This window comes from Elusimicrobiota bacterium, from assembly GCA_026388075.1.
Classification (GTDB): domain Bacteria; phylum Elusimicrobiota; class Endomicrobiia; order Endomicrobiales; family JAPLKN01; genus JAPLKN01.
Window position 1 is genome coordinate 1 of the sequence record JAPLKN010000062.1, and the last position, 41,148, is coordinate 41,148.

The following is a 41,148-nucleotide window of genomic DNA, read 5'->3' on the forward strand; positions in this document are numbered from 1 at the left end:
GCAGCAATATTTGCATATATATCAGTTGCGATTTCCGGCAAACCGCCGGACCAAGGACATCCTTACGGGCATGAAAAAGCGGAAAATGTATCCGGCGTTGTTGAAGCATTGCTTATTTTTATTGCTTCGCTACTTATTATTATTGAATCCGTTAGAAAGATTATTAAACATGAAGAAATTGAATCGATTGGAATAGGTTTTGTCGTAATGCTGGTTTCGGCTATTGTTAATTTCTTTGTTTCAACAAGGCTTTACAAAGTTGCGCGCGAAGAACATTCTATTGCGCTTGAAGCGGACGCATTACATCTAAAAGTTGATATGTATACTTCCATTGGAGTTGCGGCAGGATTATTTGTTATTTGGCTGACAAAGCTTAATTTTCTGGATCCGATTCTGGCTATTTGTATAGCTTTATTTATTTTATATGAGGCAACCGAAATGCTTATCCGCGCGTTTCAACCCCTTATGGACGCAAAATTATCAGATACAGAAATAGAGGCAATCAAACAAGTTATGACCGACCATCAAAATATATTTGTTGATTATCATGAGCTCAGGACACGGCGTGCAGGAAATATCAAGCACATCGACCTGCACTTAACCATACCTCAAAGAATGACTATAAAAGAATTTCACGATATCAGCGAGCATCTAGAATCTGACATACAAAATACTCTTGAATATACAAGAGTCCTAATCCATGCTGAACCCTGCGATAATTTATGCAATACCTGCAATTTCAATATTAACTGCAAATACCGATAGAATATTTTTCTTTAATATTCGATTTTTCCCAATTGAACTAACAGAAATGATAAAACTGCTTAATAGGTTTCGTTATGTGCCACTTGCACTTAATTCCGCAGGGGAAATGGACAAAATCGCCTTTTCCTATTCTAACCTTTTCACCTTCGGAAGTTTCAACCTCTACTTCCCCTTCAAGTAAATAGCAGTCTTCATTGTCACCGTAGTACCAATCAAAACTGCTTTCTCCCTGCTCCCATTTAGGCCAAGAAGTGATGCCAAGCGCTTTAGCTTCTTCTTCCGACAACTTCTTGATGGTGATACCCATAAAACCTCCCGGCTCACCCGTTATGGTAAAGTGAGCTCTTTTAAAATGTTTTAATTCATTTCCCTACTTTAAAAATTATTTTTTATTTCTTTCCATCGGAACAAATGCAACTGGCAAAATTTCTGCATTCATCCCGAGATTGGGAATCACTTCAATAGTATACACTTCTTTGCAAAGTTCGGCAAGCACTGCTGCCTGGTAGCCCGAACCGGTGCCTATTTCAAGAACTCTCTCATTCCCGTTAAGTCCCAGTTGTTCGCTCATAAAAGCTACAATGTAGGGTTGAGATATAGTTTGCCCATCACCGATCGGCAAAGGATGGTCTTCATAAGCAAATGGTATTTCATTTTCAGGAACAAATTTATGACGCTCAACTTTTCGCATCGCATCAAGAACGCGTTTATCATTGACTCCCCGCGACTCAATTTGATTTTCAACCATCTCCTTCCTCTTAAACTCAAAAGTTTCCGGCATTTCTTTTGCCTGAAACTGACAGGAAGGAGTAGATATTGCAATGCTTAAAATTATTAATCTTAGAATTTTCATAATGAAGCTCAATGGTCTTACGACCATAGTGTCTGTGGTTTCTTCGGCTCGCCTCGCTGCCAGCCTAGATGCTAGGCGGGATAGTTTTCCCTGCCTCCGCCATTGGCGGACGGTGCGAAGGCGGATAAAAAAGGCCAGAGTATGCAATTTAAGGCTTAATTAATAGCCCTGTTAAATAGCTGCAAATTCTGACCCCGAACATTTATAATACCCCCTTCTTTAGCTAGTTCTTAGAATGAGGTTTTATTTCTTTTCTACTTTGTCACTTTTTTGAATACCGGTTCCGGAAACTGCTTTTGCTTTGGAATATTTAGGTTTAACTTCTACAATTTTTATTTCACCTATTGTTTTATCTTCGCTGCCAAGAGATTCTCCGGTTTCAGGATCGGTTATTTCCTCGCCCTTTCTTACTACTTTGAAAATGTCGCCGGCTGCAATTCCAACATTTTCGCCGCCATTTATAGTTATCGTGCCGTCTTCTGCTATGGCTGCAACCGCTCCTTGCCAGCTTCCGCCGATTTTATCTATCACTTTTGAAACCGCATCCTGTACGGCCTCTCTTGTAGCTTTTCCGACTAAAGACGAGCTAAATTCCGGACTGCCCATACTTACATTTGTGGGGAGAATATCGGCATTGCTAATATCTACCGCCTTCGTGCTTTTTTTACCCTGACCGGTTGCGGCGGCAATAACTTCTGCATTAGTGGTATCAATAATGCGTATATCAAGCCCAACATTTGCAGAATGACTTTTAACTCCCACACCGAAAGCTCCCAGATTACTGGATTTTGTGCCAAATTCATTAACACTTCCTATCACCATATATTGAACTCCGAGTATTTTTCCTAACTGCGCTGCGGTCTGAGCATTAACTGCGCCGCTTAACCCGATATTCTGCTCTTTCATAACGGTTTCAAGCTCGGCTCGTTCCACTACCCTTACTTTCTTGGTATTTGTAAATTCTGTCACCATCATATCGGCAACACCTTCGCCGATGTCATAACCGTATTCATGATGGCCTGTCTTGTCTTCAAGCTTCATAACAGCTATTCTGGACTGTGCGGCAACCGCATAGCTAATAAATACTAACATCATTGAAAGAGCAAATAAAACTTTTTTCATTTTTCCTCTCCTTTTAAAGATATTTCATTTCAAGGACTAAGTAAATCAAAAAATCTTTATTCTTAAGCTTAATCCTTATAGCTTATTGCTTATCAGATTAAAAATATATCAAAATTTTCTTATATTGGCAACATAATATTTGCTTATCGCAAAATTTAATATTCAACCGAGGGCACTTCAGGAAATTTTATTGGGACTCCGGGTTTATGGCATTCAATAACTCTCATTGACTTCCACTTTCCGCTTAAAAAACGGAACAAAAATACGAATCCCAAAAGAGCTATATAGACCGATACAATTGTCCATCCCATATATATGCCGCCATGAAATAATTTTATCGCAGCATAGCTGGGCAAAACCAGCACAAATAAAGAAACTAAAGTTATAACTTTAAACACATAGTGCGTATCTCCCGCTCCCTTAATAGCAGATTCAAAAACAATATTCATTGTATCAAACAACGAATAAGCTGCAACGAAACGAAGCAAAATTATCACCAGATTTTGAATAACAGCAAATTCTGCCTGATTATTTTTTGTGGCGAAAGGTAAAATAAAAATGCTGGGAAGAATTACATAAAGCAATGATATGGAAGCCATATATCCAAAAGTTATATGAAAAGCGGAATATACGCTTTTTTCGGCAATATCCGGACGGTTTTTCCCAAGATATTGGCCGACTAATACAGAGATAGCAATTCCTCCGCCAATCATAGGCATAAAGGCTATTGTATTGATATTAAAAGCTATATTGGTTGCGGCAAGGACAGTAGTTCCTAAAGAGCCGAGTATTAAAATAAATAAAGTAAAACCGGCTATATCAATAAAAAACTGCAGTCCGCTGGGAAATCCAAACCATACGATTCTTTTTAATAATCTCCAATTAAACTTCCATCCTTTTAAGGTGTTATATAATTTGTTATTTTCACTTTTTGCAAGTATTACAAAATACATTAAAAATGTGGAAACACCTGAAAGAACCGTAGCAATTGCCGCTCCTTTCATTCCCCATTCCGGAAAACCTCCGTAACCGAATATCATCAAATAATCAAGAATTATATTGACAAGTGTTCCTATTATATTTACCCACATTACAGTCCATGTTTTTCCCAGCCCAGAAAAAAATCCGGACATTGCGCCGGAAGCAAGCTCCGGAAAAGCTCCCAGACAAAGAATTTGGAAATAGATTATTTCATTTTTTCTTACGGGAAGATCGTGGCCAATAATATTAAAAATATTCCCGGATTGAAAAGCTAGAACCAGCAAAATCAAAGAACCTAAAACTGAAATATAAATACCCTGCCAAACCGCAGGCCCTATTATTTCATTTTTTTTCGCTCCGTAATACTGGGCAACAAATGTTCCGACATAGCTTGCCGTACCCATAAAAATGCTCATCAGAGTAAAATTCAGCATCCCCGACGGCATAGACGCAGCAATAGCTGAAGGAGAATACCATGTCAAAAACATTCTGTCTATAAAATGCTGGATTGACCATGAACTTGTGCTTAAGATCAACGGGAAAGCAAGAGTTATGAATTCTTTATAACCGCCTTCAGTTTTCCAGCGGTTAGAAATTGAAAATAATAAATTTTTGATTTTCACAATGGCAGGAATCCCTTTAATAAATTATTGATATAAAATTATAATTTTAGAGCTATCCGAATTTTATGATATGTCCCAGCCAAAAAACAAAAGCAATCGCTATGATGTGAACTATCCACCAGCCCGGTTTAGGGAACATAAATCTAAACATAATTTCTCCTTACGGATATAATATTAATTTCAAATATTAAACATCAAATATCAAAAATACATATCAAAATTTATAATTCTTTACTGCCCATTTTTGGGGGGCAAGTACCAAGGGTCATGGCTTAAGAATTTATACGGGTTTTTTTCCTAATTCTTGCTACTTGCCCCTTGTTCTGTTATTTTTGATTTTTTATTTGTCATTTTGAATTTTGATATTTGATATTTCATTAATAGCTGCCAATCAAGTTTTAACCTAATTTTGACATTATCGCCATAATAAATGGCCGGCAGAGTATACTAGCGCAACTAATACAAAATGAACGCCCCACCATCCCATATTAGGATATCTAAAATATTTTCCAGTGTGAGGGGTATCAACCGCAGCCATGCGGTTTAGATCAAATAGGGCTTTTCCTATGAAAAACTTTGTGAGAAGAATGGCTATATCTGGAAACGTCGTATTCAGAAATAAACCTTCTAAGGAAATCGGGCCCCTCATATTCGCATAGGAAAAATGCGCCATGGTAATTATACCGATGATTACAAAAAATCCGTTAACAACATAGGCATATTGAACAAGATTTCTGAAAAGAAACATAAAAGGTATTATAACAATACTTATTATTCCCAAAACAAAAGGTAAAATATATGAAATTGCTTCTGCCGGCGGATGGATTCTTAAATGAAGCAGCCAGCCGCCTAGCGAAATAAAAAAAAGTCCCGTAATCAGCAAGTATCTGATGTTCTGTTTTTGTGTCATTTTACTTCCACATTTATTTAATAAGAACAACCTTTTGTCTTCAATACCTTTCCTATGAAATAATGGTATATATTTAGTCTTTTAGTGTCAAACTGCCACTCTATTCGTAACCATTTTTTTTAACAAACCACATTTTAACTTTCTGAACCAGGAAAAGATAACTTATAACAATCAGAATTAATGCCACAAAATAAGTTGGAGGCGGAATCACAAATCCGAAATGTGGACCAATAGGCGAGAGTGGAATCAAAATTCCAAAAAACACAATTAAAATAGAAGTAAACATAAGAAGTTTACTTGGCATACTTTCCAAAAAAGGAATTTTCCCAGTTCTGATAATATAAATTGCTAAAGTCTGGGAACAAAGGGATTCAATGAACCAGCCAGTATGGAACAATTCAGCATTTGAATGAAAAATAAAAAGCATAACGCCGAAAGTTAAAAAATCAAATATGGAGCTTATTGGACCAATTGTCAGCATAAATTTTTTAATATAATTTACATTCCATGGCCGCGGCCTTTTAAGATAATCTTCATCAACTTCATCAGTCGGAATTGCAGTTTGGGATAAATCATAAAAGAAATTATTTAAAAGAATCTGGATTGGCAGCATCGGGATAAATGGAAGAAATAAACTTCCCCCTGTCATAGAAAACATATTACCGAAGTTTGAACTTGCACCCATTTTAATATATTTAATGATGTTTCCAAATGTTTTTCTTCCTTCTAAAACGCCAACCTCAAGCACCATAAGACTTTTCTTAAGCAATATTATATCGGCTGATTCTTTTGCAATATCAACCGCATTGTCAACTGAGATACCTACATCTGAAGCCTTTAAAGCCGGAGCATCATTTATTCCGTCGCCCAAATAACCCACTATATGCCCGTTCTGATGCAAAGCATGAATTACTCTTTCTTTTTGAAGAGGCGAAAGGCGTGCAAAAACTGTTGTGGTTTTAACTTTTTCTTGAAGTTCTTTATCTGAAAGTTTTTCTACCAAATCACCGGTAGTAAGATCTTTTACATCAAGGCCCACCTCGGTGCAAATTTTTTTAGTAACAAGCTCGTTATCGCCAGTAAGAACCTTTAGTTCAATGCCTAACGCTTTCATGGCGATAATGGCTTTTTCGGCTGACGGTTTTGGAGGGTCAAGAAAAGCGAGATACCCCAGTAAAACGAGGTCCTTTTCATCTTCTTTTGAATATATTTCTTTTTTCTCTTCAATGTTCTTATATGCGATAGCCAAAACTCTAAAACCATCGGAACTTAAAGTATCGTATTCTTCCTTAAGGTCTGCTAAAAGGACCTCTTCAATATCCAATATTTCGTTATCAAGTTCATATTTCTTGCACCTTTTAAAAATTTCTTCAGGAGCACCTTTCGATATCAGTTTGTGTTTTCCTTCATCTTCAATAACAACTGACATTATCTTTCTTGAAAAATCAAAGGGCATTTCATCAAATTTTTTATGCTGTTTTACTAGAACCTCCGAGTGTTTAAGTATAGCTTTATCAAGTAGATTTTTGAGCCCGGTTTGATAAAAACTATTGATATATGCCCATTTCAATACTTCGTCGCTTTCTTTTCTAACAACATCGCAATGTTTCTCAAGAACTATTTTATCCATCGTAAGAGTCCCTGTTTTATCAGTGCACAAAACATCCATCGCTCCAAAGTTTTGTATTGAGCTAAGTCTTTTTACTATCACTCTTTTTTTAGACATGTTTATTGCGCCCTTGGAAAGATTCATCGCGACTATCATCGGCAGCATTTCAGGGGTAATGCCGACGGCTACTCCTAAGGAAAAAAGGAAGGCTTCAACATAATTTTTTCTCAGGATAGAATTTATTGCAAAAATCACGACTATCAACACCATCATCGTCCGGATCATCAGCCAAGTAAAAGTATGGATTCCCTTATCAAATCCTGTTTCCACCCTCATTGTTGCAAGCCTTTTAGAAAGCTCGCCAAACTGGGTAGAAATCCCCGTTTTGATTACCACTCCAAACGCCGTTCCGCTTACAACAGCCGAACCCATGAATGCTATATTGTTAAAATCAGCAACAGAACTTTTTCCATTTTTTATTGGAAACGGAAATTTTTCGATAGGAAATGCTTCTCCGGTCAGCGATGCCTGGTTAACGAAAAGGTCTTTAGCTGAGATAATCCTTAAATCTGCAGGTATCATATCTCCGGCAGATAAATCAATAATATCCCCGGGAACCAGGAATTTTATTTTTATATCTTTTGCAACACCTTCCCTTATTACGGTTGAGGTAGTGCGGACCATTTCGCTTAGCTTTTCAGCCTCTTTCCCGGCACGGTATTCCTGAACGAAAGACAATAGGACGCTCATAATTGCCATCAAACTTACTAGAAGAGCGCTTATTTGCTGGCCAAAATACATTGAAAAAGCTGCAATTATTAGTAAAACTACAACAAGAGGATTGGCGAATTTCAATAAAAATTGGATAAAAATAGTTCTTCTTCTTTTCTTCGCTGGTTCGTTAAGGCCGTATTCTTTAAGTCTAGCCTCTGCCTCTCCCTCATTCAGCCCGGAAACAGCGGTTCCCAAGTTTCTTAAAACATCTTCCGCTTCAGAACTTATATAATCAAAACTCCAGGATTGCGATTTAACTTTAGAATGGTTTCTATTAATTAAACCTAACAAATTTATTAATTTCATAATATCAAATTCGCTCCGTCAAAAGATTTTATAACGATAGATTTTACTGATTTATTAATAATTTTGCAAAAAAAGTTATCTATTATATGCAGATTTTGCAGTTCCCTTTCTTTCAAGTTTTCCCCAGCCGATATGTATTCCATGCAGGGCGGTTTTAAAAGATTTTATAGCCACGGCATACATAATCTGTCTATAAAAAAATCGCTGAAAGAAAAGCCAGAATAATAATTTTTTATTTTCCTTTTCTAAACTAAATGCAACCAAAGCCCCGGCAAGCTCTATTAAAAAGAAAAACACGTACATAAATGCGATATAAGAAAGATTGCCCAGCGCTATAAAGAATGGCTGCCAGTCAAAACGAAGAACTCCCCTTAAAAGCCAATAATGGAATGAGGTTATGACAGTCCAAAAAATAGTAAAATCTATAATCGGCGAAAGAAGCTGAAAAACTATCTGAAACAGCCATAAAGACGGCATCATTACCCAGCCGAAGCCGCCAAAACGGCCGAGCATATCTCTGTGTTTCCACAGACATTGTAATGTCCCAAATGTCCAGCGGAATCTTTGTTTAAAAAGTGTTTTTAAGGTATCGGGCGTTTCCGTATATCCGAATGCTTGAGTTTCATTTTCTATTCTCCAGCCATTTTGCCTCAACCGCCATGTTAGATCCATATCTTCAGCTAAGGTATCGCTTCTAAAATCCCCCGCACCCAGCACGGCCTCCCTTCGCCAAGCTCCGACGGCGCCGGGCACCACGGTTATCGCATTCATATATGAATACGCCCTGCGGTCAATATTTTGGCTGGTAATATATTCTATTTCTTGCCAATAAGTCAAAATATTTATTCTGTTTCCGACTTTTACATTTCCTGCAACTGCCCCGACTTTTTTATCAGCAAAATGCCTTATCAGTTTTGATATAGTATCCCTTTCAAAGATGGTGTCGGCATCAAGACAAATTATTATTGCTCCCGAAGTTTGTTCAATTCCCTTATTTAAAGCTGCCGCTTTTCCCAGATTCTCTTGCCTAATTATTCTTATCTTGGGATTATTTCCAAAAAGACTCTGCGCGACATTAAAAGTATTATCTTTTGAACCGTCATCAATCAGAACAATTTCAAGGGGCTCGTATTTATTTTCCAAAACTGCATGAACGGTTTTTTCTATAACTTTTTCTTCGTTATAACAGGCTATAACTACGCTAACAAAGGGATGGTATTTATCGTTAAAAATATTTTTCTTTTCCCGTTTCCTTGAAAAAAGTGCCAGAGTTATTATAAAAATAACTTTTAATGTTCCTAGAATAATCGCTATAATAAAAAACAAGTGCAAAAGAACTTCAAATAAATAGGTGATTTCAAATACAATTCTGTCAACTCCTATCAAGACATTATCCTTAGAGTTGACCCTAGGCATAATCGTGTCCCTTGTCGTATTCATCAATTCAGATACTTTAACAAACTTGTATCCCTCTTTAGAAAGAGTTTTTACAATAGGTTCTACAGCTGCCACGGTTTGAGAACGGTCTCCGCCTCCGTCGTGCAAAAGCACAGCATTACCGTGCCCTTCATGAATTAATTGAATAACATTATCAGCGATGTCTTTTGAAGTGCGATGTTTTACTTTGCCATTCGGCAAAATCTCTGTAAGATTCCAGTCCTGCGGGTCAATATATTCCCCAACAGTAATATAACCGAATTTTGAAGCAAACACTATAGGCCAGACTTCTTCTGCGCTTGTTGGCTCTGCATCAGCATTAAAGGGAGCTCTGAATAAAATAGTGGACCTCCCCAGAATGCTTTGTAAAATTCTATCAGTGCTATTCAGTTCCATTCTTGCACGTGTTTCTGAAATTTCCCCCATATTCGGGTGAGTCCATGAATGGTTGCCGATTTCATGTCCTTCTTCCCAAATGCGCTCAGCAACATCAGGATGACGTTCAAGATTTTCTCCTATGCAGAAAAAAGTGGCATAAATACCTAACTGCTTTAGCTTATCCAATATTTCAGAAGTGTAGGGCTCATAAGGCCCGTCGTCAAAAGTAAGAGCAACCATTTTGGGCTGAAGGCCGTTTCTTTCAAAAACAAAAGCAGACGGAAATGCTTCATAGGTTTCATCTGTGCACAAGCCGCTCAATTGGTCAATATCAATTGTGCGCAATCCTTTTTGCGGCATAGATTTAATTCTTAAAATATCACCCTCTCCTATGAAACTTACGTCATAAGGATAACTCATATTGTCCAATTGAGTCATATCCATCGGTTTACTTATGCGTTCATGGTCAAAAAAACTCCATATTGACGGATCTTCTGACCCCAGGACCCAAAGTACAGCACCTTGAATATTTTCTTTTTGCGCTATTTCCCACTGATTGGCTGCTGTTACGGCATCAAGAAACCAAACTTCATGCATATTATTGCCATCATCCCTATAGCTGAAAGTCGGGTTAAGCGCGCTGGGATCAAAATCAATTATCTCAGCTGGCTTTTCATCCGGACGGTTATCCTTTGCGGTAATTAAAACTTCCTGAAAAGTCAAAGAATCCGCCCTTTTCTTTCTTTCATTCCAGTCATAAGCATAGTTTCCAAGCCCTACAACAAGTTTTTCTCTCGGAATTCTTTTAAGAGATTTCTTCAGAAGTTCTGTATACCATCCAACTGAAAAAATCCGGCATAAGAGCATTTGTTTCATCGTCAAGTTTTTCAAAATCGATATTAATTCCCTGAAAATGATTTTCTAAAAGCCAATTTTTTAAATTATTTACAAACTTTTTTTGTTTTATCTTATTTGTTAAAAGGAATTTAACTCTTTTAAGGTCAAATTCACTGCCTTGAGCATTATTAATCATAGGCATGATTACTAGATTATTTTTTCGAGCAATTTCAACAACTTCCTTGTTATGAAAAAGTATTTTGGGGTTCCAATCATAAAGGTCAAGGTTTTCACCGTCCTTAGATAGATGCAGCCACTCCGGAATAAGCTGCGTCAGCTTATCTGCGTGCGCCTTTAGCGAGTGAATACCTGGCTCCTGCCATACTGTGTAGAATGCTGCAACAACTTTTTCACCTTTGCTTTTAATATTTTTTGACTTAATATTTTTTTGTTTATCTTCAATCAGTAAAGAATTTACTTCCCGCCGAATCCTGTTCAAAATATATTTCTGCATCTGCTTTTTTCTAACAGGAATTTTAGGAATAATTGAACGAAGAGTTCGATGCACTGGAGCAGAAATATTAAGAGCCGGACCTTTTGAAGGAATAAATATCAGACTTACCAAAAAAATTGAACCTATTAGACCAAAAATCACACCTAGTATCAATGCAATTCTTTTGATAAATGGCCATCTTTTTTGAGAGTCATCGTAGAATATATGTCTTTGTTTCATTTTTTTAAGAAAACAGGGACACCGCCTAATTAAATAAACCGAAATGAAAAGTAGGCATTATCCCTTTTTTAAAATTAATTTTAATATATTTAAAGAATCCTATCTTATTTCTTCTTTTCTTTTAATTTAAACGCATCTAAAAATTCATTTATGCTTTCCCAATACAAAGGGCTATAGCTCATACTGTTATGATCTGCTCCTTTGATTGACACAATTTTATAAGGCCCGCCCCATTTTTTAACAAGGTTTTCGGAAAATTCCGGCTCAACGGTAGTATCCTGATCAGCAATTAAAACAAGTAGAGGTGCGGTAATGGATGATGAAAATGAAATTGAGTCAAATTTATGCCTCAAAAGCAAACCAATCGGAGCGTAAGGGAAATCTTTTTTTGCAATACTTATCAAACTATCGTAGGGTGAAACAAGAATTATCCCTTTTGCTGACCTGTTTTTTGCCAAATAAACGGCAACCCCTGTGCCTATGCTTCTTCCAAAAATAACGATGTTTTTATTATCAATATCATTTCTTTGGGAAAAATAATCGTATATAGCTAAAGCATCGTTATAAAATTCCTTTTCGCCGGGTTTTCCTTCACTCAATTCATAACCCCTATAGTTTATCAAACCTAGCGACCATTCTTTAAAATATTTTGACTGTTTTATTACGTCTGAAAGAACGTCCGCATTTCCTCCGAAATATATTATAAGCGGTGTTTTCTTATTAATTGTATTTTTTACAAGCCACCCTCTAATTATCACATTGTCAGAAGTTTTAATACTGACTTCTTCAGCATTTTTATATTTTGTTTTTATTTCCTTTAAAGTACTAATAGGTGTTGACTGAGGGAAAAAAATGAATTTTTCCTGACTGAAATATAATAATGCCATAAAAGCACAATAGGCAATAAAAACACTTACAGCAATTCTTGTAAATGACTGAAATAGCGAACCCATTTCTACCAACCTCCTCCACCGCCGCCGCCGCCCCCACCGGACCCTCCGCCACCGCCGCCTCCGCTTGAAGATCCCGGAGCCGTAGAAGATGATGATATTGCGCTTGTAAAAGAACTTGCAAAGGAAGAAGCAAAAATTGGCAAGCCGGATGCAGCCCAGGCAGTTCCGGAATACCAAGCGGGCGAATATTGGTTTCCGCCGACCGTAGCCGTAGAAAACACATCAGCAAAATATTCGGCCCACTTTTGTTCCACTCCTAAAGCTAACGCATACGGAAGATATTTTTCAAATATTTCAGGTTTTTTTTCAGGCTGAATAATAAAATTCAGCCTGTCCTTTTCTGCAACGGAAAGATACATTTTAAATCCTTCAATCTTATCCATCAATTTCCGCCCCAAAACCGTTGGAGCTTTCAAAAGATAATAGAAAATGATATTAAGTGAAACCATAAGAATCAAAATTAAAAATATCGGAGCGGAGGTGGCATTAATAAATGCAAATGTGCCAAAAACTTCTCCGGCTATAAAAGGAATGCTAAAAAGTGTCAGAAAAATAGCGGCTCCGCTGGAATATAGCCTGCCTATTCCTGTTCCATACAAAACACCCTTCCATAGGCTTACCACTTGCGTTAATAAAGCCGCAACACCGAATGTCCATATTGTAAGCCAGATTGACATAAATATTGCTAACGATGACCTGTCTGCATCGCCTGTAAACACGCTTGCTGCAATAAATACAGCCGAAAATATTGCTCCGGGTATAAAAAAATTTACATTAGTAACAAAATGGTGTTTTTCATAATTTGTTTGTAATGATTTTTTTAATATTTCTATCGAATTACGAATTATTTCGTGATTAGTATTCTTAAGATCTATCTTTCCGGTACCACTCACTAATGAGCCTAAAATATTTTGTTCTGTTTTATCCAGAAGTTCTTCATTTTTACCCGTTCGAATAATGCTATACGCGCCGTTTTCATTTTCAATTCTAAGAATCCCTTTCACCGCCAAATTTATCAGCATAGCTGCAAACGCTTTATTATCATAGCCCATTTTCATTACAAAACGCATTGCTTGAGGTGAAATATTATCAGGCGGAGAATAAATGGGAATTATTATTCCTTTCTCGGGGTCTTTACCTACCTTAGCCCAGGCAACGAAATAATAGAAGAAAATAACGACAAAACCGATAATTCCCAAGAAAAGATTTTTATTATCGCGCAAAACATATATAATTTTTTCTTTCAATGCCGGCTCTTTCACAAAACCTTTTTGCCATGACAATAGGATTGTAAACCCTTCATAAGATTTAAGCGGCCGAGTGATAATAAAATTTATTTTCCCGGACGGATCCATATCTTTTGAAAAATACTTATTCCGAGAACCTTGAGGCCCGGTAAAACCATCTATTTCAATAATACTTTTTGAGGCGCCTTCGGGAAGCACAACGGTAGCAGAAGCTTCATCTATCGGGAAAAACCACCCGTTTCCCGTTACGTTCCAATAAAGTTCATCCTTATCCTTAAAAAAACCCAGCTGGCGGTTTGTATAATATTTTATTTCATATGTATATTCTCCGGGAACAAGTAAAACATCTTTTCTGCCGATATAAATACGTATCCCATTGATTTTATTCCCAAAATGGTACGGCTCGCTTATGCCGTTTTTATAGACACCGATTAATTTAAAATCTACCTTGTAGGTGTTTCCATATATATCCTTGTATTTTGTCGGGAAATCTCTATATATCCCGTGCTTTATTTGACTGCCGACACAAGAAACCTTAATGGTTTCATTTACCAGCATTGAACCGTCTTTTTGAACAGAAATGTCGCTATGCCAGTTCAGAATTCTTTCCGGCTCTTGCGCCATTAAACAGTTACCGCAAACAGTCAATAAAAATGCCAGAATTAACAATATTTTTTTATTCATGCTAGTTTTATCTCGGGAGGCATTTTTTGAGTTGCAAACTCTATCTCAAAAAAATCCTCAGCTTTAAACTTAAATAAATTGGCCACGATGTTAGAAGGAAAAGACAATATCAATGTATTATAATCTCTTACGGTACCGTTATAATAGCGCCGCGCATATTGAATCTGTTCTTCCACATTAGATATGTTTTTTTGCAGGTCAATAAAGCTTTGGTTTGCTTTAAGGTCAGGATACGCCTCAGCTACGGCAAGCAATGTTTTAGCTATTTTTGATACGTCATTTTGTAACGAAGCTTTTTCGTTTATTGTTTGAGAAGACTCTATTTTACTTCTCATTTCAGTAATTTTTTCAAACAATCCTCTTTCATAAGTACTATATGATTTAACCGTATCAGCAAGCATGGGCAAAAGGTCAAACCTCCGTTTCAGTTGAACATCTATGTCGCTCCATGCCGCTTTCACTTTGTATTTCAGGGTTATAAGCCTATTATAGAGAATAATAAAAATCAAAATAGCAATTGAAATTAATGTTAATACATAAACCATAAGACCTCCCTAGTATCCTAATTTACGAATTCCTTCTTCAGAAAAACCGAAATAATGGCCGATTTCATGAATAACCGTTTTAATTATCTGATTTTTCATTTCTTGATGACTTTTAAATACCTGCTCAAAACTGCTTTTATAAAGTTCAATTCTTGTCGGTTCAGTCTGCATATTAAAAAATCTTCCGTAAGGAACTCCGATAAATATTCCAAATACTATTTTTCCTTTATACCTTTCTAAAACGGTTGCCGGAGGGTTTTCGCGCGGAATAAGTTTTATTTGATTCTTTTTTAAAATATCTTTAAATTCTTTTGGCAATCTCGAAACTGCTAAATTGATAATCTTTTCAAATTCTTTGAGAGTCATATTGTTATTGGATTCATTTTATTTTTCTTGGGCTTTCAGTTTTTGTAGCTACCTGTCTACTGTCTGCCCTTCGACTTGGTTCGACTTCGCTCACCACGGGACGCTCAGGGCTATGCTAACCCCTACCTACTGTCTTCACCCATTCCATACTTTCCCACAAGAGGAACAAAAGTGCAGCCATCAAGCTTTTGAATTGTCATTTTCCCATTAATTTTTTCAACTACAGAACAAAGCTGAAAATAACGTTCCCCCAAAGGAACAACCATTTTTCCTTTTTCGGCCAGTTGTTCAAAAAGTTTCGGCGGAACTTTATCGGCGGCGGCAGTAATTAGAATTCTGTCAAACGGGGATTTTTCGTCCCAGCCAAGAGTTCCGTCGCCAGTTTTAAAAAATATATTTTTGTAGCCCATTTTATTCAAAATCCTCTGAGCATTACTTGATAAAACCTCTATTGTCTCAACTGTATAAATTTCATCGGCCAGTTCAGCCAGGACAGCTGTTTGATAACCTGAGCCCGTACCTATTTCTAATACTTTTTCTTTACCCGTTAGCTTAAGCAATTCGCTCATCCATGCAACCATATACGGCTGAGAAATTGTCTGCCCTTCTCCAATGGGAAGAGGCCCGTCTTCATAAGAAAATTCCTTTAGTTTTTCAGGAACAAATAAGTGACGCGGCACTTTTTCCATTGCAGATAAAACCCTTTTATCGGATATCCCTCTCGGTATAAGCTGTTGCTGAACCATTTGCAATGTATTTTTGTCCATATTATTGAACCCAAATTTTGCAACAGGTTGCAAAATTTGTCCCGAAGGGACAGCCCGTCATCGACAAGCTGGGTTAACCCCGCACCATTTTTAACTTGCACAACTAAATGTTTGCAGGGTTTCCAGCTGATATTCATTTAAAGTGCTTTAATTTTCAGCATTTTTCAATGGTGCGGCACTACGTGCAGATTTTTCTATTGCAAAATCTGGGTTGAATTTTCATCTTCTAGAATTAATCTAATTTATAATTTTTTTGTGGAAAAATATGATAAAAATTCCTTTACTTATGTTAAATTTAAGTTTATCAAAAGAGTAGCAATATTTCAATTGTTTCTAAAAATAAAAAAGCCCAATTAACATTGGGCTTTTCTTTAAGCAAAATGAAATATTTTTAAGTTCCTGACTGCCATGAAGCAAGATATTTTACCTGTTCAGGAGTCAGCGTGTCTATAGTTATCCCCATAGTTTTAAGTTTTATCCTTGCTATTTCTTTGTCAATATTTTCAGGTACGGAATAAACTTTTTTCTGAAGTCTGTGAGCATTTTTTACTATGTATTCTGCGGACAATGACTGATTTGCGAATGACATGTCCATAACACTGGCTGGATGCCCTTCCGCCGCGGCAAGATTTATTAACCTACCTTCGGCCAATAGATATATTTTTTTCCCGTTTCGCAGAACAAATTCTTCAACAAACAGTTTTGCTTCGCGCGTTGATTTACTTATCTTCTTTAAACCCGGGATATTGATTTCATCATTAAAATGCCCGGAATTACATACAATTGCTCCGTCTTTCATAAGTTTGAAATGATGCGTATCAATTACATTGAGGTCCCCTGTTAATGTTACAAAAATATCCCCTATCGGTGAAGCTTTCGCCATGGTCATTACCTGAAATCCGTCCATAGTTGCTTCTATCGCCTTTAAAGGATCCACCTCCGTAACGATTACGTTAGAGCCCATTCCTTTGGCTCTCATCGCAACGCCTCTTCCGCACCAGCCGTAACCTAGAACAACAAAATTCTTTCCGCATAAAAGAACATTAGTTGCTCTGATAATACCGTCCAATGTAGACTGGCCGGTACCGTATCTATTATCAAAAAAGTGCTTTGTCAGCGCATCATTTACCGCCACGATAGGATAAGCTAAAACTTTATCTTTTTCCATTGCCCTTAGACGAATAACACCGGTTGTTGTTTCTTCGGTGCCTCCGATAATATTCTTAAGCAGGTCTCTCCGTTTAGAATGAATCACTGAAACCAGGTCGGCGCCATCGTCCATTGTAATACTTGGTTTGGCATCCAGCACCGCATTGATATGTCTATAATAAGTCTTGTTATCTTCCCCTTTTATAGCATAAGTTGATATACCGTAATGTTTTACTAACGCTGCCGCTGTATCATCCTGAGTAGAAAGCGGATTAGATGCGCACAGATTAATATTTGCTCCGCCGGCTTTCATCGCTATCGCAAGGTTTGCAGTTTCAGTAGTAACATGCAGACAGCATGACATCGTTACGCCTTTTAACGGTTTTTCTTTTTCAAACCTTTGGCGGATCTGCCGCAATACGGGCATTTCCCGTTCGGCCCATTCAATTCGTTTTTTTCCGTGATCTGCCAGTTTAATGTCTTTTACATCGTATTTCATTGAACCTCCGATAGTCGCGTCCTTTCAGGACCTATTTCATTGTTCCGGCTCGATAGGTATGGCTCGACTGGCTTCCGCCGCGGCGGACCGGAACGCTCCCCGAGGGAAACTAAGTTTCCCTTCGGCGCTCCCCCTCTGCTCCGCTTTTTGAACCAAAACATCGGGGATCGCTGAACCCTTCTAAAAGGATTTGCTTCATTGTGATAAGAAATGCTTATTTGTATATATTTTATTACTCGCTATTTACAGTTTTTTACATTCCGGTTGCTTTACGCAGATCATTAACCTTATTTAGTTTTTCCCAAGTAAAGGTTTCGCCGTTTCTTCCAAAATGGCCGTAAGATGCTGTCGCTTTGTATATAGGCCTTCTGAGTTTGAGATATTCTATCATTCCTCTGGGCGTTAAAGGAAATAATTTTCTGATTATAGGCTCCAACAATTGCCCTGATATTTTTCCTGTATGATGAGTGTCTATCATAACTGAAACAGGATCTGCTACACCGATAGCGTAAGCAAGTTGTACCGTACATTTTTCTGCCAAACCCGCCCCCACTATATTTTTTGCGATATGTCTTGCCATATAGCATGCGCTTCTGTCTACTTTCGTGGGATCTTTTCCGGAAAACGCTCCGCCTCCATGTGCTGCCATTCCGCCGTAAGTATCAACAATAATTTTTCTGCCTGTCATTCCGGTATCGCACTGAGGCCCGCCGATAACAAATTTCCCTGTAGGATTAATGAAATATTTTGTTTTCTTATCTACCCATTTTCCAACAACAGGCATGATAACTGCGTCAATAATTTCCTTCCTGGATTTTTCGGTTATCTTATGGCCGGTCTTGTCCAAAATCTCTTCTGTATGCTGGGATGATACGACAACCGTATCTACCCTGTATGGTTTCCAATCCTTATATTCAACTGTAACCTGAGATTTGCCGTCAGGCCCAAGATATTTTAATATGTTTTTCTTTCTGACCTCCGCCAACCTTAAAGTTAGTTTATGCGCAAGCATTATCGGCAAAGGCATTAATTCCGGAGTTTCTTTGCAGGCATAGCCGATCATTAAACCTTGATCACCTGCTCCGCCGGTATTAACCCCCTGAGCAATATCCGGCGATTGAGTATGAATTGCATTTAGTATTGCGCAAGTTTCATGATCAAAGCCATATTTCGGATGATTGTATCCGATATCTTTCACTATGTCTCTTGTAAGCTTGTGCACATCAAACAAAGCTTTAGTAGTAATTTCACCTCCAACAATAACCAAACCCATAGTTATGAATGTTTCACAAGCTACTCTGCCTAACGGGTCCTGCCTTAATACTTCATCCAAAACACCGTCTGAAATTTGATCGCACACCTTATCCGGATGCCCTTCTGTTACTGATTCTGACGTGAAAACAAAGTCTTTCCCTTGAAACAATGATTTTTTCACTTTTTAACCTCCCTATTTTTTAATTATAATTTCAAAAATCGGGAATTAGGGACACTTCCCATATTTTTTACTAAAATATAATAAAAGTCCCATACGTCATATTTAAATGAGTTACATAAAAACTAAAAAATATGGGAAGTGTCCCTAATTCCAATCACTTACCGCTTACTACTGATTTTTTTAGTCAATATTTAGTACTGTGCCTTCAAAAACTGAAATATCTTCAGAAACTTCTGCTTTATAACCTATCACACAGTTTTCTAAACGAACATTCTTTGCAACTTTAACATTTTCCCATAAAATAGAATTCTTGATTACTGCTTCTTTATCTATTTTTGAAAAATCCCCGACTGTAGTATATCTGTCTATCACCGCGTTTTTGCCGATAAAACAATTACTCCCTATGACGCAAGGAGCATATAATTTTGCTCCTTTCTCAATTCTCGTCCCTTCACCAATCCACACGCCCGGTTTAATCTGTTTTCCGGGAATGTTAAGCCTTATTTTTCCTTCCAAGGCATCCCGAACGCCTCTTCGGTATTCTTTTATATTTCCCACATCAGTCCAATAATCTTCGGTTACATATCCGAATATACGTTTTCCCTTTTTTAAAAGATCGGGCCAAACCTGAAAACCAAAATCATAAAGTTTATTTTTAGGTATATATCTAAATATTTCAGGTTCAAAAATATAGATGCCGGTATTCACGGTATTTGCAAAGACATCGCTCCATTTTGGTTTTTCAATAAACTTCTTTATTTTGCCGGAATTATCAGTAAGAGTTACTCCATATTCAAATTTTGAATCAATTGCTTTAAGCACCATGGTACCTAACGCTTTTTTCATTCTGTGGAATTTTAAAGCTTTAGAAAGATTTATATCTGTCAGCCCGTCTCCGGACATGACCACAAAAGTAGAATCAAAATAATCTTCCATTTTTTTTACGCCGCCCGCAGTGCCCAAAAGTTTTTTTTCAAAAGAATATTTGATATTAATTCCAAGCAAAGAACCGTTTTGAAAATGTTCCTTTATAGTTCCGGGGCAATAATGGAGATTCAAAATTACTTCATTTATGCCGTGTTTTTTCAGATTTTCTAATACGTGTTCCAAAACAGGCTTATTTACTACCGGAACCATCGGTTTCGGAATCTCATATGTTAAAGGCCTTAACCTTGTTCCGGCGCCTGCAGCCATTACAAAAGCTTTCATAATAACTCCAAATACGTTATAAGGTTAAAATGTTAGAAGGTTAAAAGTTTAATAATTTATTAAACTTTCTAAACTTTTTAACTTTCAACGCCTTTATGTTTACAATTTTGAATACTTCGTTATAACAGTTTTATCGCCCAAAACAGAGCCTTCATTTATAACGGAGTTAGCTTCTATTAAACAATTTTTACCAATAATTGATTTTTCTATACGGACACCTTCTTTAACAATAGTATCATCAAGAATAATTGAATCCGAAATATATACTCCTTTTCCCAAGACAACATTATTACCCAAACAAACATTTCCTTGAATTTGAGTATATTCTCCAATTCTATTATTATTCCCGCAAACCAAACGCCCTTTTAGCTCCATGTATTTTCCGTACTTCAAATGTTTTTCTGCCCATAAATTATCATTGATCATTTTTCCCTTAATCGGAAAATCAACATTGCGCAGCATCAGATCATAATTAGCCTGAAGATATTTTTCAACACTTCCTATATCTAGCCAATAACCTTTGAAAATATATCCGAAAAGCGGATATTTCTTAGTCAGCATGTCAGGGAATAAGCCTCTTTCTACGGAAAAATTTAATCCCTTAGGGATAAAATCCAGAACTTCCGGTTCAAATAAATATACGCCTGAATTTATAGTATTAACGGTAACTTCATCCCAAGAAGGTTTTTCTACAAACTTTTCAATCTTGCCTTTTTTATCAGTTTCTACTAAGCCGTAAATAGTCGGATCCTTAACACGGCTAAGGGCTATTGTAACAAGAGATTTATTTTGTTTATGAAAAGTTTTCATTGCAGTTAAATTAATATCAGTCAGTATATCACCGTTAAAAATTAAAACGGGCTCATTTATTAGGCCCTGAGCATTCTTAATAGCTCCACCGGTACCAAGCGGTTTTTTTTCATGAACATATTCTATTTTTAGGCCCCATTTTTTGCCGGAACCGAAATAGTCTTCAAAAACATGAGAAAGGTAAGAAACACAAAATATCACTTCTTTTATCCCGTGTCTTTTAATCAAGTTAAGCTGGTATTCCAGAAAAGGCCGGTTGGCGATAGGAAGAAGAGGTTTAGGGGTAGTACGGGTTAAAGGCCTCAATCTTGTTCCCAAACCGCCGATTAAGATAAGTGCTTTCATTTTTTTCTCCAAAAAAGATCATTCTGTGCTATTTCCAATTCTCAAAATATTTTACAGTTTTTTCAAGGCCGGATTTCAAAGAAACGCTGGGTTCCCATTTTAGGATTTTCTTGGCCTTTTTTATGTCTAAGACACTTTTATACAACTCACCAGCCCGCGCAGGTTTATAAACGGGTTTTTTCCTGAAATCCGTTATAAACGCTATTTTTTTGAAAAGTTCATTAACAGAACTGGCTTTGCCGGTTCCGATATTAATTATTTCGTTATTTCCTTTTTTTAGGGCAAAAATATTGGCTCTGGCCACATCGCCCACATAAACATAATCCCTCATTTGATTCCCATTTCCAAATATAACAGTTTTTTCATTATTTAACATTCTTCCCGAAAATATGGCAACAACGCCTGCCTCGCCGTGAGGATCCTGTCTTGGCCCGTAAACATTTCCGTATCTTAATATCGTATAGTTTAAACCATAAGTTTTCAAGAAATACTTCAAATAAAATTCAATGGAATATTTTGCTATCCCGTAGGGTGAAAGAGGGTTTGCATCAGCTTTTTCGTCCGGGGTTTTCCTTCCGCACTCGCCATAGATAGTGCCCCCGGAAGAAGCAAATATAACTTTCTTCACTTTGCTTTTTCTTGAACTTTCAAAAATATTTAAAGCGCCGACTATATTAACTTCCGCATCAAACATCGGATCCTGAACAGATTTTCTTACATCAATTTGAGCGGCATGATGATTTACTAAATCAAATTTTTCTTTAAAAAATATTTTCTCAATTTCCTTGGAATTGATATCCAATTTATAAAATTTTGCTTTTGGATTAATGTTCTCTTTTTTGCCGGAACTAAGATTATCTATAACTGCAACTTTATATCCTGCTGCAATATAACCGTCAACAATGTGCGATCCGATGAACCCCGCTCCGCCAGTTACTAAAATCTTCAATTTTTAACTCCGTTAGAAAGTTATAAAGTTAAATGTTAAAAGTTACTTTTTTCTTTGAGTCTCTAAATATTTTATAAAGCTCGCCAATTGCGTAGATATCTCGATAACTTTTTATCACTTGTGGTTAATACGCGCCCTTTTGGCCAATAATCGCCGGCAATGTTTTAAATAGAATTTTCAAATCAAGTCCCGGTGACCAGTTCTCAATATAGAAAATATCTAACTCAATCATTTCCTCATAGCTTAGGCTGGCACGCCCTGAAACCTGCCAAAGCCCCGTTATACCCGGTAAAACTCTCAATCGCCTCTTTGCCCAATCATCATATGCCGCCGCTTCCCATAGCACCTGAGGCCTCGGGCCGACAAGGCTCATATCACCCTTTAATACATTTAAAAGTTGAGGAAGTTCATCAATACTGTATCTTCTAATGATTTTTCCGAATCTGGTTATACGCGGATCTTTAGACATTTTAAAAACCGGCCCTTTCCGCTCGCTCTTTCCTTTGAATGACTCAAGAAGTTTATCAGCATCGCTTACCATAGTCCGGAATTTATAAAAATCAAACTCTCTGCCTCTATACCCCATTCTTTTATGTTTGTAAAGTACCGGGCCCTTAGAATCAATTTTAATAATAGCAGCAACGGCGATTAATAGCGGGCTTAAAATTATAATTACTGTCGATGAAATAATTATATCCATAACTCTTTTGAAATAGAAATTAAATCCGCTGAAGGAAATTGCATTTAAATGAAACATCGGAAGGCCTAAGGAAGAATCAATTTTTAGCTCTCCGCGGCAAAGCTGAACAATAGTAGGAATAAATTTAAGATCAATTTTAAGATTTTCGCACCAATCATAAAATGACATTAGTGTATATTCTGCCCAATTATAGTGAAGAAGAACTACCTGGCTAATATTTTTTTTTGTTATAATATTTTTTATCTTAGAAATATTATTTTCACCTGCTATAGGCGCATAATATACCCTGAAGTTAGGATGCTGTTTAAGAATGGCTTTAATCATTGCATTATTTTTTCCTACGATAAGAATATTTTCTCTGCCGAAAAAAGAACGAAGAGAAACTACAGCAGCTACTTTAAATATTTCGCGAACGATAAAAATTGCCAAAATTAATAAAAACCAAAACAATACAAAAGTAATCCTTGAAAAAGTAAATTCTCTATAAAAAAATGTTGCCAATACCAGAAAAAATATTCCGACAGATACCCCCTTGATTATTCTAACTAATTCATCTAATAAAGACGGAAAGTAAGAACGATAAAAATCATTTTGAAAAAAAATAAAAATAAAAAGCGGAATAGAGAGATATAGAGTATTTTTGTATATTATCCATTCAGGAAATCCTTTAGTTACAGGAAAATAATCTGTTATGACTGAGAAAAACCTCAGTTTATATGCCAAATAAACTGAAATAATAACAGATAAAATATCTATCACTAAAAGAAAAGGGACAATGATAAGCTGCGAACGGGTATATCTCATAAAGTCTTGTTTTTTCTATTGATTTTTGGTTTAGTATTTTATCAATTTGGTATAGAATTGGCAACTTTTTTTGCTTCTTCAAAAACTTCATCTACTGATATGTCCTGCATGCATTTATTTGTCTTGCATCCGTATTCAAAACCAAGATAAAGGCAAGGCGAACATTCTGCTTTTGACTTAATTACCCTGCTTTTATTTCCCAAGGGGCCCCATTTTTTCGGATTAGTAGGTCCGTGCAAGGCTATAACTGGAATATTTAAAGCAGAAGCTAAATGCATAATACCGGTGTTCCCTGAAATAAACATCTTTGCTTTTGATAGAATTGCTGCGTATTCGCCCAATGAAAGCGAATGCATAAGAAAAGCATTTGGCAAAAGAGCATTAACAATTTTTGAATTCTGCTCTTTTTCAATTTCAGTTCCTGCAATTAAAATCTTAAACTTATTTAGTTCACTCAGTTTTTTCCCCAATTCAACATATTTTTCCGCAGGCCATTGACGCTGGCCTCCGTGCAAAGGAGTTTCAGGATGAAAGACTATAAAAGCATCTCCTTGTTTTAGTCCGTTTTCTAATAACAGTTTTTCAGAATGATGTTTAGAAGCGTCATCAACCCAGAATTCAAGATTTTTGTTTATGTTTTTTATTTCCAGAACCTTCAAAATATCTGCGAAACAATCCAATTCATGTTTAGTTTGGCTATGTTCCACAAAATGAGTATATAAATAATGTCTATACTGATTATTTGTTTTAAATCCGATTCTATATAACGCGCCGCTAAAAAATGCAAGTAACGGCGAGATTCTTGTCCACTGGTCAAAATCCAAAGCTAAATCAAATTTTTTGTTTTTGAATAATTTAATAATAGAAAAAGGGTTAAAAACTAAATTTCTGATATTAATTATTAAAACCTCATTTATGTACGGGCAAACTTTCAGAACATCTAGATTAATTTTTGTGCATATTGCAGTAATTTTTGCTTTAGGATATTTATCTCGCAAAGCCCTTAGTATAGGCATTAATAATATTGTGTCTCCCAATGCTGAAAGCTTAATAATCAATATTGAATCAATCTTTTCGGGTAGTTTCTTTGATTTATGGGTAAATAATCCCAAAAACCAGATCAAAGATATACCTATATAACGGTCAAGTGACTTAAAAAGAAAGTTTCCTCTTAGCCCCATTGTTCTTCCTTGTTTATTTTATAATTTACATTCTGTCACCCTGAATTTATTTCAGGGTCTGCCATTTTTTTGATACCTAATGAGCTACAACCACTGCGAGACCCCGAATCAAGTTCGGGGTGACAGATCGCATGAGACTTAGTTCGGTTGTAGCCGCAGGATTTATCCTGCGTTCCGGTACCGTACCCTGAAGGGCGTACCGTTTGTCATTCCCAAATGCCTTTATTGGGAATCCAGTTTTTGATCTCAGTTACATGGGTCCCCGATTAAGACCTTCGGGGATGACCCTACGGGACAGTTCTTCAGTTCTGCTTTTTCAATTCTGCCTCTATTATTTCGCTCATCTGTTCTATTCGTTTTTCCCAAGTATATTGTTTCGCCAATTCAATTCTTTTATTCTTAAGTTCTTCAGAATTTTCTTTAAGCGCTTTCAAAACATTTTCTTCAAATTCTTCTTTGCCATCTGATAAATAGAATAATTCCTTAAATTCGTTGAGAGAATCCAAGTTAGTTGAGATAATAGGCTTGCCGCTAGATAAATATTCAAAAAATTTCATCGGAAACATATTTTTAGTATATTGATTTATCTTATTCGGAAGAAGACAAATATCAAAACCTTTTAAGTACATCGGAAGTTGATTATATTGCTTGCCGCTCAAAAAATAAATATTCTTATTTTTGATTAATGAACTTAAATCTGCCTTTTTTTCTCCTTCTCCGGTATCTCCTATCAAAATGATAGACCATTCAGGATGTTTTTCTGCTAAAAATGCTAATAATTCAAAATCTAGTTTATATTCGCTTATCGCTCCCATAAAACCCAGTCTGGGAGAAGGGATTTTTTCTAATTCTTCAGCAAGCGGTATATCTTTTGAATCAGCTTTATTAAAATGATCAAAATCTGCCACATTTGGAAGATAATAAGTGTTTTTGTTAAATTTTATTTTTTGTTCAAAAAGCGGTTTTGAACTCGCAAATACAATATTTACTTTTTTTAAAAGCATTTCCTCCAATTCATGGAAAGCCTCTTTAGGAACTAGAGGATTTGCAGAAATATCATCTACGCAGTGATAGATACAGAGTTTTTCTTTCCATCTAGCTAAATACTCTACGGCATTTGGGATATAGGTCCAAATAATGGGATTATTTAATTTCAATTTTGCAATAACTATATCCAGTTGTTTTCCCAAAAACCAGTTATTGAAGTTTCTGATAAATCTGTATCTATGAAACGGTAAAACAAGTGGCGCGAACACAAATAAATTGGGCTTAGATGTCCTTATCCCTTTAAGCCATTTAATAACTCTTTTAAATATTCTAAAAATATCCTTTTTCTGAAAAGTCGGCCGTCTCAAGCCCAAAGATTCAATAAAAAGAATCCTATTATTAGCCGATAACCTGCTCATTAAATGATGCTGGTTAGTCTTATAAGGATTATCCCATTCGGCAAACCCGAAACAGATAATATTTTCGTTAATAATCATTATTATTTTGTTAAAAGAAAAATAGCTTCTAGCATAGGGGGTCAGGTCTTGCAATCACACATTCGCAGTTCTTGTTTTTTTAGTTTACGACTCACTGTTGCATAATGAACATTAAGCTCTTTTGCTATCTCTTTCAATTTATACCCATATTCTTTATATGCTTTGACCATACCGTTTTCTTCAACTAATAGCTTTTTTAGTGCCGGCTTCAACGGTTGCAAATGCTCTTTCGGCACTTCCTTTAGTTCTTCATTTCCGGATTTGATTCTTTCAATAAAACCGTTGCTCCCATAATATATCTGCCCAACCAACCTTTCCCAAGGTTTATCACTATATCCTTCTTTTACGAATCCTGTGTAATCCTTTATCGCTGAAGTCCGTTTATTTGAAAACTGGGATAATACCCAATCTACAAACAAAAACGCGGGCGGTTTTTCTATCCCAATAAAAGAACGATAACTGCTCCACTCATACTGTTCTGGGCTTTTACACATCTTTGCACGGACAGGATTCAGAACAATATACCGTGAAAGTTCCAACAGATAATTCCCCTTTTCAACATGTATTGCCTTAAACCTTCCCTGAAATATATGTCCGCAACTCTTGTGTTTTCTATTGGAAGACTGCGTATATACTCCGTTCAATTGCCTCATGCCTATTGAAAGATTACCCGATGGTGTTTCAATTATAAGATGATAATGATTACTCATCAAACAATACCCATGGCACACCCATTTATATCTTTCTATCACGGATCCAAGTACCCTTAAGAATTCTTGCCGGTCGGTATCACAATGAAATATCTTCATCCGGGCATTGCCTCTGGATGTAATATGATAAACTGCTCCTTCGTATGTTAATCTTAATGGCCGTACCATAGCTCAATTATACTTAAAGGATTGTCGCATTGCAAGACCTGACCCCGTAACTGTTATTTCACGTAACTGGTAAATCTTATTTCATAACTTTTGCTAAACACATAATGCTGTATTTTCTTCAATATCTCAAATAAATTAACTATTGCCAATTTGTCAAAATTGTCACTCATTCTGAAATTAGGATTAGCTGCATAATCGCCATAGTGCATTTTGATACTGATATTACCACCTGCATCAACGATTGTTTTGATTGTATTTTCAATGTTTTTATCATTTACACCAATGTTTTGAGGAATGTTAAGAATACCGTTGAACTCCATGGCATATATGTTACTTACTCGTTTAATATACCTGTTTAATCCGTCATTAAGAGAAGCAAAAGAGCCGTAATGCAAACCAAGTTCTTTTGAAACTTCAATAAGGCAATTATTTTTACCAAGGCCCCAGCCGGGAGGGCGGATTCCTTTAACCTCAAATCCAGCTTGCTTAAATATCGCTAGCGCCTTTGACATTTTCTCTCTTGTTAATTCATAGTCAGTATTATCAAACTCTTTCATTTGAGTTTTGGATTTGGGATTATAATGATCATACCCATGGCAAGCAATTTCAATTTTATCACCGTAACTTTTTATTAGCTTAATCCAATCAGGAAAATCTGTTATAGACCAGTTTTTGCCTTTATTAAACATTGAAGGGACAGTAAATAAAGTAACTTTCACATCTTTTTCCAGCAATTTAATAAGGTTTTTATTGGCCCACGAACCATCTGACAGCTTTTCCCACTCTTTTTCATCTCCGCCAAGCAGGGGGCAAAAATCGTCCATACTAATAAGAACAGGAATGTAATTATTCTCCGATTGTTTTTTGGCAATTTTTTTATAATAGTTTTCATTTAATCCAAAGTATATTGTGCTTTGTTTTGTGCGGATATACTGTTTAACAATTTTTGGAAAGCATTGTATTGTTCCGATAAAAATCCCATAAGCCGATGAAAACTTGAAGTAGAAATATAGCCAAGGAAAAAGAAGGAGTGATACGAAATTTCTTTTTCTTATCAAATATCCAATAGATATTCTGCCTTCCGGAATAAGAAATATCATAGCTGGAGCAGTTAGAATGAGAATGCCGCTGAATGATAATGCCATATAAATGAAAGAAACAATAAATGTTTTAAGCAGCTGGCCGTTTTGTTGGAGTAATAGTATCCTTTCTTTTGATCTGCTGAACCTTTTAAACACATTTTTGAATGTTTGCGATTCAACATGCTCTAGATTAACATTCGGAACCCAAAGGTTACTATAGCCCTCTGCTTTCATCCTATTGACAAGGTCTACATCTTCCCCCTGTCTTATTTCTCTATATCCGCCGAATTTAATAAAATCCTCTCTTCTAAACGCCCAACCGCCTAATCTTGGCACCTTGTTTTCTTTTAATAATTTCCATCGGGCAATAAAATAGGTATCCCAGAATCCTTTCCATATATTATCTTTCATCGTCCAACAAATGCGCAGCCCGCCAAAACTAATTGTTTTAGGATGCTTCATAATAGCTTCAATAATTTTCCTGCAATAATTTCTGCTGTATTTTGCATCCGAATCGGTTTGAATAATGTATTCTCCGGCCGCAGCCCAAGCACCTGCATTTCTCGCACCACCCTCTCCAAGGTTTTTTGAATTTTTGACAATTACGATCGGGATATTGGATTCTTCTTTAATCTTTTCAACAACTTTAAGAGTATCGTCCTTAGAACAATCATCAACAACTATTATCTCTTTAAGCTTAATGTCCTGAGCCAGGAAAGATTCCAGGCACTGGTGAATTGTCTTTTCAGAGTTATAGCAAGGTACAATAACGCTAATTTTATTATCTAAATTATTCATGTTTTAATTTATAAATACTGCAATAACCTTCATTTGCTACCAAGTCAAAGTTTTCCGCCAAAAATGTGCCTTCGTTAAATATCCTATGCTGTCGTTCAAGGAAATATGGTTCTCTAGAAAAAAGAACATACTTAATGTTATATTTTTCCATGCCTTCAATTATACTTTCCGGTGAATTTCCTCTTGTTATATCAGTAGTTATATAGCTAAACCCCTGAATAAATTTCTGATCAAAATAATACCCGCGGGATTCGGCCAAGGACCACAAATATTCACCTCTAGGAATAAGCTTGTTTGCAGGAATTGTTATTGGATAAGAAGTTACATCCCTTTTTAGGAACTCGGTTTTGCTTTCCTTTCCGCTGAAATAAGGAAAATTTTCTTTTCGTAATATTTCATTTATTATCGCATAAAGACTATAGACAATCATTGCAAAATAAACAGTAAGGATAAAATACCTGATTATTTTATTACCGCCTATTTTCGCGGAATGAATAACATTTCCAATAACGAAAAAAAACAATATAAAAGCCGGAAAGAAGACCCTGTCCGCATGTAAAAGGAAAAAGTCCCCAATCAGAAAATAAAGCGCTCCGGAAATTAATGCTAGAACTGCTGCTTTATTTTTTATCAATTTAATAAAGAAAGCAAAGAAGAGTATAGGCATCCCAAGAAGCACATCTTTTGGATAAGTAAAATACCCTGAACTCGCTTTTTCAAAATATGAACTGATTGAACCGCTCATTTCCGGCAATTGGCTTCTGTCTCCTAATATTTTCGCAAGAAAAGGAGATAAAGGATTGCCTGTAAAAGCATAATTCATAATTAGCCAAGGTGATAATAGCAATAAATATACCGCTGCAGATAATGGTATAAGCCGTATCAGTTCTGCGCTTATTTTACCTTCCTTCCAAATTTGAGAAACATAAAATACCGCGGGCAAAATCAAAAGGAAAGCCCCGTTATACTTTACCCCGAAAGACAAAGCGCAAAAAGCTATGGAAACATAAAACCAAATGCTATTTTTTTCATACTCCCATTTTACGAGAGCATAAAGAATTGCCGCGGTATAGAATGCTATGCCAATATCTATTTTAGCAATAGAAGCCATATCAAAAAATACACTTGATGTTATAATTGTCAAAACGGAAAGAAGGCCTGCGGTTCTATTAACTGTTTTCTTACCAACTAAATAAATTAGGCCGCAAGTTAAGAAACCAATTAATAGATGTAAGTGATTTACTGCGATTTCATCTGCCAAGGCCATAACAAATGTATCGAGCATTCCCAAAAGCTGCGGATAGGTGGAAAAAGGAACTTCTCTTGTAAGGTTGTAAATGGCGTGCTTAAAAATGTAGCTTTTTGGCAAAAGAACCAGATGGCTTAAAGCATCCAGATTAGTTACCGGCCTGAAAGATAAAACAATATGAGAAATGCCGGACAAAACTATTAAAATTATAACGACCTTTTCTAGTACGGAAAATATTGGCATTTCAAACTTTTGACTGCGGGCATTGCTAAAAAACAAATATGCCGCAAGAATATTCAAGGCTGCCAATATAACCCAAAAAATGCTCGCATAAATAAGGCCTGAAATGCCAAGAAAAAATACTATAAATGCCAATATTCCAATACCAATAACAATATTAAAAATGGTTTTTTCAAACCTTGAATATACATTTATTTTGCTTAGAATAATTGAATTTAAAAAAAAGCCTAGTGAATAGCAAGCCGTAATAGTTAAAACTACTATGAAAATTCCAATCATTTTGTTTCCATTTGTTATGTTTTACAATATTTATTAAGCTTTTTTCATTTCTAAATATATACATTCGCCTTTGCCCGGAAGCAGAGTATCCGGAATACGGAGAATTATAGACAAAATCAGGCGCGGGATTCTTTTATTTAACATAAGCGCTTTGCTTAATAACCGCGCTAGTTTTGCTTTATCATTTTTCTTATATGCATCCAGCGAAGTAAGAAAACGATACCCCGGTGTAGCTGTCCTTATTGAAATTATATCAAACTTACAGATATTTGCCAGTTGTTTAATGGAATCTATGGAGAAATAATTGAAATGGAAAGGTATGTGCCAGCCCGCCCAGTATTGTTTAAATATCCGAGCAGAATAACTGTTAACATTTGGGCAATTAATAAATACCTTGCCGACGGGTTTTAGAATCCTTCTGACATCATTTAGGATACTTTCAGGGTTCGGCATATGCTCAATTGTGTGGTTCATAACAATGCAATCAAAAAACTCATCAGGATAATGAGCTTGATAAATATCTCCACAAACAACATTAAGCTTTTTTTTGTTGGCTATTTCCGCCTGGCCGGAATTTATTTCAACACCATATACTTCACAACCTTTAGCCTTTAAATCTTCCAGCAAAATACCTTGGCCGCAACCGATATCAAGAACTTTTCCCGAAGCCTTTGCTATTATTTCCGCAAGAAATTCGCCGGTTAATTTATGATAAATACTGCGCAATAAAAAGTTTCCCCTCATTTTAGAAGCAATACCGGTTTCCGGTTCTTTAGTTGAATAATACTTTTCATACAACAAAGTTACGGTTTTTTTGGTCGGACGAGGGTTTAGATATATATGCTCACAGTTAGTGCATTTAACAAGATTATAAATACCCGGAACACCGAACAGGTGATCAGGCAAAGTCAAAAACAGTTTCGCTGTAGAATTGTTACACAGGCAACAATTTGTATTTTCTAGTTCCATGTCTTTTTCCACAAAACATTTCAAGAAAAATAGATTCCTCCGCCCCACCACTGGCGGGCAGGCGCGGCGGACGGGAATGACACCCTTTTTTCAGTCCTGAGTCCAACATAGTCATTACCCTTGGCAAAACTCTCTGCCAGCTCAGCTGCATAGCCGGAAATACCACCTCTTTTACTATAAGTTCTAACTATTATCGCAATTTTCATGAAAAAACCTGGTTAAATATTTTGGCCCTTATTTATAAATTCGGATAATTTCCGGCTCATAGCATAATAACTATATTTTTCAATACACTTATTCCTGGCTTTTTTCCCCATGTTGATCGCCATTTCCGGATCGCTGATGACCGTTTTAATTACGCTGACTAATTCATCAATATTGCCCGCTTCATAAGTCCAGCCGCAGTCTTTAAGTATTTCAGGAATATCATTAATTTTTGAAGCAATAATCGGTTTTCCCATAGCCATAGCATCAAATAATTTTGCAGGTATCTGTCCTTTGGATGAGTAAGTATCTTTTTGCGGTATAACAACTATATCCGCAATGCTAAGAAATTCGGGTATTTTGCCAAACGGCTGCTGTTCAAGCAATATACATCTTCCACCAAGGCTCTCTTTAACAAAATCATATAGCTTTTTCTGGCTGTCTTCAACAAGATTAAACCCTACTAACATCATTAGTGCAGAACTATCATTCATTTTTTTATAAGCGTTAACCAGCTCAAAAATACCTTTATGCTCACGCGGTGTGCCTAAAAATAATATTACTTTATCTTCCGGTTTAATAGCGTATTTTTCCCTGAGCACTTTTTTTGAATAATTTTCCGGGTTAAAATATTCCGTATCTCGCGCGTGCGGAATAACTATGCCCCCGTATTTGTTCTGCAAGTAAGTATTTGACACTATTTTATTTTTTATGAACCGCGCTAACAAATCACAAATAACCAATTTAAAAATCTGAACAGAAGATTTTAAACTGTTTACAAAATTCCCTTGAATAAAGCGGTCCAGTTCAAACCCCATTTCCCAATCGTCAATATCAATAACCATTGGGACCTTTTTCCTTAAACTAACTATCATCGCAAGAAACATGCTCGGAAGCACCGGCTTGCTTATTATAACCAGGTCGCCGTTAATTATTTTTGACAAACTAAATGCGCTTGAAAAAAAATACTGCAGCTTTGAACAGGAAAGAAATGAATATTTTACATCTCTCGGCGGTTTTTCAATCGGGGACCAGACGCTCCCGCTGAAAGCCGGGCCTACTATTTCAACTTCTGCCTCACTTTTCAAAAGTTCCGCCAACATATAAGCCCGGCCGAAACAGTTATGAGAAAAATCCGGGGTAATCACGGTTATTTTCTTGAAAATATTTTCTCTTGTAACAGATGCTGCTTTTTCTTTATCGCTATAGCCATCTAAAACAAATTCTCCATATACTGCCCCGCCTGATATTGAAACCGCCTTTTGGTTGATCACATTTAAAAGCTTAACGGCCTGATTATAAACCGCCCGGACCGATATTCCGGCTAGACAACGGGGATCACGGCAGGAAATACCTGAAAACTTATAGCAGGGAGCACAATCCAGGCCGCTTCGCACAACTATATTAGGCACCTGCCAGGGATAATTCTTCCAGTAAAGCGTCGGCCCGAATATACCTATTACGGGTATTTGAACAGAAGCGGCTAAATGCATTAAGCCGGAATCATTAGAAATAAAAAGATCGCATTTGTTTATATTGGCTGCCGTTTGAAGTATTGTTGTGCCGATCGCGATATTTGGAACAACTTTCATTTTTGATGCCATAGTTTTAGCCAATTCCAATTCTTCCGGGCCGCCAAATACATGAATTTCTGCATTGTATTGTTCAGCCAGTTTATCAGCAAGAAGAGCAAATTTCACAACATCCCATCTTTTAACCGATTCGCCCAAATCGGTTCCCGAACCGGGATGAAACCCAATTATTGTCCTGCCATAAACTTCTGGGAGAGCCTTATCGGTAATAACATTGCCATTTACTGCCTCCGGTAATGCTATTGAGTTGTCTGTTCCTTCAATACCGATCGCCCGCAGAAGATCCAGATTGTATTCAACTTCGTGTTTTTTTTCATTAACACGAACAATAAATCCATAAAATATGTTCCACCAACCGTTAGCAAAGCCGGCCCTATCTTTTATTCCCGCTAAAAAACCCAGTACAGCTATTTTTAAACTTTTATCTAAAAATGAAGTTACAAACAGTTCATACTTTTCCTTTCTAAGCGTCAACAACAGCTTCATGTAAGTAAACGGATACGCTTTGGTTTTTCCAAAGAATATTACTCTGTTAACCAAATCCAAATTCTCTAATATTGCCTTTGCCTGCATATTGCTTACAATAACATCAATTTTTGCACCAGGAAATCTTTTTCTAAGTGTCCGCAGAACCGGGATATAAAGAATGGCATTACCCATACCCGTAGAAGAAATACATAGTATTTTTTTATATTCTTTCATAGTATTTACCTTGATACTTATCAGATTTGTCTTCGGGGTTTAGGCCTAAAACCATCCAAATTATTGCCAAAATTCTTATATCCATTAAAAACATATTCTCAACGAAAGCGAAAATTGCCGCAAAAGATAGAAATGCCGTAACCAGCAGAAAATAATAATCTCCTGTTTGTATAAACATTTTTGTATTTTTGTATAAACATGAAATTAAGAATAAAACAAAGAATAATACTGCAAATATTCCGCTTTTTCCCCATATCTCAAGAAACATGTTGTGCGGGGGCGTATCTTTCCGGGCATTAATGCTTTCGGCGTAAATATTGTATTTTTTTGCCCAAGTTTCTCCATCCAACCCGACTCCAAGAAGCCAATTGTCTTTTATAACTCCAATGCTTGCTTTCCAAATCTCTGTTCTGCCGTTTATGCTGTTAAGGTTACTACCAAAGTTTTTTGTTCTAGGATTTACAAACATCATGGTTAACATAAACAAAAATATTACGCTTAAGGAAACTGCCAGTCGCGATATTTTTTTGAAACCATATTTATTGTAAACCCAAATTCCAGCCGTAAAACAAATAGTTTTCCCATATATTGTAATTTGAAAAGTTACGAGCTAAATCGAGGAGGGTATCCGGCTCAATAAATATTTTCATTATTCCTGAGTTCAGAATTGCAAGCTCATATTTCTCAAACAAGAAAAGCAAAAACACGCCCAGTAAATAGGGTAAAGCAGAAAAAACAAATACTTTCAATACTTTGATTTTGTCAGCGGAGAAAATCTTAAAATAATAATAAATCGGCAAGGGCAGAGAAAGATAAATTAAATGCTTTAGCGCGTCTATTTTGTCGGTAGAATACAAGAATGAAATATAGATAAAAACTAGAAAAATACAATAATAATATATTTGGTATGCCCTTATTTCAAGATATTCATTTTTAAACGACAAAAGCCCCAAGACAACAGCCAGCACAATAAAAACTGTAAGATTTTTATTCCCTATAACGGGGAAATAGAATTGGTATGTAATTAGCACCGAAAGAATATATGCAAATAATATATTGCTTCCGATAAACTCACGGATTCTCGTCATTGCGGTAAAACTCCTGCAGGGAATATTTTTCTTTTTAATAAATTATAAATTGAATCTAATTCCTTTACTTTGAATAATTTGCACAACAACAAATAAATAAAAACCGAAAAGAATACTGCAACGGAAAGAAAAACCAGTTTCTCAAATAAGCCTGCCGGCAGATGAATACTGATATAAACCAAATATAAAGGCAATAAAGAAATAATTGAAATTAGAAGTATCTGTAAAATATTCTTTATAACTCCCCAAACCTTAAATTCTGCCAAAATCGGCTTTAGCATTATAATCATAGCAATAAAACAAAAAGCATCCGTTAAAGACCTCGCAAGGGCCACCCCCCCAACAAGCATATACTTCCTTAGCATAAAACCCGCAACAAGGTTTAATACAAACCCTATAGAAAATATTTTTAAAGGCGTAATGACATCCTGCCGGCTGTAATATATCCTTATGACTACAAAATTCAGAGCATAAAATAGCGCCCCGATTGAGTAAAAAGCTAAAGCTGATGATGTTATCTCTGTTGAGAAACTGCTAAAAGCCCCCCTCTCAAACAAAATACTTATGATCGGCTTGCTATATATTACCGTAAAAAGCGAAAACGGTAAAGCAAATAAAACTGTTATCCTGATCGCAAAATCAACGATTTTTTTAAATTCCTGAGAATTATTACCTGCGTGGACACTGCTAAGAAAAGGAAAAACCGCCGTCCCGAGCGGAACCCCGCAAAAAAGCCATACGGTTTCTCTTATTCTGCCTGCAAAGATTAGCGCAGCAATATTACCGGAATCAAGCCCTGATGCAAGTGCGCGTGATACCAGGTCTATTCCCACGCCTGCAACTGAAGCAAACAAGAGCGGCCCCCATAAATAAAACATGGGTTTGAACTCGGAGAACCATTGCAAGGTGAATTTAAAACTGAGCTCCCTAAGCCTTAGTGAAGGGAATAATACCAACAACTGCATTACCGCGCCGGCAACAAAACCAACCGCCAAACTATATACTCCTAATTTCTTACTTAAAAATATCACGCCTGCTATAACACCTAAATTCAGCATCAGCTGTGTTAAAGCGGGAGCAACAAAATGTTTATGGACATTAAGAAGACTTCCGTAAAAGCTGGCAATTCCCATAAATATTGTCGCGGGAAATATTATTTTCGCTATGGTTACTGCGGTAGAAAAAGCTGGTTCGGTTAGATCGGGAGCAAATACCTTTACCAAGTAACCGGATAGAGGCATAAAGACAATTACAGAAAGTACCATTATTAGAGCCAGTGCTGTTGAAATGGTATTTATGAACTTTAAAGAGCGCTCGCTTTCATTTTTTTGGATAAAGGATGCGTAAACCGGGATGAATACTGCAGTCAATATTCCGCCGGAAATAATTTCTCGAAAAAAATCCGGTACTGACAATCCGACAAAATATGCATCCGTCAGCGAAGTTGTTCCAAATATGGCGGCTATTATTATTTCTCTGGCAAAACCAAACAGCTTCCCTAAGACAGAGAACAATAAAATTACAATGGTTGCTTTTACAATATGTTTTTTTATGGACATAAAAGTCAGATAATTTCCTTACTTTCGCAGAGCTCCATTCTTTGTCGTTGTAGCCGCCCCGCTTGCGGGGCGCTTAACAAAACAATATCATCTTTTCCTTTCTCGCAGGCTAAAGCCTGCGGCTACATTTACCTGCCGACAAGATTATCAGGAATTTAAACACCTTGTCATTCCCAAGTGTATCTATCCCGCCTTGCGGGACTTCATCAAAAAATACAAGTAAGTCGTCGGGGATGATATACAAAAGTTACAACTATTAAAACCAAACCACCCCAGAGGAGAGCTTTACAATGCTAAGCGCGCCTCGGGGGTGTATTATTTAAATTCACGGCTTTATTGCTTTTTTGAAGATTTAACCGGTTTTTCTTTTTCTTCTTCCGGTTCTTTATCCTCAACTTCGGCTTGCGTTACTGCCGAAAAAATGTATTTCTGCCTTATCATTGTTTCTATTTCATCAGCAGTTTTGGGATTATCCGCAAGATATTGTTTCGCGCTGTCCCTCCCTTGACCGATTTTTTCATTTTTATAGGAATAAAAAGAACCTGACTTTTCAACAAAGTTATCAGCCACTCCCATATCTATAAGGTAACCGGTTCGGTCTATCCCCTGCCCGAAAAGAATATCAAATTCTGCCTGTTTAAACGGCGGCGCAATCTTATTTTTAACAACTTTAACCCGGACTTTATTGCCGATAATTTCATCGCCCTTTTTTACAGATTCTACTCTCCTGATATCAAGACGGACGGATGCATAGAATTTAAGAGCAAGTCCGCCGGTAGTCGTTTCAGGATTTCCCCACATCACACCGATTTTATGCCTTATTTGGTTTATAAAAACAATTGAGGTTTTAGATTTGGAAATGCTTGAAGTAAGTTTTCTCAATGCCTGGCTCATTAGGCGGGCCTGCATACCCATCACCGAGTCGCCCATCTCGCCTTCGATTTCAGCCCGCGGAACAAGGGCCGCAACAGAATCCACCACTATTACATCAACAGCTCCGGAACGAACAAGTTTATCAACAATTTCAAGAGCCTGCTCGCCTGAATCCGGCTGGGAAATATAAAGATCATCAATGTTAACACCCAATTTTTTTGCGTATTCCGGATCCATAGCGTGTTCAGCATCAATAAATGCGGCTATTCCGCCTTGTTTCTGGCTCTGGGCAACAATGCACAGCGCCAAAGTTGTTTTACCGGAAGATTCCGGGCCGTAAATCTCAACCACTCTTCCGCGGGGAATACCGCCTATGCCAATCGCTATATCTAAAGGCAATGCGCCGGTAGGAATAATTTCAACCGTTGTTTTTGCGTGCTTTTCACCCAGACGCATGATAGCTTCTTTGCCAAAATCTTTTTCAATTTGTGTTAACGCTAATCCTAACGCTTTAAGCTTTTCATCCTTTGCCATAAAACCTCCCTTTGCCTCAATTTCCTGCTTTACAAATAATAATTCTTATCTAATCCCTTCCTTCTAGCATCCATTTCCATACAGGCACAATGGATATCTCTACTTTCCCCTGTCTGATACTCGTTCCCGAAATAGTGAACCTAAACAAGTTTATGTTTTCTCTATCCCTTCCCATTTATGCGCCAATTTTGCTGTACCAATTATTATTTTTATCACCCTTTGAGAAGTATTAGATATTTTATAGTCCGCCGGAATAGAATTTTCCGATAAAGATTTTCTTTCACTTACTGCAACGCGAACCGATTCAGTAATGGTATCAGGATCAAGTCCCGTAAGCGCTATAGTACCGGAATCCATTCCTTCCGGTCTTTCCATTGCGTTTCTTATGGTAATTGCCGGAAAGGAAAGTATAGCTGACTCTTCGGAAATAGTCCCGCTGTCCGATATAACACAAAACGAATTCATTTGAAGATTTACATAGTCAAAAAAACCAAATGGTTTTGAAAATAGTATTTTGCCGTTCAATTTTATGTTTTTTTGCTCATCTAATCTTTTCTTAGTTCTTGGATGAGTTGAAACTATTATGGGAAAATCATATTTTCTTGAAAGCAAATTTAAAGACTCCAAAATCTTTCTTAAATTATTCGGATTATCAACATTTTCTTCCCGATGAACACTTGCCACAAAATATTTTTCTCTTGTCAGTCCTAACTTTTTTAAAATATCAGTTTTTTTTATTTTTTCTGAGAAATGAGTTAAAACTTCTTTCATCGGAGAACCTGTTAGATATATCTTCCTTGGATGAATCCCTTCTCTCAAAAGGTTTCTGCGGGCATGTTCTGTATAAACAAGGTTAAAATCGCTTATATGATCAATTATTCTTCGGTTTATCTCTTCCGGCACATTAAAATCGAAACAGCGGTTTCCCGCTTCCATATGATAAACAGGAATTTTCAGGCGTTTAGCAATAATACCCGCCATTGAGCTGTTTGTATCTCCCAGTATTAATACTGCGTCCGGTTTTTCTTTCAGTAAAACACTTTCTGATTTTTCTATTATTTTACCTATCATTTTACCGAGTGAACCACTCTTAACTCCGAGAAAATAATCCGGTTTTCTTATTTCCAAATCCTTGTAAAATATTTCGTTCAGCTCATAATCATAATTTTGTCCAGTATGAACAGTAATGTGATTAGTAAATTGGTCTAACTTTGCCATAACCCTTGATAATCTTATAATTTCAGGCCGTGTTCCAAGTATTGTCATTACTTTAATTTTATTTTGCATTATAAGACCTCCAAAGCATAAGTATCAGGGTTTTCAGAATTAAATATTGAACTAGCCCAAAATACTACTATTAGTTCATCTTCACCTTTATTTTCAATTGAATGAATATACCCGGGCGGTATGTCTACAACTTTAATATCTTCTCCTGAAACCAGGTATGAAAGAATTTCGTTATTTAAGATATGCCTGAATTTAATTTCAGCCTTTCCTTCTATTACCCAAAATTTTTCAATTTTGGTATTGTGGTAATGGTTGCCGCGAATAACTCCCCTTTTGGACTTTGAAACAAATATCTGGCCAGATTGATGAGATTTCAATATTTCCACCAAACTTCCTCTTCTATCTGCTTTTTGATCCAATTTATAAGAAAAATCATTTTTATCAAGATATGAAAGATATGTCTCATAGAGATCTCTAGTTAAATCATAGGAAAGGTTAGGCATAATCAATGTTTTAAGAATATCATTCAGCTGATATATTTTTTTTGCAAGTTCGCCAAGGCTTATTTTAAAAGTTTTTTTGATGAAGTAATATTTTTTCTGATATTTTTCTTTTTTATTAAGTAATTTGATGAATTCACTTACTACGTCATCAATATAAACTAATTCAATTTCTTTTTTTTCGTCAGTAATATTAATATCAATATTACGAGCTATATTATGGCAAAAAGTAGCAACGGCTGAATTGTAATTCGGTTTGCACCATTTTCCAAAAACATTAGGCAAGCGATAAACAAACACTTTTGCCTTAGTCTTTTTTGCATAATTAAATAAAACATTTTCTGCGTTTTTCTTGCTTATTCCGTACGGATTTTTTAATTTTGCCTGTATTGAGGAAGTAAAAACCATAGGAGTACGCTTTTTATTCTTTCCAAGGATATTTACTATGGTTTGAGTTAAATCCTCGTTCCCTTTTTTAAATTCGTTTTCACTTTTTGGCCTGTTGACTCCAGCCAAATGAAAAATAATTTCAGCCTGTTTCAAATAGTTTTCAAGATTACCTTCGTTATTGTCTATATCGTATTTCAAAATATCATGATATCCTGATTGTTCTAAAGCTACAATCAGGTTTTTGCCTATGAAACCTTCCGAACCGGTAACTAATATTGTACTCATTATTTATTCTCTCTCACTTTCCTAATTTCTTCTACCGCACCCTGAAGGGTGCGTCTACCGAAAGCACCAAAAGTGCCGTTATTGTAGCCGCAGGATTTATCCTGCGTCCCGCTCTGTAATTCCGATTGGGACTTAATATCTTTTCAGTTATTACCCTTAAGCGCTTCTTTCACATAATCTATAGTTAGAAGCAGTTCTTTAACTTCTTTAATATTCAGCCTTTTTGTATTACTGGAATTATAGT

33 protein-coding genes and 1 pseudogene are annotated in these 41,148 nt (G+C 36.4%); 1 reads left to right on the forward strand and 33 read right to left on the reverse strand.

Annotated elements, in window-relative coordinates; genetic code table 11:
• Positions 1 to 765 (forward strand): cation diffusion facilitator family transporter (locus NT145_03240; GenBank protein ID MCX5781707.1); only part of this gene is annotated, 765 nt, incomplete at its 5' end.
• A 37-nt stretch (positions 766 to 802) separates the two neighbouring features.
• Here NT145_03240 and NT145_03245 read toward each other — a convergent pair.
• The 33 genes and pseudogenes from NT145_03245 to NT145_03405 form a co-directional block, all read right to left on the reverse strand.
• On the reverse strand, positions 803 to 1,096 hold the full coding sequence (locus NT145_03245) for a cupin domain-containing protein (protein ID MCX5781708.1): 294 nt from the start codon (positions 1,094 to 1,096) through the stop codon (positions 803 to 805).
• A 111-nt stretch (positions 1,097 to 1,207) separates the two neighbouring features.
• Positions 1,208 to 1,546 (reverse strand): annotated as a pseudogene (locus NT145_03250) (protein-L-isoaspartate O-methyltransferase).
• Between the two features lie 315 nt (positions 1,547 to 1,861).
• The gene (locus NT145_03255) at positions 1,862 to 2,740 is read right to left on the reverse strand and encodes a hypothetical protein (protein ID MCX5781709.1); all 879 of its coding nucleotides are present in this window, start codon (positions 2,738 to 2,740) and stop codon (positions 1,862 to 1,864) included.
• 155 nt (positions 2,741 to 2,895) lie between these two features.
• Positions 2,896 to 4,344 carry an MATE family efflux transporter gene (locus NT145_03260; protein ID MCX5781710.1) on the reverse strand — a complete coding sequence of 483 codons (1,449 nt, stop codon included), beginning with the start codon at positions 4,342 to 4,344 and terminating at the stop codon, positions 2,896 to 2,898.
• A gap of 415 nt (positions 4,345 to 4,759) precedes the next feature.
• Complete coding sequence (locus NT145_03265; protein ID MCX5781711.1) at positions 4,760 to 5,254, reverse strand: hypothetical protein; 495 nt, start codon at positions 5,252 to 5,254, stop codon at positions 4,760 to 4,762.
• Positions 5,255 to 5,354: 100 nt separating this feature from the next.
• Positions 5,355 to 7,943, reverse strand: coding sequence for a magnesium-translocating P-type ATPase (gene mgtA, locus NT145_03270; GenBank protein MCX5781712.1), 2,589 nt, complete (start codon positions 7,941 to 7,943; stop codon positions 5,355 to 5,357).
• A 75-nt stretch (positions 7,944 to 8,018) separates the two neighbouring features.
• Positions 8,019 to 10,634, reverse strand: coding sequence for a glycosyltransferase (locus NT145_03275; protein ID MCX5781713.1), 2,616 nt, complete (start codon positions 10,632 to 10,634; stop codon positions 8,019 to 8,021).
• Positions 10,564 to 11,328: a hypothetical protein gene (locus tag NT145_03280; protein ID MCX5781714.1), complete on the reverse strand. Its 765-nt coding sequence runs from the start codon at positions 11,326 to 11,328 to the stop codon at positions 10,564 to 10,566. The genes NT145_03275 and NT145_03280 overlap by 71 nt, the downstream gene beginning before the upstream one ends.
• A 104-nt stretch (positions 11,329 to 11,432) precedes the next feature.
• On the reverse strand, positions 11,433 to 12,281 hold the full coding sequence (locus NT145_03285; GenBank protein ID MCX5781715.1) for a hypothetical protein: 849 nt from the start codon (positions 12,279 to 12,281) through the stop codon (positions 11,433 to 11,435).
• A gap of 2 nt (positions 12,282 to 12,283) precedes the next feature.
• Positions 12,284 to 14,212 (reverse strand): DUF2207 domain-containing protein, encoded by a 1,929-nt coding sequence (locus NT145_03290; protein ID MCX5781716.1) that lies wholly within the window; start codon positions 14,210 to 14,212, stop codon positions 12,284 to 12,286.
• A complete protein-coding gene (locus NT145_03295) occupies positions 14,209 to 14,757 on the reverse strand; it encodes a LemA family protein (GenBank protein MCX5781717.1) in 549 nt (182 codons plus the stop codon). The genes NT145_03290 and NT145_03295 overlap by 4 nt, the downstream gene beginning before the upstream one ends.
• A 9-nt stretch (positions 14,758 to 14,766) precedes the next feature.
• Entirely contained in the window at positions 14,767 to 15,123 is a 357-nt protein-coding gene (locus NT145_03300; protein ID MCX5781718.1) for a metallopeptidase family protein, read from the reverse strand.
• A 122-nt stretch (positions 15,124 to 15,245) separates the two neighbouring features.
• On the reverse strand, positions 15,246 to 15,890 hold the full coding sequence (locus NT145_03305; GenBank protein ID MCX5781719.1) for a protein-L-isoaspartate(D-aspartate) O-methyltransferase: 645 nt from the start codon (positions 15,888 to 15,890) through the stop codon (positions 15,246 to 15,248).
• A gap of 391 nt (positions 15,891 to 16,281) precedes the next feature.
• Positions 16,282 to 17,538, reverse strand: a complete 1,257-nt coding sequence (ahcY, locus tag NT145_03310) for an adenosylhomocysteinase (protein ID MCX5781720.1) — start codon at positions 17,536 to 17,538, stop codon at positions 16,282 to 16,284.
• A 253-nt stretch (positions 17,539 to 17,791) separates the two neighbouring features.
• The gene (metK, locus tag NT145_03315; GenBank protein MCX5781721.1) at positions 17,792 to 18,973 is read right to left on the reverse strand and encodes a methionine adenosyltransferase; all 1,182 of its coding nucleotides are present in this window, start codon (positions 18,971 to 18,973) and stop codon (positions 17,792 to 17,794) included.
• A 180-nt stretch (positions 18,974 to 19,153) separates the two neighbouring features.
• Positions 19,154 to 20,182, reverse strand: a complete 1,029-nt coding sequence (locus NT145_03320) for an NDP-sugar synthase (protein ID MCX5781722.1) — start codon at positions 20,180 to 20,182, stop codon at positions 19,154 to 19,156.
• 99 nt (positions 20,183 to 20,281) lie between these two features.
• Positions 20,282 to 21,337, reverse strand: a complete 1,056-nt coding sequence (locus tag NT145_03325) for an NDP-sugar synthase (GenBank protein ID MCX5781723.1) — start codon at positions 21,335 to 21,337, stop codon at positions 20,282 to 20,284.
• A gap of 28 nt (positions 21,338 to 21,365) precedes the next feature.
• On the reverse strand, positions 21,366 to 22,286 hold the full coding sequence (locus NT145_03330) for an NAD-dependent epimerase/dehydratase family protein (protein MCX5781724.1): 921 nt from the start codon (positions 22,284 to 22,286) through the stop codon (positions 21,366 to 21,368).
• 124 nt (positions 22,287 to 22,410) lie between these two features.
• Positions 22,411 to 23,790, reverse strand: a complete 1,380-nt coding sequence (locus NT145_03335; GenBank protein MCX5781725.1) for a sugar transferase — start codon at positions 23,788 to 23,790, stop codon at positions 22,411 to 22,413.
• Positions 23,791 to 23,831: 41 nt separating this feature from the next.
• Positions 23,832 to 24,971, reverse strand: a complete 1,140-nt coding sequence (locus NT145_03340; GenBank protein ID MCX5781726.1) for a glycosyltransferase family 9 protein — start codon at positions 24,969 to 24,971, stop codon at positions 23,832 to 23,834.
• Positions 24,972 to 25,273: 302 nt separating this feature from the next.
• Positions 25,274 to 26,455: a glycosyltransferase gene (locus NT145_03345; protein MCX5781727.1), complete on the reverse strand. Its 1,182-nt coding sequence runs from the start codon at positions 26,453 to 26,455 to the stop codon at positions 25,274 to 25,276.
• 41 nt (positions 26,456 to 26,496) lie between these two features.
• On the reverse strand, positions 26,497 to 27,333 hold the full coding sequence (locus tag NT145_03350; GenBank protein MCX5781728.1) for a transposase: 837 nt from the start codon (positions 27,331 to 27,333) through the stop codon (positions 26,497 to 26,499).
• A gap of 53 nt (positions 27,334 to 27,386) precedes the next feature.
• On the reverse strand, positions 27,387 to 29,213 hold the full coding sequence (locus NT145_03355; protein MCX5781729.1) for a glycosyltransferase: 1,827 nt from the start codon (positions 29,211 to 29,213) through the stop codon (positions 27,387 to 27,389).
• On the reverse strand, positions 29,206 to 30,981 hold the full coding sequence (locus NT145_03360; protein ID MCX5781730.1) for a glycosyltransferase family 39 protein: 1,776 nt from the start codon (positions 30,979 to 30,981) through the stop codon (positions 29,206 to 29,208). Before NT145_03360 ends, NT145_03355 begins: the two co-directional genes overlap by 8 nt.
• Before the next feature lie 33 nt (positions 30,982 to 31,014).
• A complete protein-coding gene (locus NT145_03365; GenBank protein ID MCX5781731.1) occupies positions 31,015 to 31,950 on the reverse strand; it encodes a class I SAM-dependent methyltransferase in 936 nt (311 codons plus the stop codon).
• Positions 31,951 to 31,970: 20 nt separating this feature from the next.
• Positions 31,971 to 32,156, reverse strand: coding sequence for a hypothetical protein (locus NT145_03370; GenBank protein ID MCX5781732.1), 186 nt, complete (start codon positions 32,154 to 32,156; stop codon positions 31,971 to 31,973).
• 12 nt (positions 32,157 to 32,168) lie between these two features.
• The gene (locus NT145_03375; protein ID MCX5781733.1) at positions 32,169 to 34,448 is read right to left on the reverse strand and encodes a glycosyltransferase; all 2,280 of its coding nucleotides are present in this window, start codon (positions 34,446 to 34,448) and stop codon (positions 32,169 to 32,171) included.
• Positions 34,435 to 34,962 (reverse strand): O-antigen ligase family protein, encoded by a 528-nt coding sequence (locus NT145_03380; protein MCX5781734.1) that lies wholly within the window; start codon positions 34,960 to 34,962, stop codon positions 34,435 to 34,437. The genes NT145_03375 and NT145_03380 overlap by 14 nt, the downstream gene beginning before the upstream one ends.
• A 25-nt stretch (positions 34,963 to 34,987) precedes the next feature.
• Positions 34,988 to 35,536, reverse strand: coding sequence for a hypothetical protein (locus NT145_03385; protein MCX5781735.1), 549 nt, complete (start codon positions 35,534 to 35,536; stop codon positions 34,988 to 34,990).
• Positions 35,533 to 37,095 carry a murein biosynthesis integral membrane protein MurJ gene (gene murJ, locus NT145_03390; GenBank protein ID MCX5781736.1) on the reverse strand — a complete coding sequence of 521 codons (1,563 nt, stop codon included), beginning with the start codon at positions 37,093 to 37,095 and terminating at the stop codon, positions 35,533 to 35,535. Before murJ ends, NT145_03385 begins: the two co-directional genes overlap by 4 nt.
• Positions 37,096 to 37,428: 333 nt before the next feature.
• Positions 37,429 to 38,502 carry a recombinase RecA gene (gene recA, locus NT145_03395; GenBank protein ID MCX5781737.1) on the reverse strand — a complete coding sequence of 358 codons (1,074 nt, stop codon included), beginning with the start codon at positions 38,500 to 38,502 and terminating at the stop codon, positions 37,429 to 37,431.
• 150 nt (positions 38,503 to 38,652) lie between these two features.
• Positions 38,653 to 39,789, reverse strand: a complete 1,137-nt coding sequence (gene wecB, locus NT145_03400; protein ID MCX5781738.1) for a UDP-N-acetylglucosamine 2-epimerase (non-hydrolyzing) — start codon at positions 39,787 to 39,789, stop codon at positions 38,653 to 38,655.
• Positions 39,789 to 40,904, reverse strand: a complete 1,116-nt coding sequence (locus NT145_03405) for an NAD-dependent epimerase/dehydratase family protein (protein ID MCX5781739.1) — start codon at positions 40,902 to 40,904, stop codon at positions 39,789 to 39,791. Before NT145_03405 ends, wecB begins: the two co-directional genes overlap by 1 nt.
• Positions 40,905 to 41,148: the final 244 nt, after the last annotated feature.

What these genes read in the sequence shown, in the direction of transcription:
- NT145_03255 (MCX5781709.1), bottom strand. Translation starts at nt 2,740, where the DNA reads ATGAAAAAAGTTTTATTTGCTCTTTCAATGATGTTAGTATTTATTAGC.
- NT145_03265 (MCX5781711.1), bottom strand. Translation starts at nt 5,254, where the DNA reads ATGACACAAAAACAGAACATCAGATACTTGCTGATTACGGGACTTTTT.
- mgtA (MCX5781712.1), bottom strand. Translation starts at nt 7,943, where the DNA reads ATGAAATTAATAAATTTGTTAGGTTTAATTAATAGAAACCATTCTAAA.
- NT145_03275 (MCX5781713.1), bottom strand. Translation starts at nt 10,634, where the DNA reads ATGAAACAAATGCTCTTATGCCGGATTTTTTCAGTTGGATGGTATACA.
- NT145_03280 (MCX5781714.1), bottom strand. Translation starts at nt 11,328, where the DNA reads ATGAAACAAAGACATATATTCTACGATGACTCTCAAAAAAGATGGCCA.
- NT145_03285 (MCX5781715.1), bottom strand. Translation starts at nt 12,281, where the DNA reads ATGGGTTCGCTATTTCAGTCATTTACAAGAATTGCTGTAAGTGTTTTT.
- NT145_03290 (MCX5781716.1), bottom strand. Translation starts at nt 14,212, where the DNA reads ATGAATAAAAAAATATTGTTAATTCTGGCATTTTTATTGACTGTTTGC.
- NT145_03295 (MCX5781717.1), bottom strand. Translation starts at nt 14,757, where the DNA reads ATGGTTTATGTATTAACATTAATTTCAATTGCTATTTTGATTTTTATT.
- NT145_03300 (MCX5781718.1), bottom strand. Translation starts at nt 15,123, where the DNA reads ATGACTCTCAAAGAATTTGAAAAGATTATCAATTTAGCAGTTTCGAGA.
- NT145_03305 (MCX5781719.1), bottom strand. Translation starts at nt 15,890, where the DNA reads ATGGACAAAAATACATTGCAAATGGTTCAGCAACAGCTTATACCGAGA.
- ahcY (MCX5781720.1), bottom strand. Translation starts at nt 17,538, where the DNA reads ATGAAATACGATGTAAAAGACATTAAACTGGCAGATCACGGAAAAAAA.
- NT145_03320 (MCX5781722.1), bottom strand. Translation starts at nt 20,182, where the DNA reads ATGAAAGCTTTTGTAATGGCTGCAGGCGCCGGAACAAGGTTAAGGCCT.
- NT145_03325 (MCX5781723.1), bottom strand. Translation starts at nt 21,337, where the DNA reads ATGAAAGCACTTATCTTAATCGGCGGTTTGGGAACAAGATTGAGGCCT.
- NT145_03335 (MCX5781725.1), bottom strand. Translation starts at nt 23,790, where the DNA reads ATGAGATATACCCGTTCGCAGCTTATCATTGTCCCTTTTCTTTTAGTG.
- NT145_03340 (MCX5781726.1), bottom strand. Translation starts at nt 24,971, where the DNA reads ATGGGGCTAAGAGGAAACTTTCTTTTTAAGTCACTTGACCGTTATATA.
- NT145_03345 (MCX5781727.1), bottom strand. Translation starts at nt 26,455, where the DNA reads ATGATTATTAACGAAAATATTATCTGTTTCGGGTTTGCCGAATGGGAT.
- NT145_03350 (MCX5781728.1), bottom strand. Translation starts at nt 27,333, where the DNA reads ATGGTACGGCCATTAAGATTAACATACGAAGGAGCAGTTTATCATATT.
- NT145_03355 (MCX5781729.1), bottom strand. Translation starts at nt 29,213, where the DNA reads ATGAATAATTTAGATAATAAAATTAGCGTTATTGTACCTTGCTATAAC.
- NT145_03360 (MCX5781730.1), bottom strand. Translation starts at nt 30,981, where the DNA reads ATGATTGGAATTTTCATAGTAGTTTTAACTATTACGGCTTGCTATTCA.
- NT145_03365 (MCX5781731.1), bottom strand. Translation starts at nt 31,950, where the DNA reads ATGGAACTAGAAAATACAAATTGTTGCCTGTGTAACAATTCTACAGCG.
- NT145_03370 (MCX5781732.1), bottom strand. Translation starts at nt 32,156, where the DNA reads ATGAAAATTGCGATAATAGTTAGAACTTATAGTAAAAGAGGTGGTATT.
- NT145_03375 (MCX5781733.1), bottom strand. Translation starts at nt 34,448, where the DNA reads ATGAAAGAATATAAAAAAATACTATGTATTTCTTCTACGGGTATGGGT.
- NT145_03385 (MCX5781735.1), bottom strand. Translation starts at nt 35,536, where the DNA reads ATGACGAGAATCCGTGAGTTTATCGGAAGCAATATATTATTTGCATAT.
- murJ (MCX5781736.1), bottom strand. Translation starts at nt 37,095, where the DNA reads ATGTCCATAAAAAAACATATTGTAAAAGCAACCATTGTAATTTTATTG.
- recA (MCX5781737.1), bottom strand. Translation starts at nt 38,502, where the DNA reads ATGGCAAAGGATGAAAAGCTTAAAGCGTTAGGATTAGCGTTAACACAA.
- wecB (MCX5781738.1), bottom strand. Translation starts at nt 39,789, where the DNA reads ATGCAAAATAAAATTAAAGTAATGACAATACTTGGAACACGGCCTGAA.
- NT145_03405 (MCX5781739.1), bottom strand. Translation starts at nt 40,904, where the DNA reads ATGAGTACAATATTAGTTACCGGTTCGGAAGGTTTCATAGGCAAAAAC.